The organism is Roseimarinus sediminis, from assembly GCF_050433125.1.
GTDB classification, from domain to species: domain Bacteria; phylum Bacteroidota; class Bacteroidia; order Bacteroidales; family Prolixibacteraceae; genus Roseimarinus; species Roseimarinus sediminis.
Map to the genome: position 1 here is coordinate 269881 of NZ_JBNPXV010000002.1, position 57671 is coordinate 327551.

The 57671-nt window shown below is 42.2% G+C and carries 39 protein-coding genes (2 of these 39 only partly in view); 5 read left to right on the top strand and 34 right to left on the bottom strand.

Translation table 11 applies throughout. The features are described from left to right. The 9 genes from FHS86_RS04095 to FHS86_RS04135 all read right to left on the bottom strand — a co-directional run. Positions 1–225, bottom strand: partial view of a hypothetical protein gene (locus FHS86_RS04095; protein WP_429411423.1) — the start only. Its footprint begins 582 nt before the window's first position; 225 of the gene's 807 nt are visible here — the first part of the coding sequence; its start codon is at positions 223–225; its stop codon lies beyond the left edge, outside the window. A 136-nt stretch (positions 226–361) separates the two neighbouring features. After that, the gene (locus FHS86_RS04100; RefSeq protein WP_429411425.1) at positions 362–1570 is read right to left on the bottom strand and encodes a PDDEXK-like family protein; all 1209 of its coding nucleotides are present in this window, start codon (positions 1568–1570) and stop codon (positions 362–364) included. 539 nt (positions 1571–2109) lie between these two features. Then, positions 2110–3630 (bottom strand): type I restriction-modification system subunit M, encoded by a 1521-nt coding sequence (locus FHS86_RS04105; protein ID WP_429411427.1) that lies wholly within the window; start codon positions 3628–3630, stop codon positions 2110–2112. Continuing rightward, on the bottom strand, positions 3631–4656 hold the full coding sequence (locus FHS86_RS04110) for a virulence RhuM family protein (RefSeq protein WP_429411429.1): 1026 nt from the start codon (positions 4654–4656) through the stop codon (positions 3631–3633). Between the two features lie 78 nt (positions 4657–4734). Further along, complete coding sequence (locus tag FHS86_RS04115; RefSeq protein ID WP_429411431.1) at positions 4735–5097, bottom strand: four helix bundle protein; 363 nt, start codon at positions 5095–5097, stop codon at positions 4735–4737. After that, positions 5087–6064: a virulence RhuM family protein gene (locus tag FHS86_RS04120; RefSeq protein ID WP_429411432.1), complete on the bottom strand. Its 978-nt coding sequence runs from the start codon at positions 6062–6064 to the stop codon at positions 5087–5089. The genes FHS86_RS04115 and FHS86_RS04120 overlap by 11 nt, the downstream gene beginning before the upstream one ends. Positions 6065–6149: 85 nt before the next feature. Further along, entirely contained in the window at positions 6150–6509 is a 360-nt protein-coding gene (locus FHS86_RS04125) for a four helix bundle protein (RefSeq protein WP_429411434.1), read from the bottom strand. A 486-nt stretch (positions 6510–6995) separates the two neighbouring features. Then, entirely contained in the window at positions 6996–8075 is a 1080-nt protein-coding gene (locus FHS86_RS04130) for a Fic family protein (protein ID WP_429411436.1), read from the bottom strand. Positions 8076–8520: 445 nt separating this feature from the next. Next, entirely contained in the window at positions 8521–9621 is a 1101-nt protein-coding gene (locus tag FHS86_RS04135; protein ID WP_429411438.1) for a Fic family protein, read from the bottom strand. 853 nt (positions 9622–10474) lie between these two features. Here FHS86_RS04135 and FHS86_RS04140 point away from each other — a divergent pair. Then, positions 10475–11176, top strand: a complete 702-nt coding sequence (locus FHS86_RS04140) for a hypothetical protein (protein WP_429411440.1) — start codon at positions 10475–10477, stop codon at positions 11174–11176. 490 nt (positions 11177–11666) lie between these two features. On the opposite strand, the gene FHS86_RS04145 is transcribed toward FHS86_RS04140, so the two are convergent. The 4 genes from FHS86_RS04145 to FHS86_RS04160 form a co-directional block, all read right to left on the bottom strand. Beyond that, positions 11667–12614, bottom strand: a complete 948-nt coding sequence (locus tag FHS86_RS04145; protein ID WP_429411442.1) for a HipA domain-containing protein — start codon at positions 12612–12614, stop codon at positions 11667–11669. Continuing rightward, positions 12604–12939, bottom strand: a complete 336-nt coding sequence (locus FHS86_RS04150; protein WP_429411444.1) for a HipA N-terminal domain-containing protein — start codon at positions 12937–12939, stop codon at positions 12604–12606. The genes FHS86_RS04145 and FHS86_RS04150 overlap by 11 nt, the downstream gene beginning before the upstream one ends. Beyond that, entirely contained in the window at positions 12936–13145 is a 210-nt protein-coding gene (locus FHS86_RS04155) for a helix-turn-helix domain-containing protein (protein ID WP_429411446.1), read from the bottom strand. Before FHS86_RS04155 ends, FHS86_RS04150 begins: the two co-directional genes overlap by 4 nt. Before the next feature lie 625 nt (positions 13146–13770). Continuing rightward, a complete protein-coding gene (locus FHS86_RS04160; RefSeq protein WP_429411448.1) occupies positions 13771–14088 on the bottom strand; it encodes a hypothetical protein in 318 nt (105 codons plus the stop codon). Positions 14089–14493: 405 nt separating this feature from the next. Here FHS86_RS04160 and FHS86_RS04165 point away from each other — a divergent pair, with 405 nt between their 5' ends. Beyond that, positions 14494–15084: a hypothetical protein gene (locus tag FHS86_RS04165; RefSeq protein ID WP_429411450.1), complete on the top strand. Its 591-nt coding sequence runs from the start codon at positions 14494–14496 to the stop codon at positions 15082–15084. A 35-nt stretch (positions 15085–15119) separates the two neighbouring features. Here the strand turns inward: FHS86_RS04165 and FHS86_RS04170 are convergent, their stop codons facing one another. From FHS86_RS04170 to FHS86_RS04260, 19 genes are all read right to left on the bottom strand, one after another. Continuing rightward, complete coding sequence (locus tag FHS86_RS04170; RefSeq protein ID WP_429411452.1) at positions 15120–16403, bottom strand: alpha/beta hydrolase-fold protein; 1284 nt, start codon at positions 16401–16403, stop codon at positions 15120–15122. A 12-nt stretch (positions 16404–16415) separates the two neighbouring features. Then, on the bottom strand, positions 16416–17465 hold the full coding sequence (locus FHS86_RS04175) for a serine hydrolase domain-containing protein (protein ID WP_429411454.1): 1050 nt from the start codon (positions 17463–17465) through the stop codon (positions 16416–16418). A gap of 85 nt (positions 17466–17550) precedes the next feature. Next, complete coding sequence (locus tag FHS86_RS04180) at positions 17551–18075, bottom strand: hypothetical protein (protein ID WP_429411456.1); 525 nt, start codon at positions 18073–18075, stop codon at positions 17551–17553. A gap of 115 nt (positions 18076–18190) precedes the next feature. Then, entirely contained in the window at positions 18191–18682 is a 492-nt protein-coding gene (locus FHS86_RS04185) for an RNA polymerase sigma factor (RefSeq protein WP_429411458.1), read from the bottom strand. A gap of 16 nt (positions 18683–18698) precedes the next feature. Beyond that, positions 18699–19157, bottom strand: coding sequence for a hypothetical protein (locus tag FHS86_RS04190; RefSeq protein WP_429411460.1), 459 nt, complete (start codon positions 19155–19157; stop codon positions 18699–18701). 588 nt (positions 19158–19745) lie between these two features. After that, positions 19746–21413: a BACON domain-containing protein gene (locus tag FHS86_RS04195; RefSeq protein WP_429411462.1), complete on the bottom strand. Its 1668-nt coding sequence runs from the start codon at positions 21411–21413 to the stop codon at positions 19746–19748. Positions 21414–21418: 5 nt separating this feature from the next. Further along, positions 21419–22399, bottom strand: a complete 981-nt coding sequence (locus FHS86_RS04200; protein ID WP_429411464.1) for a hypothetical protein — start codon at positions 22397–22399, stop codon at positions 21419–21421. A gap of 345 nt (positions 22400–22744) precedes the next feature. Then, a complete protein-coding gene (locus FHS86_RS04205) occupies positions 22745–23647 on the bottom strand; it encodes a helix-turn-helix domain-containing protein (RefSeq protein ID WP_429411466.1) in 903 nt (300 codons plus the stop codon). A gap of 329 nt (positions 23648–23976) precedes the next feature. After that, the gene (locus FHS86_RS04210) at positions 23977–25356 is read right to left on the bottom strand and encodes an aldehyde dehydrogenase (RefSeq protein WP_429411468.1); all 1380 of its coding nucleotides are present in this window, start codon (positions 25354–25356) and stop codon (positions 23977–23979) included. Continuing rightward, entirely contained in the window at positions 25340–26173 is an 834-nt protein-coding gene (locus FHS86_RS04215; protein ID WP_429411470.1) for an SDR family oxidoreductase, read from the bottom strand. Before FHS86_RS04215 ends, FHS86_RS04210 begins: the two co-directional genes overlap by 17 nt. Positions 26174–26285: 112 nt before the next feature. Further along, positions 26286–27254 carry a glycoside hydrolase family 43 protein gene (locus tag FHS86_RS04220; protein ID WP_429411472.1) on the bottom strand — a complete coding sequence of 323 codons (969 nt, stop codon included), beginning with the start codon at positions 27252–27254 and terminating at the stop codon, positions 26286–26288. 13 nt (positions 27255–27267) lie between these two features. Next, positions 27268–29829 (bottom strand): glycoside hydrolase family 95 protein, encoded by a 2562-nt coding sequence (locus FHS86_RS04225; RefSeq protein ID WP_429411474.1) that lies wholly within the window; start codon positions 29827–29829, stop codon positions 27268–27270. Positions 29830–30197: 368 nt separating this feature from the next. Beyond that, positions 30198–32048: a rhamnogalacturonan lyase gene (locus FHS86_RS04230; RefSeq protein ID WP_429411476.1), complete on the bottom strand. Its 1851-nt coding sequence runs from the start codon at positions 32046–32048 to the stop codon at positions 30198–30200. Between the two features lie 139 nt (positions 32049–32187). After that, positions 32188–32943 carry a GDSL-type esterase/lipase family protein gene (locus tag FHS86_RS04235; RefSeq protein WP_429411478.1) on the bottom strand — a complete coding sequence of 252 codons (756 nt, stop codon included), beginning with the start codon at positions 32941–32943 and terminating at the stop codon, positions 32188–32190. 1 nt (position 32944) lies between these two features. Then, the gene (locus tag FHS86_RS04240) at positions 32945–34330 is read right to left on the bottom strand and encodes a glycoside hydrolase family 28 protein (RefSeq protein WP_429411480.1); all 1386 of its coding nucleotides are present in this window, start codon (positions 34328–34330) and stop codon (positions 32945–32947) included. An 86-nt stretch (positions 34331–34416) separates the two neighbouring features. Continuing rightward, positions 34417–35874 (bottom strand): glycoside hydrolase family 28 protein, encoded by a 1458-nt coding sequence (locus FHS86_RS04245; protein WP_429411482.1) that lies wholly within the window; start codon positions 35872–35874, stop codon positions 34417–34419. Between the two features lie 48 nt (positions 35875–35922). Then, on the bottom strand, positions 35923–39084 hold the full coding sequence (locus FHS86_RS04250; RefSeq protein WP_429411484.1) for a rhamnogalacturonan lyase family protein: 3162 nt from the start codon (positions 39082–39084) through the stop codon (positions 35923–35925). Positions 39085–39165: 81 nt separating this feature from the next. After that, positions 39166–42198 carry a glycoside hydrolase family 2 protein gene (locus FHS86_RS04255; protein ID WP_429411486.1) on the bottom strand — a complete coding sequence of 1011 codons (3033 nt, stop codon included), beginning with the start codon at positions 42196–42198 and terminating at the stop codon, positions 39166–39168. Positions 42199–42316: 118 nt separating this feature from the next. Next, positions 42317–46270, bottom strand: coding sequence for a hybrid sensor histidine kinase/response regulator transcription factor (locus FHS86_RS04260; protein WP_429411488.1), 3954 nt, complete (start codon positions 46268–46270; stop codon positions 42317–42319). Positions 46271–46564: 294 nt separating this feature from the next. Here FHS86_RS04260 and FHS86_RS04265 point away from each other — a divergent pair, with 294 nt between their 5' ends. The 3 genes from FHS86_RS04265 (at position 46565) to FHS86_RS04275 (ending at position 53759) form a co-directional block, all read left to right on the top strand. Further along, the gene (locus FHS86_RS04265; RefSeq protein WP_429411490.1) at positions 46565–49642 is read left to right on the top strand and encodes a SusC/RagA family TonB-linked outer membrane protein; all 3078 of its coding nucleotides are present in this window, start codon (positions 46565–46567) and stop codon (positions 49640–49642) included. A gap of 20 nt (positions 49643–49662) precedes the next feature. Beyond that, positions 49663–51285, top strand: coding sequence for a RagB/SusD family nutrient uptake outer membrane protein (locus tag FHS86_RS04270; RefSeq protein ID WP_429411492.1), 1623 nt, complete (start codon positions 49663–49665; stop codon positions 51283–51285). A gap of 65 nt (positions 51286–51350) precedes the next feature. Beyond that, entirely contained in the window at positions 51351–53759 is a 2409-nt protein-coding gene (locus tag FHS86_RS04275; RefSeq protein WP_429411493.1) for a TIM-barrel domain-containing protein, read from the top strand. A 141-nt stretch (positions 53760–53900) separates the two neighbouring features. Here FHS86_RS04275 and FHS86_RS04280 read toward each other — a convergent pair whose 3' ends face one another. Both FHS86_RS04280 and FHS86_RS04285 read right to left on the bottom strand, forming a co-directional pair. Beyond that, on the bottom strand, positions 53901–57545 hold the full coding sequence (locus tag FHS86_RS04280) for a hybrid sensor histidine kinase/response regulator transcription factor (RefSeq protein WP_429411495.1): 3645 nt from the start codon (positions 57543–57545) through the stop codon (positions 53901–53903). 11 nt (positions 57546–57556) lie between these two features. Further along, positions 57557–57671, bottom strand: the 3' end of a protein-coding gene (locus tag FHS86_RS04285) for a glycoside hydrolase family protein (protein ID WP_429411497.1). The gene runs 911 nt beyond the window's last position; the window shows 115 of its 1026 coding nt (coding positions 912–1026); the start codon falls outside the window, past its right edge; it ends in the stop codon at positions 57557–57559.

Sequence of the window (57671 nt, forward strand, 5' to 3'; positions counted from 1 at the left end):
GTCAGTTGTTGATATAAAAGATATAGGACATCTCCCTAATTCTAGAAATGTTTTAAAAATATGTAGGAAGAAAGTTGTTTTTCCACAGCCAGCATTACCTACAAAATACATTAGTTTTTCTCGTTCAAACTCAATTACTTTTCCAGAATCTAATAAAAAATAACCATCTTCTCTTTCGTTATTCCATTCAGTAAAATTATCAATCAATTCATAAAATCTGCTCATGCTTTTTTTTCTTAAAAGTAAATTTCGAAATTCACGTTTGGAAGATGAAGCTTGGCTTTTTTTCAACAATTTTAGATCATGATTGATTTAAAAAGTATTGTCGATATGGTTCTTAAATATTTCTGTGATTGGTTTTCTATTCTGAGTTCAAATTTTTGAAATTATTTTTTTGCTCTTGCAAAATTTCTGCTATAATCAATTCAATAGCTTTATTCAAATTCTTCTTTTCAATAAGAAGAAAAGTGTTTTCTGATGTAAAATCACTAAAACTAATATTTTGCAGAATTTGACTTTTAAAATCTGTCCACCGCTTTGGGTTGACAGTACCCCATGATAACATGCCTAAACCTGTTATATATCCTAATTGTCCATTGTTTAGTTCAAAATGAATTCCATGATTTAATGTTTTGTTATGATGAGTTACTTCCGTAATAATACCTTTAAATTCATCTATGTTAGTTGGATACAGCCTCGGATTCAGTTTTTTATAATATTCATCAACTTTCATATTTGCTACAAGCTGTGTCCAAAAGTCAAACACTGTATGCCATTTTATGTGTTTAAAATTATTTAGTAAGTACCTTGCATTTCCTAGGTCTTCAGCCACTTTTTCTTTAAGCTCTAATCTCTCTTTAATTTCTATATCGTTGTTAGTCATTTTATTTATGAGGTTTAAGTATTGTTGGATAATTGATTTTATAATGCTGTTTTTATCAATTATTTTTATAATCTGTTCAAGCCAATTTCTAATGTGATTATCATAACTTATACATTTTAGGATTTCACTATTTTTCTTCAAGTCATTTTCTCCGATGCTATTTTGTGATGGTTCATGATTATCAAGCGTTAAGTAAAAAACAAATACAGTATCACATTTGAAATCAAATGATTTATTTCCATCTTTGTCAATTCCACTCTTTATTGTATTATAGTATCGTTCAAGTTGACCGTTGTAACCATCGATTTTATCCGTATGATTGCTATCAGAGGCAAATATTTTGTTTTCAATAATAATTGCTTGCTTTTTTACTTTATTAATGATAAGAATATCAATTTCTTTGAATTCTGATTTATTTTCTTCATTTGGAATTACTTCATAATTCGATAAATCAAATTTATCGTTATCAAATTGTAGTACCTCACGAATGAAAACTTCTGCAAATTTGCTTTTATATCCATGTCCAGAATTGGATGCCATTAAATATGAGATAAACCTAGAATGTAAGTTTACTTCATCATATTCTTTATGTAGAGCAGTGAAGATATTAAATCTATTTTCTTCTCTATGTTTATTATACTTGTCTTTTATAATACAAATCTGTGTAAATAAGTTATTTAGTTTCATTGCTTTTGACTTTTATATGTGGCTGTTTTATTGTAGTCTTACCCTAGTCTGTTAGGGGAAGATTATTGAAATTTCTTGTTAGTTGATAATCAGAGCTATTCCTCAATGCAATCTCGAGAATTGAAAGGAGTGGATAGAATGATTCCGAAATCTCAATTATTTATCTTGTAATGTTGGACAGCTTTATCAAAATCAGAATCTTGTCTGTTCAAATATGGTTGAAGTCTGTCTTTAGAAAGTATTTTCTCAATTGTTTTTCAATCCATTTATTTTGTTATCGTTGTCAAGTCGTCCCGGTGATTCCTCTCCCAGTTTTTATGCTGGTGATGAAGCCGGTTTTTTTGTTTTTATAAACTTTTCATAAAGATAATTCATCTAAACTTATCATCTGGTAGTTGCCAAAATTTTAATGTTTTAGAGAAGCGCTGATAGTAACTCCTATTCCTTGCAAACACGAACGCCTTTGAAAATAAACAACTTATGAGTAATTGCAAATCCCGAAAAATCGGGACAGGTTGTGTATGGCTTACGGGCTGGGCTTAGCTTTCATTTCCGTTTATTGTTTCCATTATTTCTTTAAAACTATTCAGCCCGGCTTCTATGTTTTCAATTATTTCGTTTGCCAAAACATCAGGGTCGGGCAAGTTGTCCAAGTCGGTTAGGCTTTTGTCTTTAATCCAGAATATATCCAAATTGGTTTTGTCTCGTTCAATGATTTCTGAATACGTAAATTTTCTCCATCTGCCTTCTGGATTTGTTTCGCTCCATGTTTCTGTTCTTTTGTTTCTGTTTTCAGGATTATAGAGTTTTACAAAGTCTTTCAAATGCTCTGAAGTCATTGGGTTTTTCTTGAGCGTATGACTTATATTACTGCGGTAATCGTAAATCCAAACTTCTTTTGTCCAAGGGTCTTTTGAAGCGGGTTTGTTGTCGAAAAACAACACATTTGCTTTTACGCCTTGTGCATAAAATATACCTGTCGGCAGTCTTAAAATCGTATGCAACTCGGTTGTTTTCATCAATTCTTTACGAACCGTTTCGCCTGCTCCGCCCTCAAATAAAACATTGTCGGGAAGTACAACAGCTGCTTCGCCTGTAAGTTTCAAAAGCGTTTTTATGTGTTGTAAAAAGTTGAGTTGTTTGTTGGCTGTGGTTGCCACAAAATCCTGACGATTGATAATATAATCCTGCTTTTCTTGTTTGCCTTCTTCGTTGGTAATGGTCATACTGCTTTTTTTACCAAAAGGCGGATTTGCCAACACGTAATCGTAGCGAATGCCATTATCTGAAACCAAAGCATCAGCCGAAGAAATAAGTGTTTCTCCGTCTATTTCGCCAATGTTGTGCAAAAACATATTCATTAATGCCATACGGCGGGTATTGGCAACAATTTCGTTTCCGTAAAAAGTTTTGTTTTTCAAAAACTCTTTTTCTTCCTGGTCTAAATCGTGAGTTTTAATAAAATCGTAAGCCGCCAAAAAGAAACCACCAGTACCACAAGCAGGGTCGATAATGGTTTTCATTGGTTTTGGACGAACACAGGCAACCATTGTTTTGATTAAGGAACGAGGCGTAAAATATTGCCCGGCACCGCTTTTGGTGTCTTCTGCATTTTTCTCCAAAAGACCTTCGTAAATTTTCCCTTTAACATCGGTTCCCATTAAGCTCCATTGCTCTTTATCAATCATATCAATGATTTTTAAGAGTTTTGAAGGGTCTTGTATTTTATTTTGGCTTTTTACAAAAATTTGCCCCAGCGTTCCTTTTTCGCTACCTAAACTGCGAAGCATTTGGTTGTAAAAATTTTCCAATTCCAAACCGCGTTTTTGCGATAGTGTTTGCCAGTCGCAAGTTTCGGCATTGGGCAATTCAACACCTTCGGCATTTTTGAGTTTCGGAAATTTTAAACCTTTATTGTAGGGTGGTTTGTTAAGTTCGTCTGCCATTTTCAGGAAAAGCAAATAGGTGATTTGCTCTAAATAATCACCATAACCCACGCCATCGTCTCTAAGAACATTGGCAAAATTCCACACCTTTGATACTATTGCATTTTCTGACATTTACTTTCCTTTTAATAGTTTTTTAACTTCTTTATCGAAATCGCTTTCAAATAATTTATCCTGAATTGGCTTGTACTTTTCGTACTCTTTTTCTGCAAATTCCTTTGCAATTGCAGCAGTTACTTTTCCTGAGTTTTGTAAAATATCTTTTTGGTTGAATTGAAGAAAGGCATTTAGCCTTTCCGCCCAATCCTTCATAGTCATTACATTTCCTTGCTCAGCCTGGTCTTCGGCATAATCTAAATACATGGAAACAATGCGGTTGAGCGGTTTCAGTTCTTCTTCGGTAAGGTAGTTTTTAGCAATGGAAACATCTGATTTTCTAATTTTACCATCGGGTGAGTTTTTCCAACTGGTTAAGCCCATTTTTTCTTTTTCGTGGTTTGCCCGCGATACAATTATTTCAGCAGCTGTTTGCCCTGTAATTGCCCAGTGCAGCTTATTTTGCACGGTTGCAAAAAACTCTTTGGTAATTTCCGAATCGTAATCATAATCAATGCTACATTCGGCATAAATATCAGTTATTTGTTGATAAAACCTGCGCTCCGAACTACGGATGTCACGGATTTTTTCGAGCTGTTCTTTAAAATAGTCCTGCCCGAAAATGGGTTGTGGATTTTTCAAACGCTCCACATCCATTGTATAGCCTTTAATAATAAACTCTTTGAGAACATTTGTAGCCCAAATTCTAAATTGGGTAGCACGTTTCGAGTTTACACGATAGCCAACGGCAATAATGGCATCGAGATTATAAAATTTGGTAGGTTTGGCTTGCGTTTTATTAGCAATAGCACCATGTTGAGTGGTTAGTTCCAAAATGGAACATACCACTTTTTCGTCCAGTTCTCCGCTTTCAAAAATATTTTTAAGGTGCTTGGAAATGGCAGGACGTTGAACTTCGAATAGCTCGGCTATTTTGCTTTGTGGCAACCAAATGGTTTCGTTCCGAAGCAAAACATCTACTTTAACATCACCTTTGTCGGTTTTGTAAAGTAAAAATTCCCGGTTTGGTTGATATTTCGACAAATTCATATTTATTTAATTACGAATTACGTTGTTTAATTACGAATTACGTTGTATGTTTATTTCGTAATTCGTAATTTCTCATTTGTAATTTAATTTACTTTTCATTGTTTTTTGAATACTGCCAATAATTTTCAGAAGTTCTTCTACATCAATTATTAAACTTTTGCTCTGTTCTGAAGTGATAGTGTTTGTGTCTGTTAAAAGTCTAATCCAGTAATGTGTTTCTCTTGTTTCTTTATAAGCAATAGTTAGTCTGGCAAAAAAATCCTTATCGCTTTGTCCGCCAATAGCTTCTTCAATATTTGCCCCAATAGCCGTTCCGCTTCGCAGAAGTTGTTTGCTCAGTACAAATTCCTTCATTTCCTCACACAAGTACTTAGACAACTTCACAATACGAATTGCAAAGGCATACGATTTTTCCTGAACTATATTATTTTTCATCCCCTTTTCGTAATTTTTTATTCGTAATTCGTAATTTATTAATGTCTTTTTCCAATTCTTTTAAGCTGTTCTCTTTTTCAACCTGCTTCTGCTGTTCTTGGTATTTCAAATATTCATCCGCAGATTTATTCAAGGCTTGTTGGTGGCTTATTTTTCCTGCATGAGTTAATAATTCACGCCCGTTAAGCTGAACGATGGCATCCAGGCGTTGAATCCAATCTTTCATGTACATGGGCGTTTGCTGTTGGGCCATGGCTTCGGCAAATGCAAGGTATTGTTCCACAATCAAACCGAGCAGTTTCATCTCATCTTCGTTCAAATAATTTTTGGCAATGCTTATTTCAGCTTTCTTTATTTTAGCCGAATTATCCTTGTCGTACGACTGCATTCCCAGCAGAGGCAACGATGCATCTACACGGCGGTAAACCAGCTCGGCGGCTGTTTGCTGACTGATAGCCCACAATAGTTTGTTTTGTACTATTTTAAAAAACTCTAATGTTTTTTCGTCCTGTGGGTCGTAGTCGATACTGGTGGCGTATATATCTTTAACCTTTTGATAAAAGAATTTTTCCGAAATACGTATTTCACGAATACGCTCTTGCAGTTCGTTGAAATAATTCATTGATGAGCCTGTTTTAAAACGCTCATCGTTCAGGGCAAAGCCTTTTATGATGTATTCTTTTAACCGCTGAGTAGCCCAAATGCGAAATTGTGTGCCCTGGTGCGATTTTACGCGGTAGCCCACTGAAATGATGACATCCAGGTTATAGCCTTTTACTTCATGCTGCTGTGTTTTGCCGGGAATAGCACCATGTTGAGTGGTTGTCCGGAAATTCCGGACAACCCTGTTTTCGTCCAGTTCACCTTCTTTAAAAATATTCCGAATGTGCTCTGAAATAGTGCGTTTGTCCTTCCCAAACAATTGCCCCATTTGCAACTGCGTTAACCAAACGGTTTCGTCTTCCAATCGCACATCTATTTTTATGTTGCCATCTTGGCTTTTATAGATAACTATTTCACCCTTCATTTAATTACGAATTATTAATTACAAATTACGAATTGAGTTTACTTTTCATTGTTTTTTGAATACTGCCAATAATTTTCAGAAGTTCTTCTACATCATTTATTAAACTTTTGCTCTGTTCTGAAGTGATAGTGTTTGTGTCTGTTAAAAGTCTAATCCAGTAATGTGTTTCTCTTGTTTCTTTATAAGCAATAGTTAGTTTGGCAAAAAAATCCTTTTCGCTTTGTCCCCCAATAGCTTCTTCAATATTTGCCTCAATAGCCGTTCCGCTTCGCAGAAGTTGTTTGCTTAATACAAATTCCTTCTTTTCCTCACACAAGTACTTATACAACTTCACAATACGAATTGCAAAGGCATAACTTTTATCTCTGATTACGTTATCTTTCATTTCTTTGCCCGTTTTTTCGTAATTCGTAATTTCTCATTCGTATTTTTTTTCAAAAGTTCGCTTGCGGGCTCATAATCGGCGGCTTGTTTGCATTGCGCTATTTCGGCTTCGCTTAGCAGTTTACCTTCAAATGCTTTTTTGAGAATGCTCTGGCGGAGTGCTTCGGCTTTTTCGAGGCTTTCGCTTATGCTTTGCTCCACTTTATCGCAAACTGATAAACGACGTTCGATTTCCTGGACGATTTAGAGAAACTATGATATTAACTCCTATTCCTTGCAAAACAATACGGGGTTTACCGGATGCTTACCTAAAAGCTGTCATCAATCAAAGAACACTGTCTCATTATCTTTTCAAAAAACATCAAAAACCTTTTTTAAGTACAGAACACCTTAGCGGGATGGATGTAGTTCAATCCGCCAGCTGGCGGAAACTCCTAACTGCGCGCTGCCCAGCGTTCTATTTATTACCGATAGGTGTTGTCATTTTTTATCTGTTTGTCAGTATTTTAAACAAAGACTCATTGATGTAATAATTCCCTGTGCCAATCTTACTCTTCCTTAAAAGTCCGTCGTCTGCCAATTTATTTAAATAATTCGCTGCCGTAATTCTAGAGACATTCAAGTCATTTACTAAAAATTCAATTTTTGTATAAGGATGTTTGAAAAGGTTATTTAATAAATCCTGACTATAAAATTTATAATTATCTCGAAGTTTGTGTTTAAACTCCTGCATTAATTTTTTTATCTCATTAATTAAATCAATCGTTTCTCTTGATGTTTTTTCAATACCCGTTATCATGAAAAGTAACCACTCTTCCCAATTTTCATTGTCTCTAAGTTGTTGCAAAAGCCTGTAATAGTCCGCTTTATGTCTGATTATATAATTACTCAAATAAAGAATCGGCAAAGTTTGTAATTCTTCAAGAATCAGGTACAAAATGTTTATAATCCTGCCAGTTCTTCCATTTCCATCATAAAATGGGTGAATGCTTTCAAATTGATAATGAATTATAGCCAATTTTATTAATGGGTCGTAGTCTGAGACTGTTGGGTCATTAATAAAGCTCTCAAGGTTCGACATTAAGCGATTGATGTCATTCATGTCTTGTGGTGGAGTATAAACTGTTTCTCCTGTCGCTGCATTTTTAAGAGCCGTTCCAGAAAGTTTTCTAAACCCGGCATTATTTTTCTCTAGTTCACTTTGAATATCAATGATGATTGAATTAGTAATCAATCCTTTGTTTTTAACTAACTCAAATCCTTTTTTTAGTGCCGAGATATAGTTTTGAACCTCCTTTGCTTGTAATGAATTAAAAGAGTCAAGATTCAATGCTGATTTATATAGGTCGTCATGTGTTGTGATTATGTTTTCAATTGCAGAGCTGTCCTTTGCTTCCTGGAGTCCTAATGTGTTGATTAAAATAATTTGATTAGGAATTGTTGAAGCAATACCTTTTAACTCAGCCAATGCAGCATGAGCTTTGGGTAAACTTTTTAACACCGCTTTTGTTTCGACATCAACAGTTAAAGGAAGTTCTTTCAAGACAAAATCTTTATTTTCGGACATAATGTAAAAGGTTTTACAATTTCTTTACTAAGGTAATCCCTTTTGTAAAGAAAATCGATTTTTCTATACATAGAATGATTGATTTGTTAAAGTTCTTCACTTTTTTGTACAAACGGAGGCCAAAATCTCTATTAGCGCTAATCGTTCTTGACGGCAGTCTGTCTAAAAACCAACCATCAGATCTAAAAGATGGCTGTTTTTAACCGTTTTAAGCAGCCCTTACTAATAATCGTATCAATTGTCGTATTCGTAACATGCTGATTGGTTTATTTGCCATTATCCCTTTCTTTTTGGTTTAACTACCAAAAAGACCTTGATAATGGGTATGTCAGCCTGTTTATTCACATTGAAATAGAACCTTAAAAAATGGCTCGGTTTGCTCCGCTAGGGGTGGCTCCATTTGCTGCGATATATATACCTTTACCTGCTTGACTACCGCCTGACATTATTTTAATTCATAGTTTGTACTTCGTCCTCCACTTGCTTCTTTGATTAAAATATCTTTTTTCATCAAATCTTGAATATCTCTTAGTGCAGTGTCTTGTGAGCATTTATTAATCTTTGCCCATTTTGAGGTAGTAAGCTTACCATCAAACCCGTCAAGAAGTCTGTTTATTATTTTTTGCTGCCTGTCATTTAAGATTGTTGTGGAATGTAATTTCCAAAATTCAGCCTTATGAAGTATTTTGGATAAAGTTTCTTTTGTCGAGTGGATTGCGTTTATTAAGCATTGTAAAAACCATAAAATCCATTCAGTTATATCTGCATTTCCTTTTTGTGTTTTTTCTAGATTTTCATAATATTGTTTTCTCTCAATCCTTATTTGAGCAGACATACTGTAGAATCTTCTTATACTTTTGTCTGATCTTGCCAACATCATATCAGTTATTGTCCTGGTTATTCTTCCATTTCCGTCATCAAAAGGGTGAATTGTCACAAACCATAAATGTGCAATTGCAGCTTTGAGCACAAAATCGATTTCATGTTCGTTTTCAAACCAGTCTAAAAATTTTCTCATTTCGTGTTCTATTCTGTCCGAACCTGGAGCTTGAAAATGAACTTTTTCTTTTCCCATTGGTCCGGATACAACCTGCATTGGTCCAGTTGTATCTTTACGCCAATCTGCTACTGTTATTTTAATAAGATTACTCCATCCAGAAGGGAATAGGGACGCATGCCAACCAAATAATCTATCTTTTGTTAAAGGTAAATCATATCGTTGTGTTGCATCAAGCATCATTTCAACGATACCTTCAATATGACGTTCTGAATCTACAGCACCTGCGATATCAATTCCGAGTCGTCGGGCAATAGAAGATCTAACCTGTTCTACTTCAAGAAATACACCCTCGATCTCTGATGATTTGGTTATGTCCAGAGTCAATGTATTTAAAACAGCTTCATTTTGCAAATCAAAACCAAGGGATTCCATTTTACCAAGAAGTCTTCCTTGTTGATTTCTGGCTTCACCTAGTTTTATCATTACTTTTTTATTATCCCAGGTAAAGTCTGTCCAATTGTCTTTTTCGTGTAAATATACCTTCATTCTCCGCAAATTGTGCGACAAATATAAGACTTATTCTCCGCAAATGAAATATTCTCCGCAAAATATGCTCTGATAGTGGCGTTTAATCTCCGCATTCTCCGCATTTTTTGCTTAGCGGTAACGTTGAGTGTATGGTGTCGTAAGGGATTGCGTGCTTCAAACCTATCAGCTTACCGCCCGCTTACCTTTGAAACCCTTATGCACTATACACATTGAGTGCGCCCTGCGTGAGCAACGCGCACCTGTCGAAAGCAATTGAGAATGTTTAAAAATACAAACAAACTTTACATCAAAGTAATTAAGCAGGTATAGTTCCCCAGAGGCTTTCACCTTGGGGATATATATTCTCACAACTTTGCTTCAAAAAAACCTGAATAAACTCAAAGAAACTCCAACCTGACTTTAATAGTTCTCTGAATGTTTTAGAGAAACACTGATATTAACCCCTGTTCATTTGCAAGACAATAGGGGGTTCACCGGAAGCTTACAGTTTTTATATTCTGATCTTAAAAAGTGGCACAAATCAAACCGGACGCAGAGTGGCACAAATCGAAACGAACAAGCTCTGAGGTCAAAGCTAAAGAGTGGCATAATTTGAACCGAGCACCTAAAAGATTAATCTTGAGCAAACGTTTCTCTTAAAATGTCGCTGTTTTTAGCGGCAAGTTGATACATTTAAGCAAGATGCAAAAGATGCACTTAACCGGGCGTATACCTTAACTGGGCCTTAATTTCTAATTTGTTAGGTGCTGGCCTTGAATTTTGCTAATTTAGTTTTTATTAAAGGTCATTATAATTTCAGAACAAACTTTGTGTAATCAATTAGTACCTTATAATCGAATTAATCCAACAAATGAAATCAATAATTATAATATTGCTTGTGTTATTTTTTTTAAAAGGAAATTCTCAAAATAAAATGAATTCTTTTCAAGGAGGAATTGAGGCTGGATTATCATTCACTACCATTCAACCTTATTATCAGAACTATCTACTTTTTTTTGAAAATCTCAACTATGGAAAAACTACTCAACCTAGAATTGGAATCTTTGTTAACCGCTTTATTTCACAAAAGCATAAACTTGAACTTGGATTCTTTTATACAGAAAAAGGCACTGCATATTGCCCAACCTATTTCCCCGAAATTCCAATACTTTTTGCCAATGATTGTAACGGCAAATCCTTGAATTACATTGAAATGCCTGTTACATTATATTATTATCCGAATATTAGGGCAAACTTTTCTTATTGTTTTAGTATTGGATATCTAAAAATAATAAGTGAACCAGGGGATCTTATCAAATATGATTTATATAAAGATGAAGATATTGAAGCATCATTTGGAGTCAACTTTAAAATAAAGAAATATAAATGGTTAAATAATTATATTTTTTCCGTTAAACTTGGAGGTTCGATATTCCCGATTTCAAATGATAGTGAGATTCAATATTACAATATTGATGATAATGTTAATATAGCTAGTTCCAATAATAAGGTCAAACTACTCACAAAGCAACGAAATTACGCTTTAAAAATAAGTGTAAGACATTATTTATAAATACATGAATTTGTTCCTGATTTAATGTCTGTTAAACAAATGCAAGAGGCTGTCCAAAAAGTTAAATATATCCTGAATGCTATTGTATAAAATATTCTGGTTCAGAACGTTCAAACAATAAAATAGTACTTTTACAACTAATCCATTCCAGCACACCTCTGACGACTTAAAACAGACCTCTAACGATGTAAAGCTGACTTCTTGACACTTGAATCGGATTTCTTGGCAGCTAAAACTGACTCCTTGGCAGCCAAAACTGACTCCTTGGCACTTGAATCGGACTCCTTGGCACTTGAATCGATCATCTGGATAAACAAAACTGACTCCTTGGCACACAAAGCTGACTGCTTGGCAGTTACACTGGCTTCGCGTCAGGTTGTCCACCTGAAAGTTGAGTTGATCCCTTCTTTCATTCTTAATTGGTCACAGCGCTTTCTTCTTTTCCTGTATTTTGTCTGTTTACACTGGTATTTTAATGATAAGGAACTGGTTAAATGCTCATCCCCAATTGCCGGTATCTTTTTTCAAGCGTTGCCAGGTAGGCATTTTTCATGTTGGTGGATAGGAAGGATTGCCTGATCCATTTGATGGCTTTGGGTGCATTTTTTTCAATTCGCTTCAAAGTACCATCGATTTGTTTGCTGTTTAGGCCCAGTTCTTCTCCGAATTGCACAAAATGTTCCCGCTTTAGTTTGCTCTTTTTGCCGCTAAGTGTCAATGCAAGTTCCTCTTTGTCTTCAGGAAGGAGAATGGATGCATTTAATAAATCGTACGAAGGGGCCAGGGTCCATCCGCCCGGACTTTCAATCATTGAGAAGTTTTTAAGGTGCATGTCGTTATTCCCTGTAATGAAACAGAAGATGGAAAGTTCAAAATAATAACTAAGATCAAGCAGGGTATAGTCGGAATACTGGCGAATTGCTTTTCCAACGCGTTCCATCGAACTTTTGTATTTGTCGAAAGCTTCGGTGATCTGGAATAGGTCGATCATGTGAATTGGCGCTCCGGACGTGGTCCGGTCAATTCGTTTGGTAAGGTACGACAGTTCCCCCGATGCTAAACGTATAAGCGTTGATGGAACGACCCTGATTCCAAAAGCCGCTGCTATGCGCATGCTTACATGTTCGTTTTCGGGCATTTCTGGAAAACTTTCAGTGGGAGGTTTTAGGATGAACAAGCCTCCCAATGCATCGATGACGGTCAGGCGGGGATCGGATTGTTCTTTAGTTGCTTTTATCAATGACATCGATAATTTTGCCTGGACACCCGGAACGGCAACGCTCCGCTCAACCACTTTTTTTGCCAGCTCATCCATCTGATCCAGTGAATATTCAATCAGAGGTGGGTGGGGCGTTTCGAAGAATTCCCTGGCACATTGCTCATGAAAATCATTCCCTTCGTCAATTGGCTGGTAGCAGTACAGGCATCTATTCTTCATTTGATTCTGTTATTGGTTCAACACTTACAGCGCCGATACAATTCCGGCAACATGCCAGGAGCAAGCCCATTCGGTCACTTTTACTGATTTTCCAGCTCTCTGAAGCAATGTTCAAGAGCCAACCTTCGGGGATGAGTCCTTCGAAAAATGGGAACAGGCGTTTTTCACGATAAGGCTGATTGCTCACGGGCATGGTGAAAGTGATAAAATCGTTGGGATGATTTTGCACGAATGCTTCATCGTACTGAAAAACATAGTCACCGTCGTTTGTTTCGGTGATGATGCCAGCCGGTATGTTTTTATAAAAAACTTTTCCCTGTCTCATTTTTGAATGTCTTTAGAGCTAACCGGCGCTAATTCATGTCCAAACATTTTCAAAACCTGGTTCACTTTATCCAGGTTTAAATTGGTTTTACCTTGTTCTATTTTGCGAAGAACGGTTAAAGCCACTCCTGCACGTTCTGCAAATTCTTCCTGCGAAAGATGGACTTCTTTTCTACGTTCCTTTACAAATTCTGCCAGTTTTTTCATTATATGTCTTTAGATATAAAACTTGATAAAGGTACGAAAATATATGCAAACAGATATAGTTGCTGTCTTGAAAAGAAAACTATATGTTTTTAGATATAAAGTCTTGTGCCGAAGGGAGGGTAACAATTCAGTTCAATTCTTTAAAATCGATGGATTATCTGAATATCTTTTATATTTGACTCCGCAAGCGAAAGCAATCATTATTTCTTCCTTTCAGTCTTACAATTCAAACAAAAACTTCTGTGTACAGATAATCCAGCACCACATACGTCACATTTCCATTGATCCTCCTCATTCTTTAAAAAATGCTCAAGTCCATAGTGATGGATATATGCAAGGTTCTCAATCATACTCATTCCGTAATTCGTGCTGTATCTTTTATCAAGATTTTTTAATCTGGCACATGGATATTTTACACAGTCGTAACAAAATCCTGATTGAGATTCTGCTAATAAATCACAGTTAACGATTTTACAACTTCGACAAACCTTTGGTTTATTCTCATCGTCTATTTTAAAGCACCCTCCACAGGGTTTAATTTCTCGTAAATGTCCAATACACAGACCACAATTCATTCCACATGGTGCAATTAGTCCTTTGTATTTAAAAGTCATCGTTGTCATAATTATCCAATGAATCGATCACCAGCTAGTCCAATACCTGCACCCAGAATAATTGCAAATAGGATCATCGGAATTATTGCTTTCTTGTCTTTAGGGTAAACAATAATCATTACCGGTAAAGCTGTTAATAATGAAATAATCATCCCCTTAAGCCATGGTGCGATGTCCCACGAAACAAATGGAATTATTAATCCAAGTACAAAATAGTGGACAAATGCTGAAATATTAGCTACTTTTTCAAGTTTCATTATAATCATTGGAGTAATATCTATTAATCCTGCTACTAATCCAATTACTATTGCTATTAAAATGCTATTCATTTGGATTTTATTTATTTGTACGATTTTTATAAATCAGACTGAATAAGTGCATGTGGTCAAAGAGATAATTGATATAATTTTGTCATGTTTTTATGTCAAATTTAGCGATTAGTATTTAATTACTTTTGCTATTCCATCTAAAATTTAGTGCATCTTATAGGAAGGGGTTTATATCTGGCTTTCCATTCATTCCATTATTGCATTTAAGATGGAAAACACACTACCAACGAGCCATCTTTAACAAATGATTTCAGTTGATTTGAAGCGGTGCTTATCGATGGCCATTGAACTCGCACGCCCGTTGGCCGACTGATCATGCTTGGTTCATACATAAAATAGGTCGTAGGTTGTTAATGCTTTAAATATTTGTTTTAAATTTAAGCCTGTGTATTGATTATTAATATCATGGATACAGATCAAAGTACTCAAAGCGATAAGGACTTCCTGCACGATCAGTATGGGGTTGTTGTTATGTTCTTGCTCATACCGGCCACCTTGTTATGGGCCTGTTTAAATCCCGATATTTGCTGGATGATCCTTCTGCCCGTTTTGATTATTCTGGCTTACGATTTGCATTTTCGTTTTGCCTACCGTGGTGAATGGGCAATGCGGGGAAGAGATTATGAAAGTACCTTGCACGGGATTCGGGCAGCCATTCAGTATACTTCCATTCTGATTGGTTTTATTGGCATTGTATTAAGTGGTTTTTTTGAAAAGGACTTAATCAATGCAATCGGAGCCAGGCTCAACGAATCCGGCTTATTAAAATGCTACGCTATGGCATTGGTGGCCATTCCGACCTTTATGCTCTTATTTATTCCGGTAACGTATACGCAGTCAAAAATTGATACGCAGAAAATGGATAAGCCATTGCATGAGCCTTCTGTCGCATTGAAGAACTACTACTTCTTAATTCTCTTACTTCAAAAGGTACTCATCATTCTAAGCGTATACATGGCTTTTGTTGTTTTTAATGTGTATATGAAGCTGCCCTGAAAGCCGGTGGGTGCCAAAGGATTCAAAGGTTGGGCTTAATGAGTGGCTGAGTTCTGTTTTTTATCTGTCTTCTTTTTTAGTCCTTCGATCCTTTGCTTGTAGTAATCACTAGCACTTAACTCAAAGGCATTAGTTACCTGTTTAATCGCATGGGTAAAGTCACCTTGGGCTTCATAGTAATCAGCCATCGAATCATAGGCATTTGGGCTTTCGGGGTAATACTCAATAGTAAGTTCAAAATACATTTTTGCTTTTTCGGCCTGTTGCATTTCCATGTTCATATAAGCTAACATCGTTAAAAGCTCTTCCGGAAAAGGGGGTACCGAATATCCAAAATGTTCTTTGAGTTTCTTTTCCCTGTATTTTATTATGCTTAAAAGCTCTTCTTTTTCAGTGTCAAATGAATTTATTTTATCCGTATTTTCCATTTGATACCATTCAAAAAGTGAAATTAAACCGTCCATGATCGATGGAAATGCAATTGTACCGTGTATATCGCCGGGGTATAATTTCCAATCAAAAGTCAATCCGTTTTTTGCATGTTGCTTTACCAGGTTTGAAAAGGCAATATTCGATCGGGCGAACAAAGTGAAATCTGTGGTATCCTGCATTACATTGGCAATTGTTATTTGTGGGTTCTGCATGTGCAATTGGCCACTTAAGGACATAAACAAAGCTTTGTTCTCATATTTCTGCTTCGTAATGACTTCCTGCGCCTCTTTTAGTAGTTTTTGGTCGTCCCAGTCGAGGCTTGGGTCGATGGCCAAATAATTAGCGAATAAAGCGGGTTGATTAATCAGTGCGGAAATAGTAAACAATGCTCCGTAAGAATGACCGATTAGCGTTCTGTAGTTGGTAACCGGATACTTGTTTTCTATAAAAGGAATAAGTTCTATTCCGATAAATTTCCTAAAATTATCAGCTTCCCCATTTTTTTCCTTAAAAGGCATCCCATATTTAGTACTTATCTTTGAAGTGGTTAAGTCTCTAACTCTGTTTTTATCATTAACGATACCAACCAGTACCATCTCGGGAGTAAAACCACCGCTGTAATAATTTTGTACCTCATTAACCGTAGGGAGAAACATTTCTCCGTCTAAAATAAAAACTACCGGGTATTGTTGATTTTTCTCAGGGGAATAACTGTCAGGTAGTTGTATGAAAATTTTCCTGTACTCGTCAAGTACATCCGAATACAAACTGTCCAAAACACCAACTTTTTGCAAAAACTGTTGATTTTGATTTCCCTGAGCATTTACAAATTGTTGAAGGAGGAAAATGCATCCGAAGGTCAATACAACCTTTAATCCTTTTGTCATCATCTTGTTTTTTTATTGTTTGTTATGATCTTTTCTCCTTCTCAGTATTTTAACAATGCGGCGGTATACAATTTCTGCCAAATTCCATTCATACCCGTCAAAGTTGCTTGTGTTATTAAACTGGATAACAACAGTGTCGATGTCTTTGTGGTATTCGGCAATACTTTGATAGCCAACCAGCAGTCCTGTATGTTGGTATACATAAACGGAGGAATAGATTTCCTGTTCCCCTTCGTTAAAAACGGAGCCCTCGTTTAATGCTCTCACGAAGCTACCCACATCCTGAGCAGTAGCCAGCATTAAACCTGTGTGTTGATACTTAAAATCTTCATCAAGGTCACCATAATAGCCACTCATCACCTCGTCGATATCCACTTCACTTAGCGAGCCGAAAGTGTTTTTCAGCCCAAGCGGGTTCAAAATTTCCTCTCTGATGTATTGCTGGTGGGGGTAGCCTAATGTTTTATCAATGAGGTCCTCAATCAACATATAATTGGTATTTGAATAAGCATAAGCTTCATCTGGTTCAAAGAGGGCGGGTAAATCCAGTGCATATTCCAGTGTTTCCTGTCGGCTGTCTGGTGGTTTTGTCCAGTAAGCAGGATGGTCAACAAAATTGGGAATGCCGCTTCGATGCTGAAGCATCATTCTCAAGGTTATTTTTTCTGAATTTTCAATGCGTCCTGTAAGTTCCGGGAAGTAATCAGCCAGTGTTTTATCCAGGGACAAACGTCCTGCTTTTACCAGTTTTACCGTCGCAACAGCGATGTATAACTTGGTAATGCTGGCAATTTTGAATAGGGCTTGCGGGTAGGCAGGGATTTTGTTTTTTCGGTCGTGCCATCCTGCGGCATAAAATTCAGGTGGCTTCCCGCCCTGGTCCACATAAACTATCATTCCATCAAAGCCATGATCAATGGCTTCGTTTACTTGTTCCTGCACCGTATCAGGCAGTGGTAAAATCCATGCCTTCACCAAAACCCAGGGCACGAACCACAACGAAGCGATGCTAGCAAAAATGAATAGTATTCGGAATAGTTGTTTTGTTTGTTTCTTCGTCATAATTTCCAGACTAAATGCTATCGGGACTTCAATGCAGCGTGCATACAACAAGGGCTCAATTGAGAGTTTAGCGTTAGCAGTTGTATCAGCTTCTTAATTCTTCCATATCTGCGATAATTTCATCCAGTTTTCTTAGTGCACTTCCATAAACAAGCTTTAAATCCCAATTGTATATTCTTCCTCCAAGGTAAGAGAACAATGCCATCATTAAAACCACGCCAAGGATAATAATCAGCGGTACACCAAAAATAAGGCCACTGCCGGGATCGTTAACAATCAACTTATGCGTTATGAGCTCACCCAATTGTCTTCCGTTAATATGGTAATGCCAAAAGCCAAGCACAAACGATAAAAAGAACAAAGGATAATAGCATCTGGCCATTGTTCTGTTTACGCGCATTTGTTGCCTCATCCAGTTGTCAAATGCTTTGATATAATGATAACTGCTTTGGCTCTTATCGATGTTGTTTAACCCTCTGGAAAGCCTTTTGTTCACTATGGCGATGGCACTTAATGTCAAAAAAAAGCCTGTTCCCATAAATGGAATCCCAATTAAAAAAGAAATCACCAAAAACAGGAAGGCCCCTGCAACGATTGCATTCAGATTCATCCTGAACATTCGTTTAAACTTATCGATTAAATGTATCGATTTTTGATTGTACAGCTTATTCAGCTTTGGAGCAATCAATGCATCGCTATTTAAAAACCCTTGTTTCCATATTGATTCAATCGACTTTTCCATCTAATAATTTTTTTAATCGTTCTTTTATCCTTTTGACGCGTACCCCGATGTTGTTTGGGTTTGTACCAGTAATTTCAGCTATTTCTTTGTAAGACCTTTCTTCAAGATAGAGTAAAATCACCCCTCTGTCGACTTCAGACAAACGTTTAATGGCAGCATATAACTGATTGAGGGCTTCGTCTGAAAATGCAGGGCTATTTTCTGCCAATTCGTTTGGCAGGAAGTCAGAAGTAAAATACAGCTGATTATTTTTCTTTTTTTTCAGCATGGTCATACTCACATTCAATGCCAGCCGATACACCCAGGTAGACCATTCAGCCTGCCCCCGGAAGTTATTTCTGCTTTTCCAAATTTGTAAGCACACCTCCTGATAGTAATCTTCGAAATCTTCCTGCGAATTGGTATAGGCTCTGCATATCTTTATGATGATTGCAGAATAAGGCGCTATCGATATGGCATAAAAGTCGTTCGTCAAGTTTTCCTGTTTTAGTTTATCCGATCAGGTTTCCCGCTGCCCTGGCCTGAGCTTCCATATTAGTAGCAATAATTATTGCAATGAAGGTTCCTGCTGAAATGCCAAGTGAAATACCCAAAGAACGCTCCAGACCTGAAAGAAATAGAATTCCAAGGAGTAAGCCTGCAGAAGCTCCAATGGTGATACCCCTGATGATGTAGTCACCTTTGCTAATGATCGAAAAAGTTTCCTCCAGATATTTTTTTAACTGTTGAAGCGCTTTTTTAAAATGCTTTTTCCTGTTTGTTAAGGTACGGTTTAATTCAAGAGCGTCAAGTCTTTTCTCCAGCGATTCAACTTCAGATTCCGTTAAGTTCCTTTTTTCCAGATTGGTAAGTATCTTCATGAAATCCTGGTACACCTTTATTTCCGACTTGTTAGTCGTCTCAGCTGTTAAACGCCTGAAAAGGTTAATCGCATTTTTAAGTGTCATCATTTTAATCTTTTCTTGTTTAGTGGTCAATGGCCGGAAATATTACACGCTCTCATGATATTTTTTTTCGAAAACTTTATTGACAGGTGATTTTGCCTTGAATCTACCCAACAGCGGGTGTAGTTCATTTCTGGTGCAACCTGGAGTAATCAACTCCATTTCATTCTGATGAATGTTGTTTCATAATCCAAGCATTGAACAGAAGGTAGAATTGTTCTATTGCTTACTATTGTTTCTATTGTGGTTTTTTTAAGTACTTAAGTGCTTCTGAGAGTCGGAACTAATTCTGCTTCGCTCCGTTGATTTTCAATTCCGACTCGCCGAATACAATCCGAATGTTACAAACGACTATTTGAAAAAGAAAAAGGCTGTCATGCTTGCCGAAGTGCCTGTATTCATTTACAATGCGCGAGTCGGAACTCGCGCCTCCCGACACTGCAATAATCAACGGAAGTAACTTTAAAGGAACCTAAAAACCGAAATAGTAACAATCGAAAGCAAGCGGAAGCGGTTGAAGACAATGGTCCTAATGAGTATGACCGCAACTGGCTTTCTTATGCACTCATGAACTTATCGCATTGAAACAATGATTTATTGGTTCAGTTCAAAACGCTGCAGGTACCATTGTCCGTCGGTGGTGTAGGGGTTCATTTCGTCACGGGTGATCAGGAAAGCCTGATTGCCTTCGGCCGAAAGAAAGGCAAAATAAACATACAGCTCTTTATTGTTCATATTTCCGGGGTCGATATTTTTCACAACACCGTAACTTTCGAGATCGAGCAAGGCGGCATACGAATCGCCCGCCGGATGCTGATAGCCATCGCTGATGGTAAGCAGTGCCTGGTTGGTAGTGGTACATTCATCGGCCCAATGAATGGCTGAAAAGCTTTCCTCGATGGTTCCGTAACGGATTACGAAGTCACTGGCGCTAAAGTCGAATTTAAAAATGTTTTTAGAAGCCGTAAGGGCCTGGGTCCCGTTTTTTATTAGCCACATTTTGCCTCCCGAATCATGTCGTTTGGTATCGGCATCCTGGCTGGTTATAGTGTCATTTTGATAATTAATCAGGACGGTCGTGCTGGGTGATAAGTTGGAGGGAATACCCAAAAGGAGCTTGCGCCCCGGAACTTTATACAGCGAGCTTTTTTCCCTGATCGTATTGTCATCGGGCTGGGCAGGTATTATATTCCCATTGTTACCGTTTAAGGCCAGCAAATTGTTGTTGTATTCGTAGTTGTCGGAACTGATGTAATACCAGCCGTTTTCTCCAATGGCTGTTCCAAAGGGGATGAAGGGCAACTCGTATGTTTGGCTGATTTTACTTTCCCCAAGATCGACAATAGCCACTTCGGCAACGGTATAGGCCAGAATGACTTGGCTTTCATCTTCTGAAACATTCATGCCTGCAGGTTTTCGGGGCAGTTCAATGTGCTGTTGTTGTTCATCGTTCAGATTGATGATGCTGAGCCTGTTGGGCGATTGGCTAAGCAGTAAAAGGCGGTCGCTTTGTTTAAGATAACGGGCTGCAACAACATGACCTTCGATCAGCTCAGTAGTGTGTTGAGCCTGCTCATTGACCTCCATGCTGACTTCGAACTCGACGATGTTTGCCGGATTTCCATCAAGCGCAATGCGCACGTATCCATAATATGAGCCATTGGGTTTCTCAATTCTGTTGACCACAAAATACATGTCGTAACTGCTGTGGGCTGCTATGGTGCCGCTGTATGCAGCAGTACTGAGCCAGTCGGGGAGCGATTCGATGTTCCAGCTAATCTGATGACTGCCATTGTTGTTCATCGCGACGCTGCGTTCGGAGGTTGTACCAAAATGCAAGGATGACGGATTGAAAGCAACAGCATAGTCTTCGGGCAATTCATTCCTTTCGGGCACTTTCACCGTGTAACTGATGGCTTCATTGTTCTCGAGAAGCAAGACCAACTGGCCTTCAATTCCTCCCTGGTTGCGCCAGTCGTTAATATCGTATGAAGACCAAAAAGTAAAAATGGTGGATCCCTCTTTGAAATCACCAGTCATTGATGAGGGACGCATAAAGTAGGGATATTGAAAAACAGCGTAGGGAATGTTGTCTGAGCTGTTGAGGCGGAGCGTAACACTTTTGCTTACATCGGGCTGTTCGATGAAGATGGTATCCTCACCGGTTTGTGTGATCTGAGGTGTATCGTTCAGAAAGTTATCAGAACAGGCATAGTTTATTATCAGCACGATAGCAATGAGAAGCAGGTGATTTTTTTGCATGATGATCAGAAATGATAGGTTAAACCGGCTTTTACATAGGCCCTTGAGAGCGATTCATACTGGTCGCTGCTTAGTTCACTTCGCTGACTGGAATAGGGTGTGCTTACTTTCAGATTTTTGAGCACGGCAGCAAAAAGTCCGCCCGTTACATCGAGCGAGAGGGCTGGTGTTATTCGAAAGGCATAAGCCAACTGTGAATAGTAGGCAGGAGCAAGGCCCTGGATCAGTACCGGGGAATGTGCCAATATCAGTTGATTGCGGTAGCTGACCAATCCGGTACCGGCTTCAAGCGAAATGGCCGACTTCCGTTTTGCTCCCATGGTAAAGGTATGTCGTAGCCCATAGGCATAATAGTTGGTATAAATTTTTTCCTCAAATGTTCCGTTCACTTTATGAATGCCATCGTCTACATTGATTTGTGCTGATTCTGCAAGGCTGTGATTGAACATGTTCTGGTAGCTTATACCCATCGAAAGCTGATAGCCACGTATAGTAAACAGCTGGTATTGTAAGGCGATACTGTTGACTAAAGTAGAACGAAGTTCTTGATAGTAGCGTCTGGCAGGATCGTAATCGAAACCTAATACAATAAGCTGATGCATGGCTTCGGTACTGCTTGCAAGCAGTGAACCATAACCACTTTGCAGCTGAACGCTGAATTTGCTTTTATCGTTGTTTTCCTGATAGAGCGCTTTTTCATTATAACTTTTCTCAGCCAGAGAACGATCGGCAGGCTTCATCTGATTGAACTGCCTGATGTTGCCCAGACTTTCGGTCGAAAAGTGTACGGCATCGATCTGCTTTTGTGAATAAGTACCAGTGGTAGTAATCCCTTTTGTGACGATTTCGAAGGTCAGGCTGTCGCCATCGATTGCTGTGATTTTACAGTCGATGGTGTCCTTGTTTTGTGTGATTATTTTGTCCTGTGCACTGAGGGTTTGAAGCAAAAACATTGCAAAAATCAGCAGACAATTGATCTTTCGCATGAGGTGGTCTTTTAGCTTAGTTGTTTGGTTTTCTTTCAACAAAGATAAAATTTGTATTATATAAGTGGGAATAATGGTTAAATAAAATTGAAAGTGTTAATTGAAGGAAGAAGTTAAAAAGGAAAAAGTTATTAAGTGTCAGAGGAAAAAGTCATAAGTCAAAGGGGAAAGGTGGGAGACAGCAGACGAAAGATTGCAAGAGACCGGTTGATTTGTTTAATATACCTGTGTCAGTCTATCTTTCGTCTTCTCATTGGTTCAGATAAAACAAGCTGGTGATTATTTCATTTAAGCTTTGCATTCGCTTTCTGTCCACCCTCGTGATAAAAATAGAAGCCACTCACTTTATTCCGACAATAAGGTGATCCCTGTAAGCCTGGCTCCGTTGCTTTTCAAGAAGGCATAGCTTAGTTTATCGGCTTTGCAGTCAATAAATTCAAGCTGTTTCATTTTCTTGTTGTTCTTAAAGAAAGTGTTTATTAGGGTCACATTCAGGAATTTAACTTTATTAAATCCACAGTTTATAAAAGAGCATTCATTCAATGTGCCTTCGAAAATCAGATCGCCAAAATAGGTGTCTGTGAAAGTGGTGCGATTCCACAAAACATTTGTAAGTGTATTTTTCTCCAACCCACCCGATTTAACTTTAGCTCCTGTGAAATCGGCTCCCGTGAAGTCGCAGTTTTTTATATAAGTTCCCTTAAATTCAGTTTCTTTCAGCAAACAATTATTAAAATGATTATTTGCCAGATTCGAGTTCTGTATATGGCTTTTACTAAGGTCGGAGTCTGAGAAGTCGCATTGATCTACATTGTTATATTTTAGTAGCAGTCCCGACATTTCTGAACCAATAAACTGACAATGCAGCATATTTGATGAACTGAATTTTTCGTGCAGGTTTTTTAAGCCTGAAAAATCACTGTCCACCAGATTCAACTTAGACATATCCCATGCAGGATTTTTCTTTTGTTTCCCGTCTGACAATTCTGCAGATTGATTTTCCAATGTTTCTATGGATGATGACCCGCCAACTGCAGATTGGAAGTTTTCTGAAAAATAGTTGAGGTCAACTTCAAAGATTTCAGCCAGCCGGTTAAGGGTTATGATGTCTGGCATTGATTCTCCGCGTTCCCATTTGCCAACTGCCTGCGAACTGATAAATAGTTGTTGAGCAAGTTCTGCCTGCGAAATTCCAATTCGCTTTCGTGCTTCGGCAATTTTATTGCCAATTTTTTTCGTTTCTAACATCCGTGCAATTTTAAAATTTGTGATGAAACAAAGGTATTTAGCTACATGGCCTGAATCAAAAATAAAACTGTTACTATTGGTTGTAAATGCACTACTTCCTGTTGTTTTTGGCTACCATTGGTAGTATCAATATAATTCTGATCCTTTTTGTTCTTCAATGGTTCTTTTCAAGACAACAGAAAGCACTCATCATGTTTATTTTGATGCAGGGTTCGCACGGCTGGATCATTGGGCAGATTGATACAGCCATTTGGATAAATGCTTAGGAATGATGGCTCTTTCGACTGATTAAGACCTTCGTTGCTGAACAGGACAAAGCAAGAGGCAGCTTATTTCAATATCTTTTCGAGCAGTTTAAAATACTTAAAAGGCACGTACTTTAAGGGCAGGTCGAATGCCGTGGGCGTTGTTACAATCGAACGCTGATTGCTGAAAGCCAGAAAGCTCTCGTGCCCGTGGTATTTTCCCGTACCGCTGTTGCCTACACCGCCGAAAGGCAGATGATGGTTGGCAATGTGCATCAGCGTATCGTTGATACAGCCCCCGCCCGAGGTGCTTTTCGAAAGAACTTCTTTGGCCTTTTTGTTTTTGCCAAAGTAATAAAAGGCCAGTGGTTTTTCATTGGCATTGATGTAGGCAAGGGCTTCATCGAGGTGCTTGTAGGTCATCACCGGCAGGATGGGGCCAAAAATTTCGTCCTGCATAAGCAGAAAATCAGGCTGCACCTCGTCGATAATGGTCGGAGCAATGTAACGTTGTTGCCTGTCAACTTCGCCGCCGGTATGTATATGCCCCTGTTTGAGAAGTTCTGTGAGCCGGTCCATGGCCCTTTCGCTCACGATGCGCGGATAGTAACGGCTTTCTTTGATATTTTCGCCATACATCAGGCGGATGTTTTGAGCCATTTTGTCGAGCAGTTCGTTTTTAAGCGAATGATGCACCAGCAGGAAGTCGGGAGCAATGCAGGTTTGTCCGGCGTTGATTAGTTTACCCCAGACGATGCGTTTTGCAGCTAGGTTGATATTGGCCCCGGCATCGACGATGCAGGGACTTTTACCTCCCAGTTCAAGCACTACGGGCGTTAAATATTTCGATGCTGCCTCCATCACAATTTTTCCAAGTTGAGGGCTTCCGGTAAAGAAGATGATGTCGAAACGCCGGGAAAGGAGGCGGGTGTTGGTTTCCCTTCGGCCCTGAACAACCGTGATGTATTCGGCAGGAAAATAAGCTGCAAGCATTTCTTCGATGATTTTGGCAGTGGCCGGTGCATCGGGTGAAGGCTTCAGCATACTGCAACAACCAGCAGAGATGGCTCCTACCAGCGGATTAAGCAGCAGTTGAAAGGGGTAATTCCAGGGAGCCACAATTAAAGCCACGCCAAGCGCTTCGTAGTGTATTTTACTTTTCGAAGGCCACAAATGCAAAGGGCTTTTTACCTTTTTGGGACGTGCCCATTGCTTTAGCTTCTTCAGGTGATAATCGATTTCGCCGCTTACAATGCTGATTTCGGTGAGATAGGCCTCTTCGGCCGATTTATGCAGATCGGCCCATAGGGCTGCTTCAATTTTTTCGCGGTACTGAAGGATGGCTTTTTTGAGTTGGCGCAATTGTTCCCGACGGAAACTGACCGAACGGGTTGCATTGCTGGAAAAATAAGCCCGTTGTTTTTCCAGTTTTTCAATTATTTGGTTTTCAGCAGTGTCGTTCATTGTGGTTGATTTTCTTGTTACGTCCTGTAAAATGATCCATGGTACTGTAAATACCGAATACTTTATCAATGAGCCAGTCGAAAGCACTGATGGGCAAAAGAGCCTGACTAATCCGTGTTAAGCGATAGATATAGCCCGGTAGGGTGAGCAGCTTTTTATCTTTCTGTATGGCCCTTACAATGGCAGCAGCTGCTTTTTCAGGATCGAGAATGGGGATTCGCGACTGTACACCATCGAACATTCCGGTGTTGATATAATAGGGCAAAATGCTTGTTACAGCCACCTTCTTCTTCAGCTTTATCATTTCAATCCGCAAACTGTCGGACCAGCCAATCAGGGCCCACTTGCTGGCGGCATAAACCGCCATGCGCGGGTTGGCAACTATTCCGGCCGATGAGGCGATGTTGCAGATGTGACCAGCGTTTTGCTGCATCATGTCGGGTAAAAACGCGTTGCACACCAGCATGGGGGCCAATGTGTTGATGTCGAGTGTCCGGCTAATATCGGTCGTGCTGTGTTCGTGAAAATATTTTCCAACCACAATGCCGGCGTTGTTAACAAGGACGTCGACTGTTCCCTTTTCTTTTTTTACCTTCAGCGCACTTTCCTTCACCTGGTCTTCTGAGGAAACATCGACCCGGTAGGCTGTAAGGTCACCCAAAGGAGAAAGTTCCCTAAGGGTTTCATCAATATTTTGTTGACTAAGATCCCAAATAATGACCGTCGAATTTTTTTCGAGAAACATACGGGCCATTATTTTACCGATACCCGATGCTCCGCCTGTAATCAGAATGTTTTTGTTTTGTAGCACTTTCATGGTGTTGCCTGGTTTTTTAAACAGTTCTAAATTTAAAGGAAGTAAACATCTTTTCAAAACAAAAAATCCTGCACCGATGGGAGCAGGATTTTTAATGGGTGTTGTAAATTAATTATTTTACTGGATCGACACCTTCGGTGGTCATTTGTACCCGCTTCATGGTGCCGTCGGGATTGTAATAAAGATAGTCGATGCACACCGAGCGGCGAAAGCTTGCTCCGTGGGGAACGATGCTGCCATTGTGGTAAACAAAGTAATCCCTGCCTTTGAATTCAATAATTGACTGATGATTGGTATTGCTGTTTCCGGCCACCTCGTTGAGGATGCCTTTGAATTCCCAGGGGCCACCCGGACTTTTACTCATGGCATAAGCGGTTTTTTCGGGAAACTGATAGGCATAGCTCAGGTAATACCAGTCGCCTTTTTTGTGGATGTAGGGTGCCTCGGTGAAATTGGGCAGGCCGTCGACTTTATGGATGGGACCTTCGAAGTCGATCATGTTTTCCTTCAATTTCACATAGTAGCATTGGGTGTTGCCCCAGTACAACCAGGCCTGCCCTTCGTCGTCGACATAACAGCTAGGGTCGATGTCGTCCCAGCTGATGGAAACATCGGTGGTCATGTCGTTGGTGATGATGGCTGATCCGCGGGCATCGCGAAAGGGGCCAAGTGGAGAATCGGAAACGGCCACCCCGATTGATTTTCCGTGAATGCTTTTGTGCTCCACAGTAACATACCACCAAAATTTTCCGTCGTGTTCAACTACTTCGGAAGCCCAGGCAGCGCCACTGGCCCAGTCGAAAGTAGCAGTAACCCCCACGGCTGCTTCTTCGGTCCAGTTCACCATATCGTTTGACGAGTAGATGAGCCATTCATTCATTACATAACGGTTTTGGTTGGGCGGACATTCGTCGTGGCCCACATACAGGTATACTTTATCGTTGTGTACAATGGCTGCCGGGTCGGCAGTGTATTTGTCCTTAATTACCGGATTACCTTCCTTCACCGTCACCTGTGCCGTGACTGAAAGCTGCGCAGTCATCAACACGAGCAGCATGCATACCATCATTTTGTTTGTCATTGTTGTATCTGTTTTAATTGATTGATTTGATTTTAAGTTGTTCACCCGCCCTGGCGTCCCAAATATAATCATAAACTTCGGGAACTGCAGGTGGCTGTATGCTTTCATCACCTGCAAAAACAGGCAAAGCAACAGTGGTCATTTCCAATAGATGGTTCGACGGTTTTTGCCTTTGTTCCAGGGGGCTTGCTTCGGGAATTTCAAGCGGCGTATAGCTGCGAATGATGCACTGGCCGCCAATTGTTGAGCTGATGACGGCTTCCTGTATTATTCCGTCGTTCCATTCCATATCGACCACAAAACCACCGCGGGCCCTTAGTCCGCTTACCCTGCCTTCGTTCCATGTATCGGGCAGGGCAGGGAGCAGGTGAATCGTTCCGGCATGGCTTTGCAGCAACATTTCAGCAATGCCCGCTGTAAGTCCGAAATTACCATCGATCTGGAAGGGCGGGTGGGCATCGAAGAGATTGAGGTAGAGCCCTCCACCGTGATGTTCAATGCTGTCGAAGCCTACCGGTTGAAAAAGATGGTTAATGATGGTAAGGGCGTGGTTGCCATCGAGCAAACGGGCCCATAGGTTGGTTTTCCATCCCATCGACCAGCCGGTGGCTCCATCGCCCCGGCGGAGCATCGAATTGCGGGCAGCACAAAATAATTCAGGAGTATCCCATGGATTGATTTGGTTCGAAGGGTGTAAGCCGTAAAGATGGGTCAGGTGACGGTGTTTGGGTTCCGTCTCTTCAAAATCGAGGTTCCATTCCTGAATACGGTAGGATGTACTGATTCTGAAGGGTTGAAGCTGTGGAAGCAGGGTGTCGATGCGGGTTTGGAAGGCCGGATCGGTGTCGAGGATGCGTGCCGCTTTCAGACAGTTGCCAAGCAGTTCGTTGGTCATGGCAAGGTCGCCGCCCGGACCGGGGCATACCGAGGCACTCTTGCCGCTTGAAGGATCGATGAAAGCATTTTCGGGCGAGGTGCCAAACATGGTTTCATAATGGCCGTCGGCATTTTGATGCAACATGCCCAACACGAATTCGGCAGCATCTTTCATTATCGGATAGGCTTCTTTCAAAAAATCGGTGTCGCCGCTGAAAAGGTAATGTTCGTATAGATGGCTGCAATACCAGGCAGCACCCATGCTCCAGTGGGCCCATTTGGGATCGCCGGTTCCATAGTCGCCAACAGGGGCACTGTGCGCCCAGATGTCGCCATTGTGATGGGCAACCCAGCCTTTGAGTCCGTAATTGACCCGTGCCGTTTCTTTCCCATTGATCGAAGCAGCTTTAATGAGCCTGAACAGTGGGCCGGTAAGTTCGGGCAGGTTACAGGCTTCGGCCGGCCAGTAATTCATTTGAACATTGATGTTTTGGGTATAGTTGGCACTCCAGGGTGGCCGAACATTTTGCGACCAGATGCCCTGCAGGTTGGCGGGCTGACTGCCCTGACGCGAACTGGAAATAAGCAGGTAACGACCATAGTTAAACAGGAGACTCACCAAATTGGGATCGTGATTGTTGCGATAGCTGACCAGGCGCTGGTCGCTTGGAATTTTCCTGTTTTCAGCTTTCCCGCCCAGTTTCAGTTGTACCCTGTTGTACAGGTTCTGGTAATCGTCGAGGTGGTTTTTTTTCAGTTGTTTGTAGTTGAGCTGTTCGACATGCTTCATTTGTTTGCGGGCCAGTTCTTCATCGTCTTTGCCTTCGAGACCGGCCGACTTAAAGCGTCCGTTAAAGCTGGTGGCCGAAGTAAGCAACAGGGTGACCCTGCCGGCATTGCGGATGAAAAGCGAATCGGAGTGAAAAGCAACTTCGCCCTGATCGGTCAAGGCTTTCAGGCATACGGTGGCTTCCATGCCTTCGCCGTCCCAGCTGTCGTAAATGACGGCCTCGTCGGGTGTGAATCCACCCCGATAGCTGGGCTCAACGTGCATGGGAGCTTTCACTTTCAATTCGAGCAGTCCGTCGTGGTAATTTACCTTGTGCATCAGTTGGCTGGTGAAGGTGAGGGCCAGGTTAAGCGGTTCATTGCCCCTGGCTTCGAAGTTGAATACCATGGCCTGATCGGGAAAGCTGCTGAAATGTTCGCGGCTGAAACTTGTTTCATTGCTTTGATAACACACGCTTGAAATGGCTTGCGAAAGGTCAAGGTCGCGCTGGTAGTTGTCAATGTCGCGATGTTGAAAGTTCAGTAGCAGGTCGCCCAGCGGCTGGTAGCTCTGGGTAAACGGACCCTGCATGTTCCGCAGCATTTGGTGCGCCTGATGATATAAGCCTTGCTCCAACAACTGCTTGACGTCGTCGATGTAGTTGATGGCATCGGGGTTGTTTCCATCTTTGGGATAGCCCGACCAAAGTTCATCGTGGTTGAGGCGGATGATTTCTTTTTTCGGATCTCCGTAAATCATGGCTCCAAAGCTGCCATTCCCGATGGGAAGCGCATCGGTCCATTCCCTGGCCGGCTGTTGGTACCACAAGCGTGATGATTCGGGGCTTTCGTTTTGCCGGCAGCCGGCGCTCAGCAGCATAATGATCAAAAGTAGAAGGGATACAGTGAAACAGGAGGTCCTGAATTTCATGCTTACAGGTTTTGGTTATCGTGTTAGCTAAAATAAGGAAAGCAGCTAAGAAATGAAAATTACATGTTGAGCTGGTCTGCCGCCTGCGGTTTGTGTTGCCGGCTTTCTGTATTTGCGTTGTACATGCAGAGCGCCCGTCAGTGGCTTAATTTGTTGTTCCTTATGTAAAGGGAAGGCTGTTGCTGAAGGGCAAGCAACTTTCTCCCGGTTTAGAAAGTCTGCTGTAAGTTTGCACGGGATCTTCTCACTGGTAAGAAAGTCTGCTGACATGGTGCACCAGCAAAGCGCCAAAGCACAACGAGCTTTATTATGCAGGAAGCTTTCACCTGTACCGGAGAACCAATGCTTAGTGGCAGATCTTCTTTCTGCTATTGGGGATAATAGATCAGCGGAATGGGTGCTTCGGGCATGTCGTGTCCCAGGAAAAAGCCGGTGTGTGGCGGCTGGTTGTAGGCCACATTTTGCCAGGCAATGCTCAGTCGGTAAAGCGGATCGTGCATCAGGGTGTACAGGCGCCTTTCGGTAGGAATGGTTGTGGTATATATGCGCAGTGCCTTGTTGTCGTTGGTGCGCCATATCACTTCTTCACGCCAGTCGCCCAGCAGGTCGGCACTCAGGTTGGGATTGGCCTTGGTCCAGTTGATTGAATTGCACTCTTCGGCAGTGAAAAGCCTCCCTACACCGTATTTGTCGATACGATTGCGGTCGAGCAGTTCGCGCAGTTCGTCACCATCCCACCATACTAAAAAGTTATACGACTGAGGGCGGCCTTCGATGGCTTCGCCTTTCACATTATAGGGTCCTAATCCGCTGATGGCCCATGCTTCGGCACCCCTGTGTCCGGCTGTTATGTCGGCCATTACACCGCGGCCCACATCGTCGGGACTGGGATATTCCCAGATCATTTCGCCGGTGGCTGCATCGCGGAAGGAAACACCGGGTGCACCGGGGCCTTTGGCCTCGTGGGGCATGAAGAATTCGAGACCGGGACGGTCGGGATCAAAGTCGCTCAGGTGACCGGCATCGCCATGGCCCATGCCGGTAGAGTAGAGACCGCTTCCGTCGTTATTGATGGCACAGGCACCGTACATAATTTCATCGCAGCCGTCGTTGTCGACATCGCCCACGGCCAGGTTGTGGTTGCCCTGACCGGCATACGCTTCATTGCCGGGGGCATTGCTGTCGAAGGTCCATACATGACTGATTTGTCCGTCGCGATAATTCCAGGCGGCGAGTACGGTGCGCGTATAATAACCACGTGCCATTACCAGGCTGGGGCGCTTGCCGTCGAGATAAGCCACGCAGGCCAGAAAGCGGTCTGAGCGGTTGCCATAGCCATCGCCCCAGGTTTCATTCAGTTTTCGGGGATCGTATTCGGTACTGCCCTCTAAACGTGCAGGCAGGTAATAGGTGGTAGCCAGTTCCCGGCCTGTTTTTCCATCAAAAACGCTAAGGTATTCAGGCCCCGAAAGTATTCGGCCTTCAATTCGTCCGCCAGCCAAACGATAATCGGCCTGATCGTCGTCGTTTTTGGCAGGCCCCTGGCTCAGAAATTCACCTTTCCCATCCCTGGTGCCCGGAGCTGTTTTGCATGCAATTTCGGCAATGCCGTCACCATCGAGATCGTATACCATGAACTGGGTGTAGTGGGCTCCTTCACGGATGTTTTTCCCCAGGTTGATTTCCCACATAAGGGTTCCGTCAAGCTGATAGGCCTGCAATATGGGCTCGTCGGTAAATCCTGCATGAGAATTGTCGCGGCCACGACCATTTACATGTAGTATAATTTCATATTGTCCGTCGCCGTTGAGGTCGCCTGCCGAAGCATCGCCCGGAGCATAGCCTTCAGGCAATTGAAGCGGAAGCTCAAGGTAGTTGTCGTTCCATACTTTTACCTTCTGTTTCTCGTTGATTTCTTGTCCATCAACTACCGGTTTGATTTGGTAAACCGATTGCAGCGTGCCATCGGGATCGGTATAGTTGGAAGCACCTGTGGCAGGAATACCGGCTATTTTTTCCCTGTCGCGATAAATGTTGAAAGCGGTATTTTCCATTTCGGTAGCCAGGATACGCCAGCTTAGAAATACACCCTTTTCGGTTTTTATGGCCAGTAGTCCTCTGTCGAGCTTTTCCATCTGGCGTTGTGCGCCGGCCACGAAACTTGTTGCCAGTATGATCGTTAGCAGGAGTAAGCTTTTTACTTTGTAATTGTTTTTCATCATAGTGTTTTTTGTAACAGACCGCCTGTTCTTTAGGTTGTCATCCCCCCGGCTTCTCTTCATCAAGCCAGGCCTGATTAAGCAAAGTATCCGTGTAGTTGGATACCTGTTCATTGTAAAGGTTTATTGAAGGGCCTTCCTATTTTATTGATTTAATCAAAGATTCTTCAAAAGTAAGCCATTTCTCATATCCTTCATGATTCAAATGCAAGCCGTCGCTGGTGTATTCTTTTCGCAACAAGCCTTCATCGTCTGTAAACTGTGCATACAGGTTGATGAGGGTATAGTTTTCTTTAGCGGCATATTTCGTCAGCAGGGCATTTACCTTTAAGATGTCCTGTTTCAGAAATTCACGCCGGGTTGGTAAAATGGTGCGTACATAGATTTGGGTTTCGGGTGAATGGCGGTGAATTTTTTTGGTGATTTTTACGATGTTTCGGGCTACATACCGGGCCGACGGAACGATTTTATAGTATTGAAGACTTGAACGGGCATCCTGATCATGATGCAGGTTATAAAGGTCGTTAATGCCAATCAGAATCAATACGGCCCTGGGTTGAGAATGGGTGATCTCATCCAGCCGCTTGAGTACACCATCGGTCACATCGCCCGAGATACCGCGGTTGCGGATGTGTTCGACTCCAAATTTTTCACTCCAGTCACCCCCTTTTTCGGTAATGCTGTTGCCAATAAACACCATTTCGTTTTCCTGCAGCGGATAGTTCATGAATTCAGTAATCCGCTTTTTATAATGCACACGGGTCCAATTGTTGTGATACTTTGAAACTACTTCTCCTGTGGGGTATAAAGTTTTTTGCTTTGCATGAACGAATTGGCCGATGGCAGTTAAGCAGAAAAGCAGCATGAGACAGGGAAGGTAGTATATGGCTTTCATCTTATTTATTCGATTGGATAGTTAAGGGCTGATCGTTTACGAAAAAACCTTCAACATTTTTGTGTTGGTGTTCGAAAGCCCGGATGCTATCGGCCATTACATTTTTCATACTGATGTTTTTTACCGGTTTTTCGGCTTGCGCGTCGATGTTTGAGATGAAACTGACACTTTTTGAGCTTACATTCTCAAGACGGATATCTGATAGGGAGGTCAGTTTCACCTCGTAGGTTGGAACAATGTCGCGCCACTGGTACAGTACATCGGTTTCGATGCCTAAAATACCGTTGGAGATGCTGCCTGCATTAATGTTGCTAATATGGATGTTTTTGACATAACCACCGCGACGTTCATTGGTTTTGATGAACACAAGGTGAAACATTTTTGCTCCATCGAGTACTTTACAATGATCGACAAAAACATTTTCGATACCTCCTGAGAGTTCGCTGCCAATGGCCACCAGCTGATGACCATTTTTGACGGTACAATTGCGCATTACCAGGTTTTTTGTGGGTGTATTCAGCCGCCATGCATCCTGGTTTCGACCTGACTTGATGGCGATGGCATCGTCGCCCTGGTCGAATACGCAGTTTTCGATTAGTATGTTTTGGCTCATTTCGGGATCGACCCCGTCGTTGTTATGGCCGTGTGCAAAAACATTGAGATTACGGATGATGATGTTTTTCGACAGATAAGGATGGATGGTCCAGAAAGGACTGTTTTCGATGGACACTCCTTCGAGCAGGATATTCTCACATCGATTAAACTGGATAAAATGGGGACGTAGGTTCGATGAATCGTTGGCCATTATCCGGTTTTCGACCGGCCGGTATTGGGCTGCTTCGTGATAGAGCCATTTCAGGCTGTTCATGTGAGCTGCCGGTCGGCCAAACCAGTTTCTCCAGGTATCCATTTGGGCTTTTAAGGTGCCATTTCCCGTGATGGCAATGTTCTGACATTGGTAGGCGTAAATGAGAGGAGAGTAGTTGTAACATTCAAGGCCTTCCCATGTTGTATGTACAGCCGGCAAATAATCTTCAGGATTATCGGAGAAGAGAAGGGTTGCTGCTTCTTCGAGGTGCAGGTTGACATTGCTTTTCAAATGAATTTTCTTGCTCAGCCATTCCCCGGGAGGAATTACTACTATCCCGCCTCCTTTTTTGTTCGCCTGATCGATGGCCCTTTCAATGGCCGTGGTGTTTTTCTCAATGTTCCCGGGTTGGGCGCCAAAATCGGTTATGACGTAGCGTTTTGCTTCTGAAAAGTCGGGAATGGTGATGGCCGGCATATCGAAAGGAGCTTCCACTTCGATGCTTTGTAGCGGTATTTTTGTGGTACACGAGGTAAATACGAAACCCAAAATTAAGATGAATGGAAAAAACTTGTTCATTGACAGGTTGGTTTTGTGTGCTATAATTTTTTAGTTGTTATGAATAGAATATCTGGCCTTGCAGGCACATTACATGATAAAGGTGCTTACTTCACCGTGCCCCAGATGTTGACCTCGCGCGAAGTCTGAAATTTCACATTTTCTAAAGTGATGTTGGTGACATAGCGGAGCACACTGGCTTCACGGGCATCTTCAATGAGCACATTTTTTAGTACAATGTCTGAGATTTCGGACTCACTGCTACCCAATAGGAATAGGGGGAAACGTGTTTTCCTGCAGTTGATGTTTTCGAGCCGGATGTTTTTAACCACCGGAACATATCCGTGTCCTTCACCTTCTTCATATACCATGTTTACTTTCAACAGGGTTTCTTCCACTTCGCCAACTTCAATATGGCGGGCATAAACGCCATCGATGGTTCCACCCCTGGCCGAATTGGTTTTCAGGCGGATGGCGCGGGTAAGGTTGGGACTGTCCATTTTACAGTCTTCGATGTAAATATTCCGCGCACCGGCTGAAATTTCGCTGCCAATTACCAGGCCTCCGTGTCCGTCTTTCATCTCGCAATTACGTACAATGATGTTTTCCGAGGGGCGGTTGATCCGCCGGCCGTCTTCATTTCTGCCCGACTTAATAGCAATGCAGTCGTCACCGGTGTTGAAAGTGCAGCCCTCGATGAGCACATTACGACAGCTTTCGGGATCGCAACCGTCGGAGTTGGGGCCATTGCTGTTGATCGTCAGATTCCTGATGCTTACATTTTCGCACAAAACCGGATGAATGACCCACATGGGGGAGTTGATGATGGTAAAATCCTGAAGGAGTACATTTTCGCAAAGGTAGGGCTGTACAAATTGCGGACGGAGGTAATGGCCTTCACCAAAAACACGTTCGGATACAGGTACTCCATTTTCGGCCATCGCGAAAAGGGCCTTGCGGTTTCCGGGGTCCTTCTGACTTGGCATTCCTTCGCTGTAACCATAGTCTGTTCCGCTGCTCCAGGGCCACCAATGTTCTTTGGATGCCTGTCCGTCAAGAAGGCCTTCACCGGTCACGGCAATGTTCTTTTCTTTGTAGGCATAGATCAATGGGGAATAATTCATGAGTTCGACCCCTTCCCAACGGGTAGCTACCACCGGAAGATAATCCCCGGGCCGGGTTGAGAACAGCAGGACGGCTCCCTTGCTGATGTGAAAGTTCACATTGCTTTTGAGATAGACAGGACCGGTCAAATAACGGCCTTCGGGCACCACCACACGACCACCGCCAGCATTACTACAGGCCTCGATGGCTGCTTTAAAAGCTGCCGTATTATCAAAACTTCCGTCACCAAGGGCACCGTAATCAGCTACCTGAAAATCGCGGTCAGGAAAAGCAGGTGGGTTGATTCGCTTCAAAATTTGTGCTGCATCGGACCAGGCATCATGGTTGCCATTTGCTGCCAGGTTGTCGTGCTTTGGCTTGCTGGTGCATGCTGAAAGAAGCACGACCAATGTTATAACTAGCATGTAAAAAACCGGATGGGATGGTGTAGAAACTTTCATTCTGAATATTTTAGCGTTGTTTTTCAAAATCATTCAAAGTTAAAGTTTTCATTCTTTTACAAAACGCTTAAAGTAAACATTCTTGCTGTCAGTTATTTTTAACAGATAAATGCCGGGCTGAAGCGCTCTGGTACTGATTGTTCTATTTTCGTTTAAGTCAGCAGTAAACACGCGCACTCCAGCAACAGAAAAAATCTCCCCATTTACTGATCCGGGTAGCGCATTGGCAAGAGTAAAGTGTAAGATGTCTTTTACCGGATTGGGATAAATATGGAGTTCATTGTGAAAAGCAGCTCCGGCTTTGGCTCCTGTACCAGTGGTGTTTTTTATGGCGGGTAGCTGAGCCGCCAGGTAGTCGCCATCGATGATCTGTTGCCTTAGTCCGGGGCCACTCCAGGCCACTGCCATGTGGTCGTCGCCTTCACCTTCCTTGTGCAGTGCTTCGATGTAATAGGCTGCACCGGCAGTTAGTTCAATTGTCACAGATGTCTGTTCGGGGTATTTGTCCCATTCTTCTCTTGCGGTTTCACCCGGTAGGTAAGCAAGACGTGAAAGCTTGGTTTTACTGGTATCGGCGCTAAGCCATAATTCAGCCTGCTCGTTGCCCGAGATATAAAACTGATAGCTTCCTGTTTGTATGGGATACAGGTAGCCGCTGATGCGTGAACCATAATGATCGGCCCATCCTTCAACCGGCAGTGTGAATTGGTCAATGGTCTGACTTCCATCAGGGCTTGAAGGAAAATTGCTGTTAGCAGTCAGATCATCGATTTTGTTGCCGGGGATGTTGGTCCACCATTCGCGAAGCACTGTGCCAACAGTTGTACCGCTTAATTTGATGTTGTCGAAACTTGCCGTGCATGTTGCAGCTGGATCACTGCTTGAAACAGCTATTCCGTAACAGGCAGCAGGATTAAATACAAGTTCGCTGGCACTGAGTTGTATCCAATTTGTACCATCATTCGAATAGGAAGCAGTGAAGGTATTTCCTTCGCGATTCATTTTTAACCAGCAGGGTAATTCTATACCGGGTTTATTAATCAGACTTGTAGTTCCTCCTTTTTCGGCACGGTACTGGAAATTCAGGCTTCCGCGAGAGGAAAAAGCAAGCAGGATGTTTTTTGCATCGTTTGCGGTGTTTTCTCTGATCATGATGCCGGCTTTTGAAAGCTGATTAATTTGATCGATTGAATTGATGAGGGCAACTATCTGGCCATCTCCCTGGATTGTTTGATACACCATGTGAAATTCGTCACGGGCTTGCGTAATGCCTGCACCGGCCGCCGTAATGAACAGACTGCTGTCGTTGGCAATTCCTGCCGAACCGTTTTTGATGGCCGGACCAATGTTCATTTCCTTCCAGGGGAAAGCCAGGGGTTGAAAAACCGATTCGGTTTTAAGCAAAGTGATGTCAGGTTCCGGAGCGCCGTCGGCAAAGTAGTAGCCCACATGTGCCGGCTGGTTGTAGCCAATGGCCTGGACTGCAATATTCATGCGATACACGGGGTCGTGCATCAGTGTGTAATTTTTTCTTTCGGTAGGAATGATGGTTGAGAACAGCAGAAATTCAGTGTTGTTACCATTCTTCCAGATGATTTCTTCACGCCAGTCGCCAAGAATGTCGGCCACCAGGTTGACATCGTTTTTCGAACCATGTATGGTTGATGCACCATAGTGGTAGCCGGTCATGAGGCGGCCATAAACACCATCGTAGAGGATGGTTCCGTCGCGCAGTTCCCTTTGTACGTCACCATCCCAGTATACCGGCTGATAATAGGGGTTCAGCTTGGTTGAAATTTCATTTCCCTTGCTGTCGTGGTTGGGAAAGCCAATGGCAACCACTTCGGAACCGCGGTAGGCCGGATCGACATCGGCGGCCCAGGCGCGCCCTATGTCACCTTCGTGTCGTTTTTCCCACAGTATTTCACCGGTGGCTGCATCGCGCATCGAAATGCCGTAAACATTGTTTTCGTGGGGTTGAAAGAATTCGAGGCCCGGATGATCGGGATCGTGATCGGCCAGGTGGTCGGCATCACCATGTCCCATGCCGGTTGAATAAAGCCCTTTCCCATCGTGATCGAAAGCGCAGGCACCATACATGAGTTCGTCGGAGCCATCGTTGTCAACATCGCCCACCGAAACGCTGTGGTTGCCCTGACCACGGTAGCGTTCGTTACCCGCCCACTCGCTGTCGAAGGTCCAGACATTTATTAATTCATTGTTTACCAATCGATAAGCCTGCAAGGCAATGCGGGTGTAGATACCCCGGCCATAAACAACGATCGGGCCATGTTCGCTGGTGTGCAATACTGCAGCTTTGATGGAGCTGGCACGATGTCCGTAGGAATCGCCCCATACGGCCTTCTGCTGGCTGAACGGCCCCAGCTCGGGCCAGTAGGGCACGGTGGTGATTTCTTTTCCACTTTCGCCGTCAAAAACCGATAAATAGGCCGGGTCGGTCAACAAATTACCCGATGAACGTTGAATGACCAGTGCATCGTTGTCGGTGGCAGCCGGGCCCTGGCTTAGATAAGCACCTGTTCCGTCTTTGGTTCCGGGTCCGGTTTTTGCCGTAAGCTCAGCTTTTCCGTCGCCATCGAGATCGTAGGCCAAAAACGACATCTTGTTGGTAGATACATTAGGGCCTCCTTCAATTCTCCACAGGCTGTTTCCCTCAAGATCAATTGCTTCCAGAAAGCTTTGGTCCGGACCGCTTTCCCATTCAAAAATGATTTCGTATTGTCCGTCTCCGTCAAGGTCGGCCACGGCAGCATCGCCGGGCACATACACGCGATTGTCTACAACAGGTGGCTGGGGGAGTGGAATGCGCTTGAAAGGAAAGTCGGGTGAATTGCCTCCGGCTTGTTGTTCCCATACCCGAGCCGCCATTGAGGCTTCCATCTCCTCCCCGTTGATAATGGGGATGACATGGTAGTAATCGTTGCTTGTTCCTTCCTGGTCGATGTAGTTGGTCGAAGTGACGACAGGTGATGTGTTGATTTTGTTGTTATTCCGGTAAATATTGAAACCAATGTCAACAGGCTCGGTACCCAGCATGCGCCACGAGAGGAAGACTCCTTCGTTAAGCTCCATGGCAACCAGCCCGCGGTTGAGGTATTCCATGGGGCGCTGGGCATAGCCCGTAAGGCTTATAATAATTGTAATAAAAATACCTGTTACGATTTGCTTTGTGAAGTATAATCTGTTCATGGGAATTGTTTCAGGTTTATGTTGCTTTTGCTTTAACAAATGTTGGCTTTAATAGCGCGCTTGTGCGCTGTTTTAGTTGTGTTATGGCTTTTGAAAGACTTCAATTTCTGCGATATTCAATCGACCAGCGTCTTTAAATTTACGTTCACGGGCCATCGAGTTGTTGGTCATTTCGGCCATGTTGAACTGACTTTTATGGAAGTCGGCTTCGCCAATCAGTCGAATTTTAAGCTGATCAATTTCAACAGGTTCTTTGAATTCTACATAATAGAAGCCAAGGTTGGGCGAGGTCATTCCGTTGAAAAGAACTTTGTCGCCTGCAGTAATTTCAATGGGGTAACTCGAAGTACGCCATCCACCCAGTTTTAAAGCGATTTCGCTAACCGGGGCTTTTCGTTCGAGCTGGTACTCGATCCAGGCGTTTTCTTTCCCGCCCTGGTTCGACCAGCTGGTGGTCTGGCGACCGTCGAAACTGTTTTGGGCTTCATTTTCGCGTGAGCCGGCTTTTACGCTGCTAATATTCACTTGTATGCGCGAAACTTTATAAGCCGGTGTTTGCGGTGTAGGACCTTTTTCAAGATAAACAGGCAGGCTTGCGGTCTGTTTGTATCCTGTCAGTCCATTTTCAACTTTTATGGGACTGCTGGTAAACGACAGTTCGGCAGGATTAAGTTGCGAAGCTACCGATCGTGCTGTGAGGCTTATTTTGCCAGCTTTGCTCAGCGAACGGATGGCTACACGGTTGATGCCTGCTTCGACCGGCAGGGTTTTCGAAAGGATGAAATTACCGGGGCCCTGGGCAATGCCTCCGCGCCATTCGGCAGGTCCGTCGAGTTCAAATTCGATCATGTCGAGGGCAGTGGGGCAGCGGTTTCCGTCTTTATCAACCACCTCCACATCAACCAATGCCACATCCAAACCATCGGCTGTGAGACCGCCGGGAGCTGTGTGCAGTGTGAGTTGTATGCTTTCGGGTTTGCCTGTAGTAGCTAAAGTGGCTGTATGTACCTGCTGATTATTTCGATCGTAGCTAATGGCCTTCAGCTCCCCGGCTTCCCATTTTACCTTGTTGAAGGTGAAAAGAAAACCGTGTTCCTTTTCGGCAAAACCTAAAGAACGACCGTTTAGTTTCAATTCTACTTTATCGGCCGACGAAACAACACTTACATCTTTTTTGAGTCCCGGGTGATAATTCCAGTGACCAATGATGTGTGCACCGTGTTTTTCCACATCGACCCAGCCATTCCACATAACCTGGTGAGCGTAAAAGGCATCCTTGGGCAGGCGCATGGCATCGACCTCGCCACTTAGGCGGTAGTTTTGAGTTCCCCGGTGGTGGGTGTTGGTTTCCGAAAATATGATGTTGACACCGCCCGAACTGACCCTGTTGCCGGTTCCGGGGCGTTCGCGGTAATATTCATACCAGCGTTTTACCACATTGCGGGCATATTCATCCATGTTTTGATTGTAGGCACTGGCATCCTGGCCTTTGTACAGCGGCCCCACGCCATGTTTGTGAAAGGGTTGGGTGTAGTTGTCCCAGTATTTTCGCAGGCCTTCGTCGCGCATGTATTCCATGGCCCAAACGGGCATGTTGTCGCTTTTGTTGATGTAAAGCATTTCACCGCCAAATTCCGACACCTTGCTGTCGAGCATTTCACGTGACCCGGCAGCCCTGCCTCCATAAGGATCGTACTGATCGCGAACCTCAATGAGTTCCTGCATGTGTTCTTCCGAAATACCTTCGTTTCCGCCTTCGTAAAACAAGATGCTGGGGTTGTTACGGTTGTAAATGATGGCATCGCGCATCACTTCAACCCGGTGTTCCCAGCGCCGCCCTGTTACGTCGCCTTCGGAGTCGCCTGCCGGCATGGCCTGTATTAAGCCAACACGGTCACACGATTCAACGTCCTGTTTGCTTGGGGTGATGTGCATCCAGCGCACCACGTTGCCATTGCTTTCCACCATTTGCCGGTTGGTATAATCGCTCATCCAGTGGGGGATGTTGATGCCCAATGCCGGCCATTCGTTGGTGGTACGCTGGGCATACCCATGAACCATGATGGTGCGGTCGTTGAGCTTGATCAGGCCCTTTCCGAAGTCAGTTTTTCGGAAACCGGTGCGGGTCGAAACCTGGTCGATGATCTCACCATCTTTCTTCAGTAGGGTGTTTACAGTATATAGATACCCATAACCCCAGCTCCAGAAATTCAGGTCGTTTACTTTTGCCGCTGCTTTGGCTGTTCGTGTTGCTCCGGCAGGAACACGGATTTTCTTTCCTTTGAAGGTTTTTACCAGTTTCCCGTCGAGATCAATGAGTTGTACTTCGTATTCAAGCTGAACATCGTTTGAACTTTCGTTTTTAATTTCGGTTTCGGCATGAATGCTTGCTTTTTGCCCGGCAACGTCAAAATCGGTGGCATAAATATACTGGCCGGTAGTACCCAGATTGCTGTACAAGGGCAGGGTTTGATATACCTTGCCGGTAAGGTGCAGTTTCACGTTTTTATTGATGCCCCCGTAGTTGGCATTGAAATTACGATCGTTCCACTGATAGGTCGAATTGGTGGCTTTTTCGCGGTAGTCCCATGCATTGTCGGTACGCACTGCAATGACATTGTCGGCATTGCCGTATTTTATGTATTCCGAAATGTCGAAGCCAAAGGCCATGATCCCGTTTTCGTGCAGGCCAACATAGTTTCCGTTGACATACACTTCGGCGGCATGACGCACACCTTCGAACTCGATAAAAACTTTTTGATTTTGCTGTTTTTCAGGAACTTTAAAAGTCTTTCGATACCAGGCTATGCCGGTCGAAAGGTCTTTGATGTCGTTTTTAAAGGCTTCGTCCTCGTTCCAACTGTGGGGCAGTGAAACCGTTTTCCACGATGAATCGTTGAATGAGGGGGCCGATGCATTTTCATCGTCGCCCACAAAAACCTTCCATTCGTAGTTGAAATTGTAAGTTGCCCGTATATTGTTGTTGGCAAACGAATGACTTGTATACAAAGAAAAGAAGAGCAAAAATAAGGTGGAAATTTTTGTCAGCTGAAAGCATTTATTGCTGCTTTGTTTCGATTCCTTTGTTGTTTTGCTATTTACCGGATACTCCATAGATGTCAATTTTAGGTGATTTTAGTGACTTCAAAATTAGCTTGAAACACCCGGGAGTGGGCTATCACCTTTTGACAAATGTATGTCATATCCTGCCAAAACTTAAAGGGAGAATAGCTTACCGGTAATCAGAAGGCTTTTTCCCAAATTCATTTTGGAAACACTTGCTGAAATAGCTGAGGGTATTAAAACCTACTTTTTCGGCTACTTCGGATACCGGGAGACCCTGTTCGAGTAATTGCGCCGCGCGTTTTAGCCTTATCGAACGAATGAAAGCAGTTGGGTTTTGCCCTGTGAGTGCCATTATTTTTCGGTACAAGCCGCTGCGTTCCATGCACATATCGCTGCTAAGTTGTTCTACCGAATAGGATGCATTTTCCATGTTGATTGAAATGAAATCGAGTGCCTTCTTGATTAATTTTTCATCAATGCTGCTGGATGTTAACGATTGCGGATTAACGACAATGGCATTTTTGAATAGTTTTTTTCGCAGTTCATGCTTATCGATCATATTTTGAATCTGCAATTGCAATATTTCCATATTAAATGGTTTTGAAACAAAGGCATCGGCTTTTGCTTCAAAGCTGTCTAATTGAGCTTCATCCGAAGTTTTAGCGCTTAGAACGATTACCGGGATGTGTGAAACCTGTATGGTTGATTTAAGTTGATGGCATAACTCAATGCCATTCATAACAGGCATCATCAAATCGGTTAAAATCAGGTCGGGCAAATGTTCAAGGGCTTTTGTGTAGCCTTCGTTGCCATCGGCAGCTTCAATTATTTGATAGGTTCCGGAAAGTTCTTTTGATAAAAATGTTCGAAATTCTGAATTGTCTTCAACCAAAAGTATTTTTAACGGTGATTTTTGGATTGAAGCATCATTGTGAATCAGCGTTTCGGTATCTGGTTCAAGGTTGATGGGTATTCGTACTTTAAAGCTGCTTCCCTGGTCGATTTTGCTGTTTAATTCAATTTCGCCCTTGTGCAGTTTTGTGTATTCATGTACCATGTGTAAGCCAATTCCACTACCGGTGTTTTGCATTTTATTGTTTTTTACCTGGTAGAAGCGACTGAATATTTTTGCCTGTTCATTTTCAGGGATACCATAACCATCGTCTTCAATTGTAATTTCTATTGCAGGAATATTGCCCTTATTTATATGATTGTTTTCAACTTTAACTGTAATTGTTCCATCCTGTCGGGTGTATTTAAAAGCATTCGAAAGCAGGTTAATCACTATTCTTTTAAGCTTATCCTTGTCGATGTAAAAATTAGATGGCTCGATGTCGATATTCCACGTAAAGCTGATATTTTTATCAGTGGTTAATTCGTTGAATGGGTTAAAGATATTTTCGAGAAAAGTATGCATGTTGCAAAAACTAAGCTGAAGCGTTTCTCCTTTAATTTCGAGTTTTCTAAAATCGATCAATTGGTTTATTTGGTTTAGTAAGTCATTGGCATTTTGTCTTATCTGGTTTATTTGTTTTTTGAGGTCTTTGTCTTCGATTTTCTTTACGATCGTGCTTAGTGGCGTAATAATTAAACTAAGCGGTGTTTTTAAGTCATGACTCACATTGGTGTAAAATGATAGTTTCATCAAGTCAAGTTCTTCCTTTTGAAGGCGTTTAATCTTTTCGCTTTTCTGTTTGATAATAATAACTGAAATGAAAAGTGTAGAAGCCATAAAAAATACGATGTATAAGATATATGCTAAGGTTGTTCGCCAAAATGGCGGGTGAATAGTGATGCTTAGCTGTGCTGGTGGGGCATCCCATTTTTCAATGTTATTGGTGGCATAAACGGTGAATTGGTAATCGCCGGGTGCAAGGTTGGTGTAAACAGCTTTTCCGCTACTGGTATATGGTGATATTTCGTTCCATTTTTCATCAATGCCATTTAGCATGTAACGGTAATGTGTTCGGGCCGGATTCGTGTAGTTCAAAGCTGAAAATTCAAAACTGATGAAATTTTGTTTGTATTGTAGATTTATGCGGCTTGTTTTCGCCAATGAATTTTCAAGAATCACTTTGTTATCGTACTTTTTTCCTTGTTCAATCTCGTTGCCTGAAATGAAAAATCTAGAGATCAGTGGCGTAAAAAGTTGTTCTTCGTTGGACTGATTATCGTTGATGTTTAGCTCATTCATGCCATCAATGCCTCCCCATAAAAGATGCCTGTCGCTTGTTAAAAATACCGACCCGGGGATGAATTCATTGTTGAGTACTCCATCAAAATGGTTGTAATTTTCAAAATTGTAAGAGAATGCATCAGCTTCTTTTTTGACGGATATTTTTGATATCCCGTTTGATGTGCTGATCCATATACGTCCCAGGTGATCTTCGTAAATTGATTTTATCGAATTGTTAACCAGGCCATTACTTCTGTAAAAAGATTTCAGCGTTCCGGTTTCAGTCTCCCATACATGTAAGCCATCGTAGGTGCCAAACCATATAAAACCTCTGCTATCTTTTAGTAACGAGTTGTATTTGTGATTGCTATGACTGAACATAGCCGGTTTAGGAGAATTATTGGTATGTGGAAAATGAACGGACATTTTTTCTATGTCGAGAATGAACAGCCTGTTGTATGTTATGCCAAGTATTGAGTCGGGTTTATATCTTATTAGTGAGTGTGTTTGTGGTAAATCTATGTTTAACGATTCAATGGTTTTATGCTCAATATCGAACGAAACCAGGCCGCTGCTGGTACATAAGATAAGATGGTCCTTGTAGGTTTGAAAAAAGTCAAGTATCGGCTCAGTGTAGTGGTAACGTTCGATTTTGTCTCCGATTTCGAATAGGCCTTGATCTTCTGTTCCTAGCCAAAGTTGCCTGTTTTCGTCCCGAAAAAGCACATTGCAATGAAGCGTTGATGGCAGATCATGAACGAGTGCCATTTGTTGTGTTTTTTTCGAATATTGATAGATTCCTTTTCGGGTGCCAATCAAAATATTTCCATCATTTTCTTCAAAACAGGTGATTTCCAGTGTTTCATCATCGGCCGTATTAAAATACGATCGCCCGTAGTTTCTGAATTTAAATCGATTCGGGTGGTAATATAAGAGTCCCCGATTAAAGGTTCCTATCCATAAACCTCCATTTTTGTCGTGGTATTGGGTACTTATTTCAGTTTTAAAAACTTCACCATCAATGAGTTTGATGTTTGGAAGATGTTCTTTTTTAAGTGTCTCATGATTAATTATCCATATTCCCTCTGCTGAACTTAACCAGCAATTTTTTTCATTCTCAATGGTTAAAGTGTTGAACCATGTATGGGTTTTGAAAATGGTGTCCCAATTTCCGTTTTGTGTGTTGTAACGGTGCATAATACCCCCGTTGGAACCGTTTCTAATTTGGTATAAATAATGTTTGTATGGAACAACCATTAAGGTATAGGTATAGGTGTTGTTGTGTTCACTATTCGGAAAGTGGGTACTCAAAATCTGTTGCCTGCTAGTGGTGTCGAAACACAATATGATGCCTGACCTGTAAAAAAGATATAGATTTTGATTAACTGTTGCTAAATCGTAAAGCTGGTCGTTTTGTTCAATATTTGAAGTAAGATCGTCTATAAACAACTCACAACGGGTACTGCCTGATTTTCTGTAAATAAGTTCATTTTTAGTGCTTACATACCAAAAGTCGAAGTTGCTATCCATAAACAAATCAGCAATAGAGTCAGTAAGCCCAAAGTCTTCCAAAATTTGTTTTGTGTTGCTCACAAAACGTTCTTTCTGAAGATCAAAAAGCATTAACTGGTGCTCGTTTTTCAACCATAAATAATTTTCATTGTCAACATAGCTGTGATGAAAACCTGAATAAGCCGATAAATTATATACCTGATTTTCGTTGTAGTGAAGCGACTGGAAATAGACTCCATCATAAAAATTAACCTGACCTTCGGTTATAAACACCATCCGTCCATCGCTTAATTGATTAATACTGCGAATTCGATTGTCAAAAAGCCCTTGTTCGTGGTTGATGCGCGAAAAAACATAATGATCTTGTGCCAATGCTGCCATGGGCATCAGCAGGGCAATGAGAACAAGGTATCGGATGGTATTAAAAAACATTGAATAAAAATATTGAAAAAATGAACACCATGTAGCCTGGAGTAGTCTTCGTGGGATTATAAAGAATGCTGAAGCCTTGTAAGTATATGTATGTGAATTCAATACGCGTGTTTTGCCTCCTTCGTTTATCTTAAATATCAACCATAGTGATAATTCTTGCAACATTTGTTTGCTCCCTTGCGCTTACACGACGATAGCTTTGTTTCCGGGTTTTGTATTCAGATTAAAATGACTTGTTCATTGAGATTAAAGCAAGACGCAATAGAAGAATGTATAATAAATCTAATTTAAACTATGAAAAAAGAAGTTACTAACAATTGGAATGGAGCTATGCTTCAAATTCCAAAGTTTTTACGAACTCCAAGCGTATTCATCATGCTTTGTGTGTGCTCACTTTTGTTGTTTAATGTAATCGACTCCTATGCGAACAACAACAATGAATTGATCGAAAAAGCAAAGATGCAGCTGAATGCACAGGAGTCGAAGGATGTTGCAGGTAAGATTGTCGATGAAAATGGAAATCCGGTAGTTGGAGCAACGGTTGTGGTAAAAGGAACAACGCACGGTACCATTAGCAATCAAAATGGAGTTTTCGAGCTCGAGAATATTGACGAGGGAGCTACCTTGGTCGTTTCATTTATTGGAATGGAAACCAAGGAAGTATTGGTCGATGCTTCTGAAATTAATATTACACTTGAATCGGGGAATATCGGATTAGACGAAGTGGTTGCAATTGGCTACGGAACGGTTAAAGCCGGCGATGTTACCAGTTCGGTGGCCAGTGTAAAGCCCGAAGAGTTTAATAAAGGAGCTATAAAAGATGTTGGTCAGCTTGTTCAGGGTAAAGTGGCAGGCTTAGTTGTAACAAACCCCAGTGGCGATCCCACATCAAGTACGCAAATTAAATTACGGGGTACCAATACCCTGGGTGGTGCCAATACGTCACCCTTGGTGCTTATTGATGGTGTTCCGGGTAGTTTAACCACCGTACCACCCGAAGATGTAGAAAGCGTTGACGTATTAAAAGATGGTTCGGCAGCAGCAATATACGGTACAAGGGGAAATAATGGTGTTATCCTGATTACAACCAAACAGTTTAAAAAATCAGCAGGGGCGGTAAATAAGGTGGATTACAGCGGGTATATAAGTACGGCACAAATTGCCCGGGAGCCTGAAATGCTTACAGCTGATGAATTTGCTGCATTATATCCGAACGAAGATCATGGCTATAATACAGAATGGCTAAATGAAATTACCCGGACTCCACTATCACACGTTCACAACCTAACTTTTCAGGGAGGCAATAGTGCAACGAATTACATCGCAAATGCAAATTATAACTCATCGGAAGGTATTATGATGAAGTCGGCCAACGAAACATTTAAAGGCCGATTTCAGGTAAATCATAGTATGTTTGGCGATCTACTGAAGTTTAAGTTGGGTGTTATCGGTATGACCAATACTCATCCTTCAACCAGCAGCAACGGAAGTTTTAACGGTTACACGTATCGCATGGCAATCTCCCGAAATCCTACCGATCCGGTAAAAAATGAAGATGGAACATGGCACGAAAACTTTAGTAAGTTTGAATATGAAAACCCGGTGGCCAGGCTTAATGAGAGTGATGGTCAGGTTAAAAACTCGGAGGTACGGTTTAATTCAAATATAGTGTTTAAACCATTCGAGAATTTAACATTTAATGCCGTGTTATCGTATTTGCGCTATAACAGGACCTATGGTTATTCAGAAACCTTGAGTCATGTATCGTCGTTACGCGACGGGTTGAATGGATGGTCGTCGGTTGGCGCAACGACAAGAGCTGAAAAAGTAGCCGACCTTACGGCCTTATACGAAAATGAAATTGGCGATCATGATTTTAGTTTTCTTGCCGGTTACAGCTACAATGAGTCGGATTACGAAAATATGTACTTCAATAATTATGGCTTTCAGGATGATTATTTTGGAGGTTGGTACAATATAGGTATTGGTTCAGCATTGAAAGAAGGAAAGGCCGGAGCCGGCTCTTCAAAAAGCACTTCAAACTTAATTGGTTTCTTTGGTCGCGGAACTTATTCATATAACAATCGGTATTTGTTGATGGTAAGCCTTCGATACGAAGGTGCCAGCCAATTGTGGGGAACCGATAACGAATGGGGTTTATTCCCTTCAATATCACTTGGATGGCGGATTACCGAGGAAGAGTTTATGGCCGATCAGGAAATATTCGACAATTTGAAACTGCGTGTGGGCTATGGTGTTACAGGCTCTCAACCCAACCAGGCTTTTCTGGGAGTGGGTATGCTTATGTATGGTAAGTATGCTTATGTTGATGGCAAATGGTTACAGACCATCGTTCCCGCATCAAACCCAAATCCCGATCTCAAATGGGAAGAAAAAAAGGAAACAAATATCGGTTTAGATTTTTCGGTTTTAGATCACCGCTTGTCGGGATCGATCGACCTGTATAACCGAACCGTTGATGGTTTATTATACGATTTTGCCGTATCGGTACCACCATACGATTATGGCTGGATTAAAGCCAACGGTGGAGTTATGGTAAATAAGGGTATTGAATTTCTTTTTTCGACAGTACCTGTTAAATCAAAAAATCTTGAATGGAATTCTGATATCACCTTCTCAAAGAATAGTAATAAACTCGAAAGCATCAACGGTAAAGTATTTAAAACCGATTATGATTATTTCGACACAGGATGGCTGGTCGAACCGGTTAAAACTCAGTCGCATCGGGTGCAGGTAGGAGAGCGTATTGGTAACTTCTGGGGATATAAGGTAACAGGAGTTGACGATGAAGGAAAATGGATATACGAAAATGCCGAAGGAGAGGCAGTTCCTTACGATGAGTTTACACGCGCTCCCGAAGATAAGCAGGTAATAGGAAATGGACTGCCAACAATGTATGCTGGCTGGAATAATACATTCAGGTACAAAAACATCGATTTAAGCATTAATATGAGAGGTGCTTTTGATTACCAGATCATTAACGAAGCCCGGATGTATTACGAAAACACAAAAAACAGTCGTATGGAAAACCGCTTGTCGTCTGTTAACGATTTAGTTTTCGGCAAACAAAAACTAAGCACCGAAATTGATCCCGAGTTTAATAGCTACTATGTTGAGGATGGCGATTATTGGAAAATTGATAATGTAACCCTGGGTTATACCTTAAATAACACGGGTCGTTACCTTCAGTCGGTTCGGGTTTACGGATCGGTGATTAATGCGCTAACGATAAGCGGATACAAAGGGGTTAACCCCGAAGTGAATACCTCGGGGCTGTCTCCGGGGCACGATAACCGAAATCAGTATCCCAGTGTACGCATGTTCTCGTTGGGTGTAAATATTCAATTTTAAACATTAAAATTAGCAGTAAAATGAAAACAAAAATATTTAAGTGGAACAGCCTTTTTATTTGCCTAATTGTAGTTTTTAGTTCTTGTATAGAACTGAAAGATGATAGCTACGGCAATGTAATTGGTTCGCAATACAATCCTCAAACCGAAGCCGATGTTAGTTATTTGATTAATGCAGCTTATGTGCCCTGGCGCGAAACCATGTTGTTGTGGAATGGTGTGGTACGAGGGCAGGAATTATGTGCCGACCAGGATGTTATACCCGCCCGTCCTAATGGTTGGGTCGATGGAGGTATTTATAAACGTTGGCATCAGCACGTTTGGACCACCGACGATAATTCGGTTTGGGAACCATGGAATCGGACCTACAATGGAATTACGACCTGTAATCGTTTGCTGTCGCAGATCGAAGACGGTACAATTGGTGTTGAAGGGGATGCTAGAGAACGTTTAGTGTCCGAACTCAAGGTGTTGAGGGCTTCTTATTATTACATCCTGATTGATTTCTTTGGGAACATTCCTATTGTAACCGATTATAAAGATGTAAACCTGCCGACGCAAAAAACACGTTCTGAGGTGTTCGATTTCATTGTTGGCGAGATAAACGACAATATTGATAATCTTTCAGAAGAGCCACGTGGCTACTACTATGGGCGCTTTAATAAATGGGCTGCATATACTTTACTTGCAAAAATGTATCTCAACTCAGAGGTGTGGACTGGTAACGCCCGTTGGGATGATTGCATAGAAGCTTGTGATTATGTTATTGCCTATGCCGAATCAAGTGGAAACTATGCATTGGAAACCAATCAGAAAGACGTATTTGTAACCAATAATGAAAACTCGGTTGAAATAATTTTTGGTTTGCCCGAAGACGAAATATATGTAACCGACTGGAATGCTTTTGATTTCCATTTATTTACACTTGCTTCTGAAAATCAAAAAACCTATAATTTTACGAATGTTCCGTGGGGTGGTGTTTGTGTCATTCCTCAGTTTATTAATACATTCGACACGGATGACATGAGGTTGAAGGAGAATTTTCACTTTGGGCAACAGTTTACAGCCTCGGGCGATACCTTGTATCGGAGCGACAATGGTGAACCAATGGTTTATGTGAACAATGTTCCAAGTATCGACCAGTCAACAATGTACGACGGATACCGCTGGGGGAAATTCGAATATGCTGTAGGAAGTACCAATCGCTTAAGCAACGATTGGCCTTTGTTCCGATATGCCGATGTGTTGCTTATGAAAGCCGAGTCGCTTATGCGAAGTGGTAAAAGTGGGGCAGGTGCGTTAGTTACACAAGTTCGTGAGCGGGCTTTCAAAAACAATCCGGAAAAGGCCATTGTAACCGACGATGATTTGCTTCAGGGGAGTTTATACGATTATGGACGTCGTGATACCTATGAAACAACAACAGAAGGAGGAGATGACATTCAATATGGCCGCTTTCTGGATGAACTTGCCTGGGAATTTACACAGGAAGGACGCCGCCGCCAGGATATGATCCGCTTTGGCGTTTTTACAACCAAATCATGGTTCTCTCATGATGCCAGCAGCAGCTACCGTAATTTGTATCCCATTCCCAATCAGGCGCTTTTAACCAATTCTAACCTGAAACAAAATCCCGGATATTAGAAGCTATATTTATGGTTGAAAAGTCATAACTTTATTGACTTTTCAACCTGTTTTAATCAACAATTATGAAAAAATTGAACGTATTATTTATTGTTTTTTTATCGGTTTTATTTTCGTTTGGAAATACGGTTTCGGCTTCATTAAGCGGCGAAAACGGCTTTAAGGAAACCGTCAATTCAGTTGAAATTCAAATCGAATTTTATAGTCCCGAAATTGTACGGATTGTTAAAATTCCGGCTGGTGATGTTTTTCAAAAAGAAAGTTTTTCTGTAGTGAAACAGCCTGAAAGTATTGATCTTGAGTCGAAATCCAGTGACGACGAATTCATTGTTTCTTCGTCGAAAGTGGCTGTTCATCTGAATCGTAAAACCGGTAAAATTTCATTTTTCAGCAGCGACGATCAACTTTTACTTGCCGAAAAAGATTATGGAATTCATTTTACGCCAATTAAAGATGTTGACGACGACAGCTATGTGGTAAAACAGTCGTTTGTACTGGATAAAGAAGAGATGGTGTACGGACTGGGGCAGCATCAGGATGGCAATATGTCGCAACGCAATCAGAAAATATATCTTTTGCAGGACATATTGATTACAGCCATACCTGTAATGCATTCGAACAAGGGATACGGAGTTTTCTGGGATAATTATTCCCCGGGGTATTTTACCGATTCGCCCCACGAAACTTCATTTGAATCGACCGTGGGCGACTGTGCCGATTACTATTTTATGTACGGCGAAAATGCCGATGGGGTAATTGCCCAAATTAGAGCGTTAACCGGGCAGGCTCCCATGTTTCCATACTGGACATACGGTTACTGGCAAAGTAAGGAACGCTACAAAAGCCAGGATGAAACCGTAGGTGTGGTTCAAAAATACCGAGAATTGGGCGTGCCGCTCGATGGTATTATTCAGGATTGGCAATACTGGAGTGATAATTACCATTGGAATGCCATGGAATTTCTGAATCCGAAGTTTTCAGAACCACAAAAAATGGTCGATCAAATTCACGATTTGAACGCTAAGGTTATTTTCTCAATCTGGTCGTCGTTTGGTCCCAAAACCAAGCCATATCAAACGTTGAGCAAGAAGAACATGCTTCTCGATTTTACAACTTATCCGGTGGTGCATACCAACATCTGGCCACAGCCCGATACCGCCAAACCATCGGGGGTAAAAGTGTATGATGCCTACCATCCCGAAGCACGTGATATTTACTGGTCGTATCTTAAAGATGGAATTTACGATTTGGGAGTCGATGGCTGGTGGATGGATTCAACCGAACCCGATCATTTTGAAAGGAAAGATGAAGATTACAATACCCCTACTTACCTGGGCTCGTTCAGAAAATATCGCAATCTTTTTCCGTTGATGACTGTGGGTGGAGTTTACGATCATCAGCGCGAAACGAGCAGCGACAAGCGGGTGTTTATTCTTACCCGATCGGCTTATGCCGGACAGCAACGCTATGGCGCCAACGCGTGGTCGGGCGATGTGGTAACCGACTGGACCGTACTTCGAAACCAGATATCGGCCGGGCTGAACTTTTCACTCACCGGGCTTCCGCATTGGAACAGCGATATTGGTGGTTTCTTTACCTGGAAATTTAAAAACGGGGTGCAAAATCCGGCTTTTCGTGAAATTTATGTGCGCTGGTTGCAGTTTGGAACCTTTTGTCCGATGATGCGCTCACACGGAACCGATACGCCACGCGAGATTTATCAGTTTGGCGAGAAGGGAACATGGGCCTACGATGCCATCGAAAAATTTATCAATCTTCGTTATCGCCTGTTGCCATACATCTACTCCGTTTCGTGGGATGTTACCGCCAATGCATCAAGTATGATGCGGGCCTTGATGATGGACTTCGGGCACGACCGGAAGGCACTCGATATTAACGATCAGTACATGTTTGGGAAGTCGATACTGGTATGCCCGGTAACTGAACAGATGTACACCGAAAACGATGGCAAAATGAATCCGCCCGATTTTAGTGTTGTTAAAAGCCGAAATTCGTATTTGCCTGCTGGCAGCAAATGGATTGATTTCTGGACCGGTGAAACATTCGAAGGCGGACAAAATGTGGAAAAGCAAACGCCAATCGATATTATGCCGCTGTATATTAAGGCGGGCTCTGTGATTCCGATGGGCGAGTTAGTGCAGTATGCCAACGAAAAGAAAGGAACGGTTGAATTAAGAGTTTATCCTGGTGCCGATGCACATTTTGTGCTTTACGACGACGAACGCGATAATTACAACTACGAAAAAGGAGAATATGCCACCATCGATTTGCAGTGGAACGATGCAGAAAAGAAACTCACCATTGGCGAAAGAGTTGGCAGTTACAAGGGAATGCCGAAAAAAATCACCTTCAACATTGTAGTGGTAACCGAAAATAAAGGGCTTGGAATAGAATTGCCCCCTTATGATAAAACCCTCACCTACAAAGGGAAAAAAGTAGAGCTTGAATTGTAAAGCCTGGTTGAATACATTGTATCACCCGATGATGATAGCTGTTATTTCATTGGGTGATCTTTTAACTAGGTGCATTTTAATATTTTTGATTGTGATGAAACGAGTGATTTGCTGAACGATTATCCCGTTTATCACAGATGTTCACGAATGCATCTTTGCATATTTTGAAGGGCTGCATCCGAAATGTTTTTTGAAGGTGCGGGAAAAGTTCGATGGTTCGGAGTAGCCGGTTTTGAATGCGACTTCTGAAACGTTCATTTTAGATGTAACAATCAGCCTGGCTGCTTCATCCATGCGTACGCGTACTATGAATTCGTGAACGGTACTCCCGCTGATGGCATTGAGTTTACGGTAGAGTTGGCGAGGACTGATGCCCAATGTTTCGGCCAAAAAATCGGTGTTGAAACTGGTGTCTTCAATGTTTTCCTTAATAACATTGATCACCTTGCTGATGAAATCATGATCGATTTGATTGACCTGCTCATTAATTTCAGAAAGGTGTTCTTTTTGAGCCAGTTGCTTTTGCAAACGCTGCCGGTTGCTGATGATGCTTTTCAGCTGCGCTTTGAGTACATCCATGCTAAATGGTTTCGACAGGTAGACGTCGGCGCCGGTTTCAAGTCCTTCAATGTGATGGTGATCGGCGGTTTTGGCTGTGAGCATAAGCACTGGAATGTGGCTGGTTCTTACGTCCGACTTCACCCTGCGACACAGTTCAATGCCATCGATGCCCGGCATCATAATGTCTGAAATGATGATGTCGGGTATGTTTTCCAGCGCACTTTGCAGCCCGTTACGTCCATTGAATTCCTGATAAAGTGTGAACATTTCTTTTAGTTCGATGGCCAGGTAGTCTTGTATGTCGTGGTTATCTTCAACAATCAACAGAGAGGGGAGGAGGGTTTTCGCTTCATCACCAGGCTGGCGGGTTTCGCTAGCAGCCCATTCAGGCGGACTTTGTGGCGGTGTATTTTCCCGTTTTTCGGGGGCCGGCTCAAAGGGAAGCACAATATGAGCGCTTGTTCCCTTATTGGGTGTGCTGCTCAGCTGAATGCTACCTCCCATCAATTCTACATAATTCCGTATAATGGCAAGTCCCATACCCGATGAAGTTCCGTAAAAGGGTTGTGCCCCTTCGTTGTTGAAGGGTTCAAAAATACTTTCGAGAGCTTCGGGTTGAATGCCAATTCCATTGTCTTTTACAATAATTTTCAGACAGTTGTTTTGGTCAATACTGGTCGAAACAATAATTTCGCCATCATCGGGAGTATATTTTAGCGCGTTTGATAAAAGGTTAAGGAGTATCTGTTGCAGCTTCTCCTTGTCGATGAAGCCTGAAGGTTGATCACCCGAATGATGTATGACCTTCAGGCTGATATTCCGCTCTTTGGCTGAGGCTTCAAATGCATTGATGGTATCATCAGCTACTGTGATAAGGTCGCATAACACCGGATGGGCAAGTAGTTTGCCCGATTCGGCTTTTCGGAAGTCGAGCAACTGGTTAATCAACCTGTTTAGCAGTTCAATATTTTTGTTGATAATCGAATGGTAAAACCGTCGTTTCTCAGCACTGATGTTTTTTTGCTGAAGTTGCCTGAGTGGATCGGCAATGAGCGTAAGCGGTGTTCGCAGCTCGTGCGAAACATTGGTGAAAAAGTTGAGTTTTTCGCGGTTGAGTTCGGCTTGTTTTTCGGTGTTTATTTTTTCGTAGCGCAGCTGGTTTCTCAATTTAATTCGGGTAGCCAGAATGTTGTAGGCCAGGTAGAAGGCTGCATACAGTAGGAGGAAGTAGACAATCATGGCCTGGTAGGTGGCGTACCATGGCGAGTGAATGCGGATGTTGAGCGTCACCTCAGTCGATTCAATATTTTCGGGTGAAAGTGCTTTGGCGCGAAAGATGTATTTTCCGGCCGGGACTTTTAAAAAGGTAGCTTCGTTGTACGATGTTTCCATCCATTCGTCGGTGTAGCCATCGAGCTGGTAGCGATATTTGTTTTCTGAAGGGTTTTCGTAATGAAGAGCGGCCATTTCAATTGAAAAATCACGGTTCGCATAGTCTAATTCAATGCTTCTCTGATGGGACAATGATTGCTTCAGAACAATTTCCCCGTTCACTTCTTCTCCTATTTTCAGTGCTTTGCCTGATAAAGAGAAATGCTTTAGCGTGATTAATGGAGGGTAGGGGGATTCTTCAATTTCAACAGGATTGAATGATACAAAACCTTCGCGGGCTCCAAAGTAAATGGTCTGGGTTAGCGTGTCGTTATAACAGGCGCCATCGAGAAAGCTCCAGCGAATGTTGTTGTCCGAAATGTAATAGTTTGAAATTTTTCCCGAGTGAATTTCCAGCTTCGAAATTCCACTTTTGTGCGATAGCCAGATATTTCCCTTGTTGTCGCCACTTACAGCTGAAATGTAAGGGTCGGGTAGCCCGCTTTCAACGGTATATTGTTCTACTTTCAGGCTTTGAGGATCGATGCAGTTCAGCCCGTTGGTGGTACCGGCCCATATTTTCCCGTTTTCATCTTCGTACATCGAATAAACCATGTTACTACTAAGACTGAATGTCTGATCATGCATGTTGTTGTTGATGATTACGGTATCGTCTGGTGTGAGTTGGTCATCAAAGGTCATTCGGATGATGCCACTGCCTTCGGTGGCCAGCCAAAGTCTGTTTTGGGCATCGCGATGAATGTGCATGATGCTGTGATTATTGATCAGGCCGGTGAGCTGAATAATTTCAACCTGCTTGTTTTGTGTATTTACCCGTGCCAGGGCATCGTAAAGACCAACCCAAATGTAAGGAGCCTTGCCTATAGCGATGGCATAAACCGACCAAATGCTGAGATCGGGTGTAAGATCGCGGCTGATGATGTTTTCGCCTGCTCCGTTGCTGGTGTTGTAGCTTATAAGTCCGTTCGTGCTTCCAATCCAAAGATTCCTGTCGACCAGACACATCGATCGGATTGATTCAACCCTGGTAATGGTTTTTACCTGTCGGGGAGTACTGTGATTTTCGGACCACTGATATTGAATAATACCCATGTTATTGGTGCCTGCAAATAAGGCATCATCGCTTTTTAACAATACCCTGGCCGATGATTTTATTTGCTGTTGCTGATTGTTGATTAGGCAATAATGCAGAGAGAATGCTTTTCGCCTGGTGTTGGCCTTAAAAATGCGGCCACTCCGGGTTCCAAGCCAGATAATTTTTTGATCATCAATAAAGAAATAACTTATGTGGTCGTCTTTTAAACTACCGGGCTGGTAGATATCCGATTGATATTTAATGGTTTTTCCGCTTTCGCTGTGAATGGCTGTTAAGGTATTCGCCTCGATAATGTAACGAAATCCGTTGATTAAGGAATGGCTGTTGATCATGTTGGCCGAGCCGTTAAGTAGCACGTTTACATTGCGGGGTACTGCCGCTTCTTCAATGATATTGAAATGATCGAGACGGTAGTTGAATCTGAGATATTGTCGGTCGAAGGTGTAAACCCACAGGGTTTTGTTGTCGTCGGTAATGATGTTGCGGATGCGGTTATTGGGGATGTTTCTTTCAGGGGTGTTAGATCGAAAAACTTCAAAGCCCTCGCCATCATAGCGGTACAAACCGTTCCAGCTGCCAAACCATAAATAGCCCAGCGAATCTTTGGCGATGCCGTGTATCGAAGTATTGGGAGAAGAATAGGCGGTAAGCTGCTCAAAAAACAGATTCTGGCCTGTTGCCCAACTGTAAATCAACAATGAGGCAGACAAAAGCCATAATCTGAGCAGCTTAGGCATGTTGCTTCCTTTCAGGGTTTCATTAAGTTAATTTTCACCGCTTCGTCTCTGTGACATATTAACTCGCCATTTTCGTAAAACAGTTCGGTAAGCTGAATGGAACTTCTTCGTTTCTCGTATACCATC

Excerpts from the sequence above, each read along its gene's own strand:
- FHS86_RS04145 (WP_429411442.1), bottom strand. The coding sequence starts at position 12,614 with ATGAAGAATAGATGCCTGTACTGCTACCAGCCAATTGACGAAGGGAAT.
- FHS86_RS04250 (WP_429411484.1), bottom strand. The coding sequence starts at position 39,084 with ATGAACAGATTATACTTCACAAAGCAAATCGTAACAGGTATTTTTATT.
- FHS86_RS04100 (WP_429411425.1), bottom strand. The coding sequence starts at position 1,570 with ATGAAACTAAATAACTTATTTACACAGATTTGTATTATAAAAGACAAG.
- FHS86_RS04200 (WP_429411464.1), bottom strand. The coding sequence starts at position 22,399 with ATGCGAAAGATCAATTGTCTGCTGATTTTTGCAATGTTTTTGCTTCAA.
- FHS86_RS04240 (WP_429411480.1), bottom strand. The coding sequence starts at position 34,330 with ATGAACAAGTTTTTTCCATTCATCTTAATTTTGGGTTTCGTATTTACC.
- FHS86_RS04195 (WP_429411462.1), bottom strand. The coding sequence starts at position 21,413 with ATGCAAAAAAATCACCTGCTTCTCATTGCTATCGTGCTGATAATAAAC.
- FHS86_RS04105 (WP_429411427.1), bottom strand. The coding sequence starts at position 3,630 with ATGTCAGAAAATGCAATAGTATCAAAGGTGTGGAATTTTGCCAATGTT.
- FHS86_RS04225 (WP_429411474.1), bottom strand. The coding sequence starts at position 29,829 with ATGAAATTCAGGACCTCCTGTTTCACTGTATCCCTTCTACTTTTGATC.
- FHS86_RS04130 (WP_429411436.1), bottom strand. The coding sequence starts at position 8,075 with ATGTCCGAAAATAAAGATTTTGTCTTGAAAGAACTTCCTTTAACTGTT.
- FHS86_RS04230 (WP_429411476.1), bottom strand. The coding sequence starts at position 32,048 with ATGAAAAACAATTACAAAGTAAAAAGCTTACTCCTGCTAACGATCATA.
- FHS86_RS04255 (WP_429411486.1), bottom strand. The coding sequence starts at position 42,198 with ATGGAGTATCCGGTAAATAGCAAAACAACAAAGGAATCGAAACAAAGC.
- FHS86_RS04215 (WP_429411470.1), bottom strand. The coding sequence starts at position 26,173 with ATGAAAGTGCTACAAAACAAAAACATTCTGATTACAGGCGGAGCATCG.
- FHS86_RS04210 (WP_429411468.1), bottom strand. The coding sequence starts at position 25,356 with ATGAACGACACTGCTGAAAACCAAATAATTGAAAAACTGGAAAAACAA.
- FHS86_RS04155 (WP_429411446.1), bottom strand. The coding sequence starts at position 13,145 with ATGAAAAAACTGGCAGAATTTGTAAAGGAACGTAGAAAAGAAGTCCAT.
- FHS86_RS04265 (WP_429411490.1), top strand. The coding sequence starts at position 46,565 with ATGAAAAAAGAAGTTACTAACAATTGGAATGGAGCTATGCTTCAAATT.
- FHS86_RS04235 (WP_429411478.1), bottom strand. The coding sequence starts at position 32,943 with ATGAAAGCCATATACTACCTTCCCTGTCTCATGCTGCTTTTCTGCTTA.
- FHS86_RS04160 (WP_429411448.1), bottom strand. The coding sequence starts at position 14,088 with ATGAATAGCATTTTAATAGCAATAGTAATTGGATTAGTAGCAGGATTA.
- FHS86_RS04115 (WP_429411431.1), bottom strand. The coding sequence starts at position 5,097 with ATGAAAAATAATATAGTTCAGGAAAAATCGTATGCCTTTGCAATTCGT.
- FHS86_RS04245 (WP_429411482.1), bottom strand. The coding sequence starts at position 35,874 with ATGAAAGTTTCTACACCATCCCATCCGGTTTTTTACATGCTAGTTATA.
- FHS86_RS04135 (WP_429411438.1), bottom strand. The coding sequence starts at position 9,621 with ATGAAGGTATATTTACACGAAAAAGACAATTGGACAGACTTTACCTGG.
- FHS86_RS04205 (WP_429411466.1), bottom strand. The coding sequence starts at position 23,647 with ATGTTAGAAACGAAAAAAATTGGCAATAAAATTGCCGAAGCACGAAAG.
- FHS86_RS04220 (WP_429411472.1), bottom strand. The coding sequence starts at position 27,254 with ATGACAAACAAAATGATGGTATGCATGCTGCTCGTGTTGATGACTGCG.
- FHS86_RS04180 (WP_429411456.1), bottom strand. The coding sequence starts at position 18,075 with ATGAATCTGAATGCAATCGTTGCAGGGGCCTTCCTGTTTTTGGTGATT.
- FHS86_RS04170 (WP_429411452.1), bottom strand. The coding sequence starts at position 16,403 with ATGACAAAAGGATTAAAGGTTGTATTGACCTTCGGATGCATTTTCCTC.
- FHS86_RS04190 (WP_429411460.1), bottom strand. The coding sequence starts at position 19,157 with ATGATGACACTTAAAAATGCGATTAACCTTTTCAGGCGTTTAACAGCT.
- FHS86_RS04150 (WP_429411444.1), bottom strand. The coding sequence starts at position 12,939 with ATGAGACAGGGAAAAGTTTTTTATAAAAACATACCGGCTGGCATCATC.
- FHS86_RS04140 (WP_429411440.1), top strand. The coding sequence starts at position 10,475 with ATGAAATCAATAATTATAATATTGCTTGTGTTATTTTTTTTAAAAGGA.
- FHS86_RS04275 (WP_429411493.1), top strand. The coding sequence starts at position 51,351 with ATGAAAAAATTGAACGTATTATTTATTGTTTTTTTATCGGTTTTATTT.
- FHS86_RS04125 (WP_429411434.1), bottom strand. The coding sequence starts at position 6,509 with ATGAAAGATAACGTAATCAGAGATAAAAGTTATGCCTTTGCAATTCGT.
- FHS86_RS04260 (WP_429411488.1), bottom strand. The coding sequence starts at position 46,270 with ATGTTTTTTAATACCATCCGATACCTTGTTCTCATTGCCCTGCTGATG.
- FHS86_RS04270 (WP_429411492.1), top strand. The coding sequence starts at position 49,663 with ATGAAAACAAAAATATTTAAGTGGAACAGCCTTTTTATTTGCCTAATT.
- FHS86_RS04280 (WP_429411495.1), bottom strand. The coding sequence starts at position 57,545 with ATGCCTAAGCTGCTCAGATTATGGCTTTTGTCTGCCTCATTGTTGATT.
- FHS86_RS04165 (WP_429411450.1), top strand. The coding sequence starts at position 14,494 with ATGGATACAGATCAAAGTACTCAAAGCGATAAGGACTTCCTGCACGAT.
- FHS86_RS04175 (WP_429411454.1), bottom strand. The coding sequence starts at position 17,465 with ATGACGAAGAAACAAACAAAACAACTATTCCGAATACTATTCATTTTT.